Consider the following 53,921-nt stretch of genomic DNA (forward strand, 5'->3'; position numbering starts at 1 on the left):
TCACGTCGGCCTCCCTGTCCATGCACTCGATGGTAGGCCGCACGCTAGCTAGAGGGTCAGACCCCGCACCACCAGATCGGCGAGCGCGCACACGAACAGGGCGATCCCGATGAAGCCGTTGACGGTGAAGAACGCCCGGTTCAGCCGCGACAGGTCGTGCGGCTTGACGATCGTGTGCTCGTACAGGAACGCCGCCGCGACGATCAGCAGGCCCAGCCACAGGAACGCGCCGCCGTCCGTGAGGACCGCGTAGGCCGCCAGCAGGGCCGTGGTGACGGCGTGGCAGGCGCGGGCGCCCCACAGGGCCCCCGGGACGCCGAAGCGGGCCGGGACCGACTTGACGCCCTCGGCGCGGTCGGACTCCACGTCCTGGCAGGCGTAGATCAGGTCGAAGCCGCCGATCCACACGCCGATGGCCAGACCGAGGACGACGGCCTCCCAGGACCACTCCCCCGTCACCGCCAGCCACGCGCCGACCGGGCCCATCGCCTGGGCCAGGCCCAGGATGGCCTGCGGGAAGTTCGTGAACCGCTTGCCGTACGGGTAGACCACCATCGGCACCACCGCGACCGGCGCCAGCGCCAGGCACAGCGGGTTGAGGAGGGCGGCCGACCCGAGGAAGACGACCAGGGCGATGCCCGCACCCGTCCACGCCGAGCGCACCGACACCGCGCCGGTGACCAGCTCGCGGCCGGCGGTGCGCGGGTTGCGGGCGTCGAGCTCGCGGTCGATGATCCGGTTCGCGGCCATCGCGAAGGTCCGCAGGCCCACCATGCACACCGTGACCAGCAGCAGCTCCCGCCAGTGCATCCGCCCGTCCAGCCGGAACATGGCGGTCAGCGCGGCGATGTACGCGAACGGCAGCGCGAAGACCGAGTGCTCGATCATCACCAGCCGCAGGAAGGCCCTGACCTTGCCAGCGGGCCGCGGCGCCTGTCCGGGGCCGAGCACGCCTTCGGCGGTGGTCATCATGCGAGGCTCCGGCGGAAGTCCGCGAGGTCGGCGCGGAGCGCGTCGGCGTCCACCGCCGGGATGTCGAGGGTGACGGGGCCGAGCTCCTCGCCCTCCGGCGGGGTGACGACGGCCGTGAAACGGCAGCCCTCGCCCTGCGGGTACGCCTGGACGCGCAGCACCTCGCCCGCCCCGACGATGAACGGGCCGCTCTCGAAGGACAGCTCGGCCAGCAACCGGTCGGCGAAGTCCTCGGCCTCCGCGTCCCGCAGGCCCGGCAGCTCGAAGCCGCCGCCGTCCACCCCGTCCTGCTCCCACATCAGCGCCCACACCGTGCCGGGGCCGGCGAACTCCTCGGGGCTCACGCCCGCCTGCTCCGCCGCCTCCCGGACCTCCGGGTCGGCCGGGTCCAGGCGCGGGCGCACGAGGGCCACGTAGGTCTCGTCGGTGCCGATGAAGAGGGCGGGGCCGCCCATCGCCGTGCTCACAGGCCGTACTCCTTCCAGCGGCGGTCCACCAGGGCCGCCGTCGCCGGGTCGGACTCGACCATGTCGGGCCAGCCGCCGTCGCGGGTGTAGCCCTCCTCCGGCAGCTTCTTGGTCGCGTCGATGCCCGCCTTGCCGCCCCAGAACTGCTGGTACGAGGCGTGGTCCAGGTGGTCCACCGGCCCCTCGACCACGGTGAGGTCGCGGGAGTAGTCGGTGTTGCCGAGGGCCCGCCAGGACACCTCGTGCAGGTCGTGGACGTCGCAGTCCTTGTCCACCACGATGATCAGCTTGGTCAGCGACATCATGTGCGCACCCCAGATGGCGTGCATCACCTTCTGGGCGTGCTTGGGGTACTTCTTGTCGATCGAGACGATCGCGCAGTTGTGGAAGCCGCCGGACTCGGGCAGGTGGTAGTCCACGATGTCCGGGACGATGATCTTCAGCAGCGGCAGGAAGAAGCGTTCCGTCGCGCGGCCCAGCGGGCCGTCCTCCGTCGGCGGCCGGCCGACGACGATCGACTGGAGCAGCGGACGCTTCCGCATCGTCACACAGTCGATCTTCAGCGCGGGGAAGGGCTCCTGCGGGGTGTAGAAGCCGGTGTGGTCGCCGAACGGACCCTCCGGCAGCATCTCCCCCGGCTCCAGCCAGCCCTCGATCACGACCTCCGCGTTGGCCGGGACCTGGAGCGGGACGGTCTTGCAGTCGACCATCTCGATCCGCTTGCCCGCCACGAACCCGGCGAACAGGTACTCGTCGATGTCGCCCGGCAGCGGCGCGGTCGAGGCGTAGGTGACGGCCGGCGGGCAGCCGAAGGCGATCGCGACCGGCAGCCGCTCACCGCGCGCCGCGGCGACGGCGTAGTGGTTGCGGCTGTCCTTGTGGATCTGCCAGTGCATGCCGATGGTGCGCTTGTCGTGCCGCTGGAGGCGGTAGAGCCCGAGGTTGCGCACGCCGGTCTCGGGGTGCTTGGTGTGGGTCAGGCCCAGGTTGAAGAAGTCGCCGCCGTCCTTGGGCCAGGTGAACAGCGCCGGCAGCAGGTCCAGGTCCACGTCGTCCCCGGTGAGGACGACCTCCTGGACGGGCGCGGACTCGCCCTTCACCTTCTTCGGCGGCACGTGCACCATCGAGCCGAGCTTGCCGAAGGCCTCGCGGACGCCGATGAAGCCCTGCGGCAGCTCGGGCTTCAGCAGACCGCCGATCTTCTCGCTGATCTCGCCGTACGACTTCAGGCCCAGGGCCTTCAGGAGGCGGCGGTCGGTGCCGAAGACGTTCATCGCCAGGGGCATCGCCGAGCCGCGCACGTTCTCGAAGAGCAGCGCGGGGCCGCCCGCCTTGTTCACTCTGTCGACGATCTCCCCGACCTCCAGGTACGGGTCGACTTCGGCCTTGATGCGCTTGAGGTCGCCCTCCCGCTCCAGGGCCCGGAGCAGCGAGCGGAGATCGTCGTAAGCCATGGGCCCCAGTATCCGTCACCGCATACCCTGGGGACGTCACCGGGGCCCCGCGCGGGCCCGCCGCCACTGCCCGGGAGTCGGTCCCACACCGTGCTGCGCTATCTGCCGTTCCTGCTGATCATCGCGCTGACCATCTACGCCTTCATCGACTGCCTGAACACCCCGGAGGAGGAGGTCAAGAGCCTCCCGAAGGGGGTGTGGGTGCTGATCATCCTGCTGTTCTCGATCGTCGGCCCGGTGGTGTGGCTGCTCGCCGGCAAGAAGCGCGCGGCGGCCGGCGGCGCGGGCGGTTTCGGCGGGGGCTTCGGCGGGGGCGGCCGGGCGCGCCGTACGCAGTGGGTGGCGCCCGACGACAACCCCGAGTTCCTGCGCTCGCTGCGCAAGGACGAGGAGAAGGACAAGGACGACCAGGGCTAGGCGTCGACCAGGGCTAGGCCACGGCCGGGGCTAGGCGGCGTACGAGGCACGCAGCTGCGACCAGCGGGCGTCGGTCCAGGACGGCCAGTCCGCCGGGTGCCCGGCGAGCGCGGCCTCCAGCATCTCGAAGTGGTCGTGCCAGCCGGCCAGGCAGTCCAGGCGCTCCTCGTCGTCGCCGCCGCGCTCGTCGAGGAAGCGGATCACCGTCGAGTCGGTGCCGACGGGCTCCAGGTGGAAGCGGATCCGGCCGTGCTCGGAGACGGTGTACTCCACCACCCGCTCGGTGTCCCAGGCCGTGACCTCCCCCGACACCCGGGTGCCGGAGTTGGGCCAGCGCAGGGTGACGGCCCCGCCGAGGCGGCGTTCCAGCACGTCGGCCGCCGCCAGCCAGGTCTGCAGCCCGTCGGCCGTGGCCAGGAACGGCCACACGGCTTCGTAGGCGTACGGGACGTGCAGTTCGAAGCGGATCAGCCAGCGGCCGGGGCCGCGCGGCTCGCTGGTGGCATGGCTCACGGGAGACATACCACCAGCGTCCCACCGTCCGCGGTCAGACGCCCGCGTAGGAGTGCTTGCCGCTCAGCAGGATGTTGACGCCGTAGTAGTTCCAGATCCAGCAGGCGAAGGCGAAGAGCGCCAGGTAGGCGGCCTTGCGGCCCTTCCAGCCGGCGGTGGCCCGCGCGTGCAGGTAGCAGGCGTACGCCACCCACGTCACGAACGACCAGACCTCCTTGGGGTCCCAGCCCCAGTAGCGTCCCCAGGCGTCGCCCGCCCAGATCGCGCCCGCGACGATGGTGAACGTCCACAGCGGGAAGACGGCCGCGTTGATCCGGTACGAGAACTTGTCGAGGGTGGCCGCCGACGGCATCCGCTCCAGCACCGAGGCGCGGAAGCGGCCCGGGGTCTTCCCGGCCTCCAGGTGGCTCTCGTAGCTGTCGCGGAAGAGGTAGAGGACCGCTCCGGCCGCGCCGATGTAGAAGACCGCGCCGCAGAAGATGGCGGTGGACACGTGGATCCACAGCCAGTACGAGTGCAGGGCCGGGACCAGCTGGTCACTGGCGGTGTACAGCCAGGTGGTGGCGATGCCCAGGTCCAGCAGGACCGAGGTGACCAGGATCAGGCCGAGCCAGCGGACGTTCTTCTTCAGCGCCAGCAGCGCCAGGTAGGCGCCGACCGCGACCGTGGAGAAGGTCAGGTTGAACTCGTACATGTTGCCCCAGGGGGCACGCTCCACCGACAGGGCGCGCGAGACCACGCCGGAGGCCTCGATGAGGAAGCCGAGGACGGTCAGCGAGACCGCGATGCGGCCGTACAGGTCGCCCTTCTCGGTGCCGCCGGCCGCGCCGGGGCCGTCCGGGACATCGCGGACGCCCGCGGCGGCGCGGGTGACGACCTTCGGCTTGTCCAGGACGGCCGTGCCGCCGCCCTTGGTCCGCACCTGCACGGCGGGCGCCGCGCCGGCCGCGGCGGCCGGGGTCAGCGCGGCGGCCGTACGGCCGACCTTGCTGCGGCTGCCGAACACCCACTCCGTGATGTGCGCGAAGAAGGCGAGCGTGTAGACCGCCATCGACGCGTAGACCAGCTTGTTGCTGAGATCGGCGAGGCTCTCGTTCGTCGCCGCCGCGAGCAGCGTCATGCGCGCTCCCCTTCTTCTTCTGTCGTGGTGCCGGCTTCCGCCGGCACGGCCGGCGCCGGGCTCGGCGCCGTCTCGTAGAGGGCGGCGGAGAGCACCGAAAGCTCCTCGGGGAGCTTCGCGGACTCGCTGCGGCCCAGGCCCGCCATCTCGACGACGGTCACGCCGTCCTCGCCGCGCACCGCGCGGACCCAGACCCGGCGGCGCTGGACGAACAGGGACGCGGCCAGACCGCCGATGGCGATCACGGCGCCCCCGAGGGCCAGCCCGGAGGCGGGCTGGTGGGTGACGGAGAAGGTGGCCCAGCGCTCGATGCCCTCGAACTTCACCGTGCCGGCGCCGTCGGGGAGGGTCATCGTCTCGCCGGGCAGCAGCCGCTGCTTGAACAGCTGCCCCTCGGGGTCCTTGAACTCCTGCATCTTGGAGGTGTTCAGCTGGTACACGTTCTGCGGCAGACCCGCGTCCACGCCGAGGCTGCCGTGGTAGGCGCTGAGGGCGAGGACGGGGAAGTTCAGGTCCGGGAACTGGGAGAGCATGGTGCCCTTGCCGGCGCCCGCGAACGTCGGCACGAACATGGCGTTGAAGCCGAGCTGTTCCTTGTCGCCGTTCTTGTTGTGGTAGCCGTCGGGGACCTTCACGGCGCCCGAGGAGCTGAGGTTGCCGTCGAAGGGCAGCATCGGGACGGCGTCCCGGTAGACGACCTTGCCGCTCGGGTCGGTCACCGAGATGACCGGGGCGTAGCCGTGGCCCAGCAGGTAGATCTTCGAGCCGTCGATCTCCAGCGGCTTGTTGACCTCGATCTCGGCCTTCTTCGACGCGCCCTCGGCACCCTCGCTGTAGGTGACGTACGCCTTGAAGTCGCGGGCGGTGCCCTTCTGCGGGCCGCTCTTCTCGTAGCTGGCGTCGAACTTGTCCAGGGTGAACGAGAACGGCGCGAGGTCGTCGGCGGAGAAGAGGCTGCCGGACTTGAAGTCGTCGTACTGGGTCAGCGTGTTCGAGAAGCCCTTGCCGCGCAGGACGAGCTTGCCGCCCTCGGACTTGAACAGCTGCCCGCAGGCGAAGGCCACCAGCATCACGATCAGGGCGATGTGGAAGGCCAGGTTGCCGGCCTCGCGCAGGTAGCCCTTCTCGGCGGCGACGGCGCCGCCCGAGGCCTCGGTGCGGAAGCGGCGCCGACCGAGCAGGGCCTTCGCGGAGGAGAGGACCTCCTCCGGGGCCGTCTCCGTACGCCAGGTCGTGTACGCCGGCAGCCGGTCGAGGCGGCGCGGCGCGCCGGGCGGGCGGCCGGTGAGCTGGCCGACGAACTGCCAGGTGCGCGGGACGATGCAGCCGATCAGCGACACGAACAGCAGGATGTAGATCGCGGAGAACCACACGGAGCTGTAGACGTCGAAGAGCTGGAGCTTCTCGGCGACCGGGACCCAGAACTCGTGGGTCTTCTTCCACTCCGCGACCTTCATCGCGTCGACCTGGGTCTGCGGGATGAGGGAGCCGGGGATCGAGCCGAGGGAGAGCAGGAACAGCAGGATCAGCGCCACGCGCATGGAGGTGAGCTGGCGCCAGAACCAGCGGGCCCAGCCGACGACCCCGATGCCGACGGGGGCGGCGGCGCCGTCCTCGACGGGGGCCGTGGACAGCTGCGCGCGGGCGGCCTCGTCCTCGTTCGGCGCCTCGGCGGGCGCCTTGTCGGTCGTACTCATGTGCCTGTAGTCCCTCAGATCCCCACCGTGAAGCCGTTGGTCCAGCTCTGCATCTCATTGACGATGCTGAACCACATTCCTGTGACGAGCAGCAGACCGGTCACGATCAGCATGCCGCCACCGATGCGCATCACCCACGCATAGTGCTTCTTCACCCACCCGAACGCGCCGAGCGCCTTGCGGAAGGCGACGGCCGCGAGGATGAAGGGCACGCCGAGACCGAGGCAGTACACGGCCGTCAACAGGGCGCCGCGGCCGGCGGTGGCCTCGTTGATGGAGAGGGTGCCGACGGCCGCGAGGGTCGGCCCCATGCAGGGGGTCCAGCCGATGCCGAAGAGGACACCGAGCACCGGCGCCCCCAGCAGACCCGCGGTCGGCTTCCTGTGGAAGCGGAACTCGCGCATCGTCAGGCCCGGGATCCAGCCCATGAAGAACAGCCCGAGCAGGATCACGAGGACGCCCATCACCCGGGTGATGATCTCCTTGTTCTCCCCCTGGAAGACCTGGCCGAACTGGCCGAAGAGCGCGCCGGTGGAGACGAAGACGGCGGTGAACCCGAGGATGAACAGGCTCGCGCCCGCCACCATCCGCCCGCGCCGGGCCTCGGCGAGGTCGGCGCCGCTGACCCCGGTCACGTAGGACAGATAGCCGGGGACGAGCGGCAGGACGCAGGGGGAGAAGAAGGAGACCAGCCCCGCGAGCAGGGCGATCGGCAGGGCGATCAGCAGCCCGCCGGACAGCACGGTCGTGTTCACGCCGGTCGACTCGGCGGCGAGGAGGTGCTCGACCACGAGGTCACTGCTCCGCGAGGAGCGGGTCGATCATCGAGCGCAGCTGCTCCTCGTTGACCGCGGCCAGGGTACGGGCCGCGATCCTGCCCTCCTTGTCGAGGAGGACGGTGGAGGGGATCGCCGACGGGTTCAGGGTGCCCTTGGGGAAGCGCAGCATCAGCTTGCCGTCCGGGTCGTACAGGCTCGGGTAGGTGATCCCGAAGTTCTGCTCGAAGGCGGCGGCGTTCTGCGTGCTGGTGTCGCGGGTGTTGATCCCGACGAACGCCACGTCCTTGCCGGCGTCGCCGAGCTCCTTGGAGACCTTCGCGAAGTAGGGGGCCTCGGCGCGGCAGGGCGGGCACCAGGAGCCCCAGACGTTGAGGACGACGACCTTGCCCTTGAGGGTGGTGGTGTCCAGCGTCTTGCCGTCGACGGTCGCGCCGTCCAGCTTGGGGGCGGCGGCCCGCTCGCCCCTGGCGACGGTCGAGATGCCGCTGGGACCCGTCACGTAGTTGCCGCCGGCGGACCCGGACGACTTGCCGCCGCTGTCGCCGCACGCCGTCAGGGTCAGGGCGCTGGCGAGGGTCACCGCGGTCAGCAGGAGGGCGCGGCCGCTGGTCGAGCGGCGGCGACGGGGGGCGCGGCTAAGGCTCATGTGAAAAGTTTCGCATGAGCGATTTGCGGATCTTCCGCACCCCCCGACGGGGCGTCGAGGCCCAGGTCAGGCCACCCGGCTACGCGCCGAACGCCTTGGACTTCCCCTTCACGGGCTTCGCTCCTGCCAGCAGGTGCGCCGGAACCAGGTCCCGCGCGGGCTCGCTGTAGCCCACCGACACCAGCTTGTCGTCCTGGTACGTGAACGACGTCAGCGAGGCCAGCGTGCACTGCCGGCGCCGCGGGTCGTGCCACAGCCGCCGCTTCTCCGCGAAGCTGCGCACGATCCAGATCGGCAACTGGTGGCTGACCGCCACCGCCTCGTGGCCGCGCGCCGCGTCCCGGGCCGCCTCGATCGCGCTCATCATCCGCACGACCTGCTCGACGTACGGCTCGCCCCACGACGGCTTGAACGGGTTCGTCAGGTGCTTCCAGTTGCCCGGCTTGCGCAGCGCGCCGTCGCCGACGCCGAAGGTCTTGCCCTCGAAGACGTTGCCCGCCTCGATCAGCCGCCCGTCGGTGGCCAGCTCCAGGCCGTGCGTCTTCGCGATCGGCGCGGCCGTCTCCTGCGCCCGCTCCAGGGGGGAGGCCACCACGTAGGTGACGTCCCGGTCCTGGAGGTGCTCGGCGACCCGGTCGGCCATCCGCCGGCCCAGCTCGGACAGGTGGTAGCCGGCGCGGCGCCCGTACAGGACCCCGTCGGGGTTGTGGACCTCGCCGTGCCGCATCACGTGGACGACGGTGATGTCGCTCATGCGGTCGCCTCCGCGGCGGCTCGGGCGGCGGCGGGCAGCGCGGCCGCGACGCGCTCGATCGCGCGCTCGTCGTGGGCGGTGGACACGAACCAGGACTCGAACGCCGACGGCGGCAGGTAGACGCCCTGCGCCAGCATCGAGTGGAAGAACGCGTTGAAGCGGAAGCCCTCCTGCTTCTTCGCGTCGTCGTAGTCGCGGACCTCGTCCGGGGTGAAGAAGACGGAGAACATGTTGGAGGCCGTCTGCAGCCGGTGCGCCACGCCCTCCTTGGCCAGCGCGGCCGTCACCAGGCCCTGGATCTCCTGCGACACCGCGTCGACCTTCTCGTACGCGGCGTCGTCCAGCAGCCGCAGCTGCGCGAGACCGGCGGCGGTGGCGACCGGGTTACCGGAGAGCGTGCCCGCCTGGTAGACCGGGCCGGCCGGCGCGAGGTGGCCCATCACGTCCGCGCGGCCGCCGAAGGCCGCCGCCGGGAAGCCGCCGCCCATGACCTTGCCGAAGGTCATCAGGTCCGGCTTGACGCCGTCGACGCCGTACCAGCCGGCCTTGGAGGTACGGAATCCGGTCATCACCTCGTCGGAGATGTACAGCGCGCCGTTCTCCCGGCACAGGTCGGCGAGGCCCTGGTTGAAGCCCTCCAGCGGGGTGACCACGCCCATGTTGCCGGGGGCCGCCTCGGTGATCACGCAGGCGATCTCACCGGGGTGCGCGGCGAAGGCCGCCCGCACCGCTTCGAGGTCGTTGTAGGGGAGCACGATCGTGTCGCCGGCCTGCGCGCCCGTCACCCCGGGGGTGTCGGGCAGGGCGAACGTCGCCAGGCCGGAACCGGCGGCGGCCAGCAACGCGTCGACGTGACCGTGGTAGCAGCCGGCGAACTTGACGACCTTGGCGCGACCGGTGAAGCCGCGGGCCAGCCGGATCGCCGACATGGTCGCCTCGGTGCCGGAGGACACCAGGCGCACCTGCTCGACGGGCTCGATCCGGGCGACGATCTCCTCGGCGAGGGCGACCTCGCCCTCGCCGGGCGTGCCGAAGGAGGTACCGCGGGCGACCGCGGCCTGGACGGCCTCGATCACCTCGGGGTGGGAGTGGCCGAGGATCATCGGCCCCCACGAGCAGACCAGGTCGACGTACTCACGCCCGTCGGCATCGGTCAGGTAGGGACCGGTACCGGACACCATGAACCGGGGCGTACCGCCCACGGCACGGAAGGCGCGGACGGGAGAGTTCACGCCGCCGGGGGTCACGAGGGACGCGCGCTCGAAGAGCGTCTGCGAAACTGGGGCTTCATACGGGTACGGGTAGCTCACACCAGCCATGGTCTCAGAGGCCGCGACAGACTTGCGGAGGGGCGTTTCACCGCGCCGCCTCGGGGGAGGTCACTGCCATGATGATCAGGCTGCGTGGCGGGGGCCGCGAAGCCGGGGCAGGAAATACCAGTCGGGTGGAGATATGCAACGCGGTGGTGGACCGGGCGAGGGTACGGACGGCCTGGACCCGCAGCGCGCCCGCGAGGCCCGCCGCCGAGGCAAGCACCGCCGCACCGCGGAGGCCGCGGAGGCGTCCGCCGCCCCCGGCCCCGGCCGCCCCCCGGAGGACCCGGAGCGCCGGGAGCGCCCGGAGGGCCGGCCCCGCAAGGACGGCCGCGACGACCGCCGGGAACGCACCGCCGACGCCGACTCCCCCGCCACCTCCGCCCTCCCCGCCATCCCCGAGGTCTCGGACGTCTCCGACGTCCCGGATCCGGACGGCACGCCCAAGGGCGGCCGCGGCATGGGCGTGACCTACAAGTACTTCGGCGCCCCCGACGGCGCGACGGCCGCGCGGGTGCCGGTGACCATGCGGCCGGAGGAGCTGGGCGGCGACGAGCTCGGCATGGGCGGCATGTTCACCAAGATCAAGCCGGAGACGATGGCCGCGATGGTCCTCACCGGCATCGAGGGGATACCGCTGCACAAGGTGCCGCCGCTGGAACTGGTCGTCCTGCACCCGGACTACGCGGTGGTCAAGCTCCCGATGACGGTCGTCGACCCGCTGCGCGGGGTGGGCGAGGAGTCGGTGGGCGCCGCCGCCTTCATCTGGTCGACGGTCCCCGACCGCGGCGGACCCCGGGACGCGTTCAACGTCTACCAGCTGCTGCACGAATGGCAGGACTTCTCCCACCGCCTCCATGAGAACGGCCACCAGGCGTACTGCCTCGTCTGGCCGTAGCCGGTGGTCGGCGCCGCGTGCCGGGTGCCGGGTGCCGCTGCGCGGAGCGCGTCCCCTGCCCGCCCTTCCACCGTTCCTCAGCCCAGCTACCGCTGGGAGGTGCCCCCAGGGCTCCGCCCGGACCCGTTCCGAGCGCTCCGCGCCCGTGCGCTCAAACGCCGCGCGGGCTGGAATTTCGCTGCGCGAAATCCAGCCCCGCCTGGGGGCACCTCCCAGCGGTAGCTGGGGGAGTTTGAGGCGCGGGGTCTGGGGCGGAGCCCCAGGAGGCTCCGCGCAGCGGCCAGCCCCGCCCCGGCCCCGGCCGGCCCGCGTCAGGCGACCGTGAGGACCACGCGCCCCCGCGTCCCCGGCGCGGCGAGCGCCGCGTGCGCCTCGGCCGCCTCCGCGAGGTCGAACGTCCGCGCGACCCGCAGCGTCAGCGCCCCCGCGTCGACCAGCGCGGCCAGCCGGCCCAGCTCCGCACCGTCCGCCGCGACCTCCTGCTCCACCACCCGCACCCCCCGCTCGGCGGCCGGCGCCGCCCCCGGGATCAGCCCCACGTACGCCCCGCCGTCACGGACGAACCCCAGCGCGGCAGCCCCCAGCACCGCCGCGTCCAGCACCCCGTCGACCGGCCCGGCCGGCTCCGCCCCCCGCGGGACGAACTCCTTCGCGCCCAGGGACCGTACGAGTTCCTCGTCCCCTTCCCCCGCCAGGGCCGTCACCGCCAGCCCCGCCCGCACGGCCAGCTGGACGGCGATGCCGCCCACCGACCCGGCCGCGCCGGTGATCAGCACCGAGTCACCCGCAGCCAGCCCCAGCAGGCCCAGCGCCCGCGCGGCCGTCAGCCCGCTCAGCGGCAGCGCCGCCGCCACGGCCGCCTCGACCGACTCCGGCGCCGGCGCCACCGCCGAGGCGTCGAGCACCACGTACTCGGCGTGCGTGCCGAGCGGCTTGACCGGCCCGTAGTGCAGGCCGACCACCCGGCGGCCGGGCGTCCACTCCTCCACACCCGCGCCGACCTCGTCGATCTCCCCCGCCACGTCCCAGCCGAGCCCGATCCGCCCACCGGCCCCGCCGAAGACGCCCGCGCGCACCGCCCCGTCCACCGGGTTGACCCCGGCGGCCCGCACCCGGACCCGGACCTGTCCGGCCCCCGGCCGCGGCACCTCCACCTCGGCCACCCGCACCTGCTCCGGCCCGCCGAAGGCGTCCACCACCACGGCCCGCATGGTCTCGATCCCCGTCATCGTCTCTCCCCGTTCGTTCGTTCCGACGCGTTCGTCCGTTCCGATGACCACTAACCTAAGGAGAGGTACTCTCTTTCCGTAAGTACGTACTTCGGAGTGCGTACCCGACCCGGAAGTGGGCACCCATGGCCACCCAGACCGCCGCCGCCCGCCGCGAGGACGCGCGCGCCGCCTACGACGCCTTCGTCAAGGAGTGCCCCACCTCCCAGCTCCTGGCCCGCATCAGCGACAAGTGGGTCGGCCTCGTCCTCAGCGCCCTCGGCGAAGCCGACAACGGCTCCCTGCGCTACAGCGAACTCGGCCGCAAGATCCCCGGCGTCAGCCAGAAGATGCTCACCCAGACCCTCCGCTCCCTCGAACGCGACGGCATCGTCACCCGCTCCGTCACCGCCACCGTCCCCGTCCGCGTCGACTACCGCCTCACCGAACTCGGCGGGAGCCTCGGCTGCCTCCTCTCCTCCGTCAAGCGCTGGGCCGAGAACCACTTCGACGACGTCAGCGCCCACCGCCAGGCCTACGACGAAGCCCGGTAATTCCGCCGCGCCGCCCCCAACCCCGATGGCATGCTGGGACCGTGAACGGTCCCGGTATTGAGCTCACCCTCGCCCCTGAACTACGCCTCTTCGCGCCGCCCAGCCGGCGCCTGGACCGCGTACCGACCGCCACCGACGGCGCCTCCAGCCTCGGACACGTCGTCGAATCCGCCGGCGTACCGCTCACCGAGGTCGGCCGCCTCCTCGTCGACGGCAGCGAGGTGCCCGTCTCGTACGTGCCCCGGGCCGGCCAGTCCGTCGAGGTGCTCGGCGTCGACCGCCCCCAGCGGATCCCCGGCGCCCCGCTGCGCTTCCTCCTCGACGTCCACCTCGGCACCCTCGCCCGCCGCCTGCGCCTGCTCGGCGTCGACGCCGCCTACGACAACGAGGACCCCGGCGACCCCGCCCTCGCCGCCCGCTCCGCCGCCGAGCGCCGCGTCCTGCTCTCCCGCGACCGGGGCCTGCTGCGCCGCCGCGAGATCTTCGCCGGCGCCTACGTCTACAGCGACAACCCCGACGAGCAACTCCGCGACGTCCTCGGCCGCTTCGCCCCCGCCCTGGCCCCCTGGACCCGCTGCACCGCCTGCAACGGCACCCTGCGGGAGGCCGACAAGGACAGCGTGGGCGACCGCCTGGAGCACGGCACGCAGCGCTCGTACGACGTCTTCGCCCAGTGCGCCGACTGCGAGCGCGTCTACTGGCGCGGCGCCCACCACTCCCGCCTGGAGCGGATCGTCGACGAGGCCCTGGCCGAGTTCGGCGACGGCGCCACCGTCTGACACCCGCCCCCGGGGACGCCGCCGCAGCCGTCAGAACGCGTAGGCGTCCCCGGTGTCCAGCGCCAGCACCACGTGCTCGTTGTTGCCGCGGTTGCGGTCCGTCGCGCCGCCGTTCCACCAGGTGTCGATCCGCACCGTCACCTCCGCCGGCTTCTCCCGCAGCCCCAGCACCAGCCCGATGTGCCGCCCCGGCCCGTGCTCGGGCAGCGGCCCCGTCTCGCACACCACCTCGCGCTCCCCCGCCCGCGCACACCCGCCGGCCGGCGCCCGCACGTCCGCCAGGTCCGCCGACAGCCGCACCCGCACCGTCGCGTTCTCCAGCGCGGACGGTCCCTCGTTCCGCGGCACCATCCACACCCTCAGCTGCCCCTTCACCAGGAACACCCGCCCGTGGTAGGCCACGTCCGCCTCCGGCCCGGCCCACGCACCCGCCGGCCCGGCCCCCGCACCCGCCCCCGCCAGCACCAGCAGGCCCGCCACCACCACACTCCGCACGGCACCACGGCGCACCGCCACCACCTCCTCGCGCGGACGGTAACCACCCCGGCCCACCACCGATCGGACCATCACACGAACGAGGGCGAGCCCACCCCCCATTCGCCACCGCTCCCGTACGCGCCCCGTCAGCGCCCCGGCCTATGCTGGCGAGCGTTCGCCCGCAATCCGCACGGACGAACGAGCGCACGCCACCGCGACCGCACATCGCGACCGAACGAGGAGCCCCGCCCATGAGCACGCGCACGGCCACCCGAACCGCCGTAGTCACCGGCGCGAGCAGCGGCATCGGCGCGGCCACCGCCCGTCAGCTCGCCGCCGCCGGCTACCACGTCGTCCTCACCGCCCGCCGCAAGGACCGCATCGAGGCCCTCGCCGCCGAGCTCACCGCCGCAGGCCACGAAGCCACCGCCCACGCCCTCGACGTCACCGACCGCCCCGCCGTCGACGCCTTCGCCGCCTCCCTCTCCCGCTGCGACGTACTCGTCAACAACGCCGGCGGCGCCATCGGAGCCGAGCCCGTCGCCACCGGCGACCCGGCCGACTGGCGCACGATGTACGAGGTCAACGTCATCGGCACCCTCAACGTCACCCAGGCGCTCCTGCCCGCCCTCACCGCGAGCGGCGACGGCACGGTCGTCGTCCTGTCCTCCACCGCCGGCCACGCCACCTACGAGGGCGGCGCCGGCTACGTCGCCGCGAAGAACGGCGCCCGCGTCCTCGCCGAGACCCTCCGCCTGGAGATCGTCGGCCAGCCCGTCCGCGTCATCGAGATCGCGCCCGGCATGGTCAAGACCGACGAGTTCGCCACGACCCGCTTCCGCGGCGACAAGGAGAAGGCGGAGAAGGTGTACGCGGGCGTCGCACACCCCCTGTCCGCCGACGACGTGGCCGACACCATCACCTGGGCGGTGACCCGCCCCAGCCACGTCAACATCGACCTCCTCGTGGTCCGCCCCCGCGCCCAGGCCTCGAACACGAAGGTCCACCGCGAGCTCTAGACCAGCCCGGCACTCCGCAGGTACGGCATCAGGGGCGCGGGCCTCAGCCCCGCGGCCCTGGCCGCACCCAGCGCCCGGTCCAGGTCCGCCGCGAGGGTCGGCGTGAAGTGCAGCAGCACGATGTCCCCGCCCTTCAGCTGCGGGGTCGGCGGGGTCTGGTTCCAGGTGGTGAAGTCGTACGTCCAGGTGACGAGCGCCTTCACCCCGCACGCCTTGGCCGCCAGCCGCACGTCGTCGTCGACGGCCCCGTACGGCGGCCGCAGCAGCTTCGGCGCCTTCCCGAACGTCTCCTCCAGCCGCTCCCCGGCCCCGCACACCTCGGCGTCCTTCCCGGCGGCGTCCAGCGTGGTCAGATCGGGATGGTTGACGGTGTGGTTCTCCACCGTGACCCGCCCGCCGTCGACGAGATCGGTGAAGTAGCCGGTGTCGTACGCCGTGGCCCCCGGCAACAGGAACAGGGACGCGGGCACCCGCTTCTCCACGAGCGTCCGGGCGGCGTCGGCGTCATGCGTCCACCCGTCGTCGATGGTGATGAACACGACCTTCTCCGAGGTCGGCACATGCGCCACCACGGGCGGCAACCCCACGGCGGCCTGAGCCGACCCGCCGCCCCCGACCCCCAGCGACAACGCCGCGAGAGCGGCGACGAGCACACGAGTTCTCCACATGCCGCACACCTTGGTCTAGACCATCTCGCCCCGTCAACCCCCGCACCACAAGTGGAAGTTGCCCCCGCACACCACCGAAAGGCCCATCCGGGTGAATCCACACGAATCGTCGGCGGGCACCGCTACGCTCCGAAAGCGTGAGCCGCGAAAGGGAGGAAGCTATGGCCGTGATGCAGCACGAGACCACGATCGCGGAAGCCGCCGATCGACTCTCCAGGGAGCTTCCCAGGCACCGAGTGGAGATTCTCCAGGGGAGGCTCACCGTGACACCACCTGCCGACGGGGAGCATGCGCTCACTCTGAGCTGGCTGACCGAAAAGTTCTTCGAGGCCGGCGCCAAGAAGGCCGGGCTGCGCTACCTGCAGGGCATCGGCATCTGGCTGCCCACAGGACCCGACGACTACGCCATCCCGGACTTCGCACTCGTCACGGAGGACTTCCTGGACTTCAAGGGGCGAAACAACTGCTACTCCCCCGACGTGTTCCGCCTCATCGTCGAGGTGACCTCCTCGAACTGGGCGGATGACCTCGGCTCCAAGGTGGACTCCTACGCGAAAGCCGATGTCCCTTTCTACGTCATCGCCGACCGCCGCCACGACGAGGTGGTCGTCTGCCGCGACCCGCGCAACGGCACCTACCGCCTGAGGACATCCCACAAGCGCGGCACCTCCATCACCGTCCCCGAGTACGTCGGCGTGACGCTGGACCTCCCGGTGGATCTCCTTCTCGACGGCGAGTGAGAAGGGGCCGACACATGCGGAGGGGCCCGGACCGCAGCCGGTCCGGGCCCCCGCACTCCCCCGTCATCCCTTGACGCAGATGACCTGCTTCAGCTTCGCCACGACCCGCACCAGATCCGTCTGCTGGTCGATGACCTGCTCGATGGACTTGTCGGCACCCGGGATCTCGTCCACGACGCCGGCGTCCTTGCGGCACTCCACGCCCCGGGTCTGTTCCGCCAGGTCCCGCGCGGAGAACCGCTTCTTCGCCGCCGTGCGGCTCATCTTGCGGCCCGCGCCGTGCGAGGCGGAGTTGAAGGACTTCTCGTTGCCGAGCCCCTTCACGATGTACGAGCCCGTGCCCATCGAGCCGGGGATGATCCCGTACTCCCCGCTGCCGGCGCGGATCGCGCCCTTGCGGGTGACCAACAGGTCCATGCCGTCGTACCGCTCCTCCGCCACGTAGTTGTGGTGGCAGCTGATCTCCTGCTCGAAGGAGACCTTCGCCTTGCGGAACTCCCGCCGGACGACCTCCTTGAACAGGCTCATCATCGCCGCGCGGTTGTACTTGGCGTACTCCTGCGCCCAGAAGAGGTCGTTGCGGTACGCCTCCATCTCCGGGGTCGCGGCCAGGAACACCGCCAGGTCCCGGTCGACCAGGTTCTGGTTGTGGGCCAGGCCCCGGGCGACGCCGATGTGGTGCGCGGCCAGCTCGTTGCCGATGCCGCGCGAGCCGGAGTGCAGCATCAACCAGACCGATCCCGACTCATCGAGACAGAACTCGACGAAATGGTTTCCGGATCCGAGCGTTCCGATCTGCTTTATGGCGCGGTCCTGACGGAATTTGACCGCGTCGGCGATGTAGTCGAAGCGCTGCCAGAGATCCGCGTACCCCGTCTCCGAGAACCCGTACAGCCTCCCCGGGTCCACCGCCTCCCGGTGCATGCCCGCCCCCACGGGAATCGCCTGCTCGATGCGGGACCTCAGCTTCGACAGGTCGCCCGGGAGGTCGTTCGCCGTGAGGGAGGTCTTCACCGCCGACATGCCGCAGCCGATGTCCACCCCCACCGCCGCCGGGCAGACCGCGTCCTTCATGGCGATCACCGAGCCGACCGTCGCGCCCTTGCCGTAGTGGACGTCCGGCATCACGGCCAGGCCCTTGATCCACGGGAGGCCGGCGGTGTTCTGAAGCTGGCGCATCGCGCTGTCCTCGACCGACGCCGGGTCCGTCCACATCCTGATCGGGACCTTCGCCCCGGGCACCTCTACATACGACATAACAGAACAATCCCCCGGAAATCAGCAGAAAGGTAGGAGTACGCGAAAAGCCGCGCTCATACCCCCAAACCAGACAGGGAACCGGCGCCGGCACCAGCGTGTGCGATAGACATTGTGTCCATCCGTGCCCGAGTCGCGGCAACGGAATTTCCCGAGGACGCCAAGGAAGCCAGGGGAGCGAGTGAAGCCGATGGACGTGGAGCGCACGCGGATGCGGCGCCGATTCCTGCCGGGTGTCGCGATGCTCACCGCGCTCGCCGCGGGCGCGACCGCGTGCACCGGCGGCAGCGGTGTCGGCGGCGCCGGCGACCCGAAGAACGGCGGCAGCTCCGCCGCCCCCGCGCAGCCCGGCAAGTACCGCAGCCTCCCGCAGCCCTGCAAGGCGGTCGACGGCAAGCGGCTGCGGGCCATGCTCCCGGCCTCCGACTCCCTCACCACCGAGCAGCGCGAGCAGCTCTACGCCGGGACCGCCGAGTCCTCGTACGACGGCGACCGGCACGTGGGCTGCCGCTGGAACGCGCAGACGCCCGAGGCGACCCTGCTGCTGTCGGTCACCTTCGAGCGGGTGGTCTCCTACGACCGCGCCGCCGCCGGCGACGACGACAAGGCGCGCCAGGTGTACGTGCGCCGGCTGACGGACGCGCACCTGCCCTTCCCCGGCCCGAGCGCGAGCCCGAGCCCGAGCGCGAGCCCGGGTGCGGGGGCGAGCGCGAGCCCGGGTGCGGGAGCGAGCCCGAGCCCGGCCGCGGCCACGGTGGCCCCCGCCGCTCCCGCCACGGGCACGTCCGAGGTCCCGCCGGGCGGCGCCTCCCCGTCCCCCTCCTCCACTGCCTCCCCCGAGCTCGGCTCGCGCGTACTGGAGGGGCTCGGGAGCGAGGGGTTCCTCGACGACAAGCTGGGCGCGGCCGGGGCCACCGCCGCGCAGGCGCGCACCGTGCGGATCGTGTTCCGCACCTCGAACGTGATCGTCACCGTCGAGTACAGCGTGCAGCCGTCCGCCCCGGGCAAGGTCCCGCCGGCCGCGGAAACGCAGGACAAGGCGCGCCTGTTGGCCGAAGCCCTCGCGGAGCGGTTCGGTGAGTGAGCGCGCCGCCCCCGGGGGGCGCGCACGGCCCGCGTGACGGCGCGCACAGCAGGCGGGCTCCGGATCGGGCTACCGTTGCGGGGGTCCCACACCCCTGGGCACGACCCCGAAGCACCACCCGGAACCACCGAGATGTCCCCAACGTCTGAAGGAACCATGCACCGATCAGCCTCGCGCCTCACCCGCGTCCTCGCCTGCGCAGCCGTCCCCGTGGTCCTCACCGTCGCCGGCTGCTCCTCCGACTCGGGGAAGTCCTCCTCGGCCTCGGGCTCCGGCAAGAAGCCGTCGTCGTCCTCGTCCTCCGCGTCGGGCACGAAGGGCTCGGCCACGCTGGAGAAGGTGGCGTTCACGAAGCTGCCGGACCCCTGCAAGGCGGTGCCCGCCAAGACCGTCGAGTCCCTCGTCCACGACGCGAAGGACAAGAACGGCACGGCGGCCAAGTCGAACGACCTCGCCAACCGCGCCAGCTGCTCCTGGAACGGGCTGGAGACGGACGGCACGAAGGGCTCGCAGTACCGCTGGCTGTCGGTGTCCCTCGTGCGCTACGACTCGCACGCCTCCCTCGGCAGCGGCAACAAGCGCGCGGAGGAGCAGTACACCAAGCAGATAGAGCTGGCGAAGACCACCAAGGACGGTCACGACTTCAAGACCGAGCAGGCCGACGGGGTGGGTGACCAGGGCACGTCCGTGACCTACGGGATCAAGAAGGACGTGGACTTCTTCAACACCACGGTCGTCGCCCGCACGCAGAACGTCGTGATCACCCTCGACTTCAACGGTGCCGCCTATGAGGGCGCCGGCGCACCCGACCAGGCGAAGATGCTCCAGGACGCGATCGCCGCGACGAAGGAGGTCGTGACCTCGGTGGCCAACGGTGGCACCGAGCAGGCGCCTTCGGCTGCGGAGTCGCCGTCGGCTTCCGCTTCCCCGTCGGCGTCGGCCTCGCCCAAGCAGTAGGGGCCTACGACACGGGTGACGCAGGGTCACCCGTACGCTGTGCCTGCCTGTAGCTCGACAAGGGAGGGGATCGCGCGTGGCCGCGATGCAGCTGACCCGTACGCACCGGATCCTCGTCGGTGTCGTGGTCGCCGGAGCCGTCGTCATCGCGGGTATCGGTTTCGCGGGCTCGTACGCCGCGGTCCGCGCGCTGGCGCTGAAGAAAGGCTTCGGCAGTTTCTCGCTGGTGTTCCCGATCGGTATCGACGCGGGCATCTGCGTGCTGCTCGCGCTGGACCTGCTGCTGACGTGGATCCGGATCCCGTTCCCCTTGCTGCGGCAGACGGCCTGGCTGCTGACCGCGGCGACGATCGCGTTCAACGGGGCGGCGGCCTGGCCCGATCCGCTGGGCGTGGGCATGCACGCGGTGATCCCGGTGCTGTTCGTGGTCACCGTGGAGGCGGCGCGGCACGCCGTGGGCCGGATCGCGGACATCACCGCGGACCGGCACATGGAGGGGGTGCGGATCACCCGCTGGCTGCTGTCGCCGGTGCCGACGTTCAAGCTGTGGCGCCGGATGAAGCTGTGGGAGCTGCGCTCGTACGAGCAGGCGGTCGGGATGGAGCAGGACCGGCTGATCTACCAGGCGCGGCTCCAGGCCCGGTACGGGCGGGCGTGGCGGCGCAAGGCGCCGGTGGAGGCGCTGATGCCGCTGCGGCTGGCCCGGATCGGCGTGCCGCTGGCGCAGACGGCTCCGGAGGGGCTGGCGGCGGCGGGGATCGACCCGGTGCTGCTGCCTCCGGCGGTCGTGAAGGCCCAGCCGGTCGCGGCGGGGGCCGCGGTGACGGCCGGTGACGCCGCTGCCGCGCCGGCCCTGCCGGCGGGTCCGGGCGCGGGCGCCGTGGCCTCCGCGGCGGTCCCGGCCCAGGCGGCGGCGCCCGCTCCCGCCGTGGCGGCGGCTCCGCAGGCCGCCGGTGCGGCGCCGATGGGGCCGCAGGCGCCGACCGGGGTCCAGGGGCCGGCCGGAGCCGAGGGGCCGGCCGCGGTCCAGCGGCCGACCGGGCTCCAGGGGCTTGCGGAGGCCGAGGGCGCGGACGGGCCCGGGGTTCCGGAGCAGTGGGAGGGCCTGGACCGGGCCGCCGCACGCCGGGGCCAGGCCAAGCTCGCGCAGGCGCCGGCGCCGTTCGCGGTGGCCCCGGAGGCCATGCCGGCCGCCCATGACAGTGCCTGGTTCGCCGCGCCGAAGGCCCCGCAGGCGACGTACGAGGGCCGCTACAACCCGCAGTACGTGGAGGGTCTGGAGCCGACCCCGGTGATGCCGCCGACGGGCCCGGAGGAGCAGGGCTCCTTCCCGGAAGCCGCCGGGGCCGCCGGGTCCTTCGAGTCCGACGAGGCGCACGACGCCCAGGACCAGGAGAAGTTCGAGGAAGCGGCGTACGAGGCGTACCACGCCCACGTGGAGGCGATCGGCGGCCACCCCACGGCCCAGCAGCTGGCCCAGGCCCTGGTGGACTACGGGTTCGACCACCCGGACAGCGTCGCGGTCATCGACGCGATGATGCCGGCGCTCAAGCAGCGCTACCAGCGCGGCCTGGAGAACAAGTTCATCTCCTGAGCGGTGCGCACGCGGAAGGGCCCGCACCCCCGGTGACTCCGGTGGTGCGGGCCCTTCCGTTTCAGCGGTGCCCGCGGCCTCAGGCGGCGAGCAGCTTGCGGACCCGGTCCGCCCCGACCGCGAGGAGCAGCGTGGGCAGGCGGGGGCCGGTCTCGCGGGTGACGAGCAGGCGGTAGAGCAAGGCGAAGAACTCGCGCTGGGCGACCTTCAGCTCCGGCGTCGGCTTGGCGTCGGGCTCCAGGCCGGCCATCACCTTCGGGACGCCGTAGACGAGGGTGGTGAGCCCGTCGAGCGACCAGTGGGTGTCGAGGCCCTCCAGCAGCATGGCCAGGGAGCGGCGGGCGTCCTCGTCGAGGGAGGCGAGCAGCTCGGCGTCGGGCTCCTCGCGGACGAGGGTGCGCTGGTCGGCCGGGACCTGGGTGGTGATCCAGTTCTCGGCGCGGTCCAGGCGCGGGCGGACGTCGTCCAGGGAGGTCAGCGGCTGCGACGGGTCCAGGTCGGAGAGGATCCGGAGCGTCTGCTCGTCGTGTCCGGCGGTGATGTCGACGACCGACGCGAGGGTGCGGTACGGCATCGGGCGCGGGGTGCGGGGCAGCTCGTGGGAGGCCACGCGGACGGCGCGGGAGTGGGCGGCGGCGTCGGCCGGCAGCACGGAGCCGTCGGCGACCTTGCCCTCCAGCTTGTCCCACTCGTCGTACAGGCGCTGGATCTCCTGGTCGAAGGCGATCTTGAAGGACTGGTTCGGGCGGCGGCGCGCGTACAGCCAGCGCAGCAGCTGCGGTTCCATGATCTTCAGCGCGTCGGCCGGGGTGGGGACGCCGCCCTTGCTGGAGGACATCTTGGCCATGCCGCTGATGCCGACGAACGCGTACATCGGGCCGATGGGCTGCTCGCCGCCGAAGAGGCCGACGATCTGGCCGCCGACCTGGAAGGAGGAGCCCGGGGAGGAGTGGTCGACGCCGGAGGGCTCGAAGACGACGCCCTCGTAGGCCCAGCGCATGGGCCAGTCGACCTTCCAGACCAGCTTGCCGCGGTTGAACTCGGAGAGCTTGACGGTCTCGGTGAACTGGTCCTCGGTGCAGACGTAGGTCAGCTCGGTGGTCTCGTCGTCGTACGCGGTGACCTTGGTGAAGTCCTTGTTGCACGCGCCGCAGTAGGGCTTGTACGGGAAGTACTCGGCGCCCTCGGCACTGCCGTCGTCCTCGCCCGCGGCGCCGGAGCCCTCGGCGGCCTCGATCTCGGCCTCGTCGAGGGGCTTCTGCTGGGGCTTCTTGCCGCCCGGCTTCTGCTTGGTGCGGTACTGGTCGAGGACGGCGTCGATGTCGCCGCGGTGCTTCATCGCGAACAGGACCTGGTCGCGGTAGGCGCCGGAGGTGTACTGCTCGGTCTGGCTGATGGGGTCGTACTCGACGCCCAGCTCGGCCAGGGAGGCGACCATGGCGGCCTTGAAGTGCTCGGCCCAGTTCGGGTACGGGGAGCCCTCGGGGGCGGGCACGGAGGTCAGCGGCCGGCCGATGTGCTGGGCGTGGGACTCCTCGGTGACGCCGGGGATGCCCTTGGGGACCTTGCGGTAGCGGTCGTAGTCGTCCCAGGAGATGAGGTGGCGGACCTCGTGGCCCCGGCGGCGGATCTCGTCCGCGACCAGGTGCGGGGTCATGACCTCGCGCAGGTTGCCCAGGTGGATCGGGCCCGAGGGGGAGAGGCCGGACGCGACGACGATGGTTTTGCCCGGGGCTCGGCGCTCCGCCTCGGCGATGACCTCGTCCGCGAAACGGGAGACCCAGTCGGTCTCTGTGTTGCTCTGCGCGCTCTGAGCCACGACACGTCCTTCTATCTCGAATGCTGGCTTCGGCCATTCTCCCAGACGGAAGGGGCCGCTCCGGGGTTGCTTCCGTCTGGTGATACGGCAGGCGATATGCCGAGAACCAGGCAGCCTCCGCGTGGGATACTCGGCACTTGTCGAAAGCGCCCAAGACCCACTCGGGCACAACCTCACAGGAACGGCAGCTCATGGCCTCGGTCCCTTCCCTCGCCTCCTCCGTCGAACAGCGCGTCTCGGACGCCCTCGCCTCCGCCCTGCCGGAGGCCGGTGCGGCCGACCCGCTGCTGCGACGAAGCGACCGGGCCGACTTCCAGGCCAACGGCATCCTGGCGCTCGCGAAGAAGGCCAAGGCCAACCCGCGCGAGCTGGCGACGACCGTGGTCGAGGCCATCCCCACCGGCGACCTGATCAAGGACATCGAGGTCTCGGGCCCCGGTTTCCTCAACATCACCGTCTCGGACGAGGCGATCGTCCGGACGCTCGCGGCGCGCGCCGCCGACGACCGCCTCGGCGTGCCGCTGTCGCCGTCCGCGGGCACCACGGTGATCGACTACGCGCAGCCGAACGTGGCCAAGGAGATGCACGTCGGCCACCTGCGCTCCGCCGTGATCGGCGCGGCGATGGTGGAGATCCTGGAGTTCACGGGCGAGAAGGTGGTGCGCCGCCACCACATCGGCGACTGGGGCACCCAGTTCGGCATGCTGATCCAGTACCTGCTGGAGCACCCGCACGAGCTGGACCACAAGGGCGGGGAGGGCGAGGCCTCCGGCGAGGAGGCCATGTCCAACCTCAACCGCCTCTACAAGGCCTCGCGCGCGCTGTTCGACTCCGACGAGGAGTTCAAGACGCGGGCCCGGGCCCGGGTGGTGGACCTCCAGGCGGGCGACGAGGAGACCCTCGCCCTGTGGCAGCGGTTCGTGGACGAGTCGAAGATCTACTTCTACTCGGTCTTCAACAAGCTGGACATGGACATCCAGGACCCGGACGTGGTCGGCGAGTCCGGCTACAACGACATGCTGGCGGAGACCTGCAAGCTGCTGGAGGACTCGGGCGTGGCCGTCCGCTCCAACGGCGCGCTGTGCGTGTTCTTCGACGAGTACAAGGGCCCGGACGGCAACCCGACGCCGCTGATCGTCCAGAAGTCGGACGGCGGCTTCGGCTACGCCGCGACCGACCTGTCGGCGATCCGCGACCGCGTGGGCAACCTGAAGGCGGACACGCTGATCTACGTCGTGGACGCCCGCCAGGGGCTGCACTTCAAGATGGTCTTCGAGACGGCCCGCCGCGCCGGCTGGCTGAACGAGGACGTCAAGGCCGTCCAGCTGGCCTTCGGCACGGTCCTGGGCAAGGACGGCAAGCCGTTCAAGACCCGCGAGGGCGAGACGGTCCGGCTGGTGGACCTGCTGGACGAGGCCGTCGAGCGGGCCGCCTCCGTGGTCCGGGAGAAGGCCCAGGACCTCACGGAGGAGGAGATCGCCGAGCGTGGGGCCCAGGTGGGCATCGGCGCGGTGAAGTACGCCGACCTGTCGACGTCCGCGTCCCGCGACTACAAGTTCGACCTGGACCAGATGGTCTCCCTGACCGGCGACACGTCCGTGTACCTCCAGTACGCGTACGCCCGTATCCAGTCGATCCTGCGCAAGGCGGGCGAGGCCCGCCCGGCCGCTCACCCGGAGCTGGAGCTCACGCCCTCGGAGCGGGCGCTCGGCCTGCACCTGGACGGCTTCGGCGAGCTGGTGGCGGAGGCCGCGTCCGAGTACGCCCCGCACAAGCTGGCCGCGTACCTGTACCAGCTGGCGTCGCTCTACACGACGTTCTACGCGGAGTGCCCGGTCCTCAAGGCCGACACCCCGGAGCAGGTCGAGAACCGCCTGTTCCTGTGCGACCTGACCGCCCGCACCCTGAGCAAGGGCATGTCCCTCCTGGGCATCCGCACCCCCGAGAAGCTCTGACGCACCACCCCACGACGGCCCCCGGCGCAAGCACCCCGCGCCGGGGGCCGTCGCGTTCTATCGTGGGAGGCGTCCGATCCGAGGAGGAGCCGGGAATGACGACCGCGACGCCTGCGCCGGGTGAATCCGTACCGCCGATGCCGGAGTACACGCCGAAGGCCCTGCGCGCCGCCATAGCCGCTCACGCACCGGCCCTGCTACCGGACTTCGACTCCGCCTGGCGGCGACAGATCTGCGACGCCTACGACATCGGCCCGGTCCCGGCGTTCATGGCTCGCTGGTGGGGTGAATACGCCCTCGCGCGCGACCCCGGGCTCGACCAGCACGTGGCCGACCTGGAAGCCCGTGCCGCCGAAGCCACGGACGCCGACGTGGCCCGTGGCCTCCTGGACGCGGCTTCCCGCATCCGCCACCGGCTGCGTGCCGTGAGGCCCTCTTCGAGCTGCTGACCGCGCGCCACCCGTACCGCGGGGAGAACGTCGATCCAGATCTTCTGGCAGTAGCCGGCCCCTGACGCCCGGCAGGCCGAAGGCGCCACACCGGTCACGTTTCGCGGCGGCGGCCTGCGTCCAGGTCGCGGAGCACGTCGTCGGCGATCCCGGCGATGACGTCCCTGGCTGACGGTGTCGTGGGCTCCTGCTCCAGGGGGCCGCGGGTCTGTGTCCCGTGCGGACCGGAGTTCGGCGCAGCCGGCGCCTCCGGCTCGGTCGGCGGTTCTTCGGAGGGATCGCGCACAGCGGTCGTTCTCCACGGTGCGGCCGCCCGGCCGCGCCCTCCGGCCGGGCGGCGCCCCAAGCGACCCCACTCCTGACCGTGCCCTGTCATGCCCGCCCTGTTCGGCCGGGCAATACCAAGCGGTAGCGTCCCGTTCACACAGCCCTCTTACGTTCGGCCCGACCGTGCCGAACACCCGAGGGGAATCTCCCGCACATGCGCAGACCGTTGAAGACGCTCACCGTCCTGGCCATCGCCAGTGCCGTGGCCGCCGGCACCGCCGTCACCGCGAACTCCGCGCCCCGGCAGAGCGACTCGCACCAGGACATCCGGAACGTCATCTACCTGCTCGGTGACGGCATGGGCCGCACCCACGTGACGGCCGCCCGGGACCGGTTCGTGGGCGCCGGCGGCAAGCTCACCATGGAGACCCTCCCGAACACGGGCGCGGTCGCCACCTACGCCGTGGAGAAGAACAGCGCCAAGCCGGCCCTGGTCACCGACTCGGCCAGCTCCGCGACCGCCTGGGCCTCCGGTGTGAAGACCTACAACGCGGCCATCGGCGTGGACGCGTACGAGAAGAAGGTCGGCACGCTGATGGAGCAGGCCCACGCGGCCGGCTTCGCCACGGGCAACGTCTCCACCGCCGAGATCACCGACGCCACCCCGGCCGCCCAGTTCAGCCACGCGCTGCTGCGCGGCTGCCAGGGCCCGACGTACTCGGACGCCGCCTGCCTGCCCAAGAAGGACGACGGCAGCTACGAGGCCGCCCCGGCCGACAAGACCCTGATCACCCCGATCGCCGAGCAGATCGCCCGCAACGGCACCGCCGACGTCATCCTCGGCGGCGGCCTGGCCCGCTTCGAGCCGGACGACCAGAAGGCGCTCCAGGCGCAGGGCTACCAGGTCCTCGGCAGCTTCGGCGACCCGGGCCTGCCCGCGCAAACGGCCGCCAGCCAGAAGGTCGCCACCAAGGCCGACCTGGACAAGGCCAACGGCAAGAAGGTCATCGGCCTGTTCAACCGCGGCAACCTGACCGTGGAGCACAACAAGGCGGCCCTGCCGGCCGACGCCCCGCAGAAGCAGGAGCCCTCGCTCGCGGACATGACCCGCAAGTCGATCCAGCTGCTGACCGACCGCAAGCAGGGCGGCTCGTACGACCGCGGCAAGCCGAAGAAGGGCTTCTACCTCCAGGTCGAGGGCGCCCAGATCGACAAGCGTTCGCACGCGAACGACGCCGCGCAGACCCTCGACGAGGTCAAGGCCTTCGACGACGCGGTCAAGGCCGCCTACGAGTTCGCGAAGAAGGACGGCCACACCCTCGTGGTCGTCACGGCGGACCACGAGTGCGCCGGCTTCAACATCATCGAGAAGGGCACGTACACCAACGCCGAGGCGGTGGCGCCCCCGGCGAACACGGACTCCGGCAACCCGGCCAACAACAGCGTCCCCTCGCGTTCCTCCTCGGGCGCCAAGGACCCGGTCCGCTCCAGCGGCATCGTCAACGGCGCGGGTGCCGGTGACACGAAGAACTTCGCCCCGGCGACCTTCCGCACCCCGGACGACCCGGCGGGCGTCAAGGACGGCAGCCCCGAGGCCAGCCTGTGGCTGACCTACCTGTCCGGCAACCACACCGGCGCCGACGTCCCGATCTTCGCCTACGGCCCGGGCGGCAACGCCTTCGCCACCAGCCAGATCAACACCGAGCTGTACGGCAAGCTGTACCGCTCGCTGTTCGGCCGCTCCCCGCAGCAGCACTGATCCCCGGGCGGCCGGGGCCGGGGGCGCACTCCCCCGGCCCCGGCCGCCCGCTTTTCCTCCAGGAGCATCCCCGATGTCGCTGACGTACCTCCCCCGCGCGGCCGCCGCCGTCACCGCCGTGGCCGCCCTCCTCACGCTGGCCACCGGCTGCTCGGGCGGCTCCGCGGCCCCGTCGGCGGCCAAGGACCCGGGCCCGGCCGCCGCTGCCCCGGTGTCCCTGCCGGCCCCGCGCAGCGCGCCCTCCCCGGCCGCCGTCCTCACCCCCGCTCCCGCCGCGGGCGAAGTCCGCACCGAGCAGGGACCGTTCACGGACCGCGTGCAGCTGACGAACACGCGCCTGACGACCGGCGCCCCGTCCGTCACCGGGCACATCGCCATCAGCTCGGACGTCAGCGACACCCTGGCCCTGGAGATCACGGCCGCCTACTACGACGCGCAGGGCCGCCTCCTGGGCACGGGCACCTTCCACTACCAGGAGGAGGGCGAGGAGGGCCACGCGGGGCAGCCGCACACGGGCCCCCGCGCGGTGGGCGACGGCATCGACTTCACCGTCCCCGCCGACCGCCTCACGGGCACCCCGGCGAGCGCGGTCCTCTCGATCCCGGTCCTGGTGAACGAGTAACCCCCGGGGCCGCCCTGGCCCCTGGCCCCGGGCCCCGGTCGGCCAAGCGGAACCTGCTCATAGGATGACCCGTCAATCACACCGATCGCGATGACGGGGGCCGATTCCGCATGACGACCACCTTCGAAGCAGAGTGGGCGAGCCTCAAGCAACAGGCCGCCTCCCCACCGCAGATGCACCTCGCGAGCGCCGCCGCGGCCGACGGCGGCGGCGGAGGTGGCAGCGAGGACCTGAAGTCCGACAAGACGGTCTGGAACCGGGCCGCCCAGGACCTCGGCGGCCTGGCGACCAACGTCAAGACCGCCCTGACCGGACTCGGCGACGGACAGAAGGGCGCCGCACAGGCCGGAGTCGAGAGCGCCACCGCACAGGACGAGCTCTACCAGTCCTGGAAGACGTACCTGGAGGGCCTGGCGGGCAAGTGCTCCGCGCTCCAGGGCCCGCTCCAGAAGGCCGGCGAGGGCCAGTACGCGAACGACGAGGCCGTCAAGAGCGGATTCGACCAGGTCAACGGCCAGTACAAGGACACCCCCGCCACCGGCGGCGACGGGGACCGGTGAGCTGACCCATGGACTACGCGGCACTCAAAGCCCTCAAACCCTCCGAGTTCACGGAGGCCGCCGACGGCTACAAGACCGCCAGCAGCATGGCCGACCACGCCTACGGCGACACCGAGGGCCAGATCTCGGCCCGGCTGCGGGCCGGCCTGTCCGGCGTGGCCGTCGAGGCGGCCCTGGGCTCGCTCCGGGAGCTGGCGAAGAACTTCCACTACGTACAGACCGAATGCGCGCTCGCCGCGACCTCCCTCAAGGCGCTCGCCGCCGCGTTCACCGACGCCAAGCGGAAACTGGAGGACGCCGTCGAGGACGCGGCCGCCGCCAAGTTCACCGTGGGCGCGGACGGTTCGGTCACCTTCCCGCCGGGCGGAGAACCCAAGGACGGCAAGGTCCCCGACGGCGGCACCGTCACCGGCAGCGCCAAGGGCAAACCGTCCGGCGGGGTCATCGACCCGACCCGCGACGCCAACGACCTGGCCTCCGCCCTGGAACGGCAGGCGGCCGCCATCCACCCCAACCCGAACTTCGGCAAGGCCGTGGAGATCGCCAACCGGATCGCGCAGGCCGTCGCCGAGGCGACCGAAGCCGACACCCAGTGGGCGCCCAGGCTCCGCAAGCTCAAGGCGGACGACGACCTCGTCGTCTCCGACCGCGACTGGACGGACGTCCAGAGCGACACCTCCGACGTCCGCACCGCCGCGAAGGACTACCTGGACCACATCAAGCCCCCGCCCAAGGGCGACGACCCCAAGGCGAACGCCGGCTGGTGGAACGGCCTCAGCCCCGACGACCAGTCCGCCTACCTGTCCCTGAACGCCGCCCAGGTCGGCGCCCTGGACGGGCTGCCCTCCGTCGTCCGCGACGAGGCCAACCGCACCGTCCTGGCGGAGAAGACGGCCGAGTTCCAGATCAGGTACGACGGGATCCCGCCGGTCCCGAAGAAGTGGATCGGACTGGGCCGCGCCACCCGGGTCAACCCCGAGTGGCGGGAGTGGCAGGACAAGTACGCCGACGACAAGGCGTTCCTGGAGCGCAACCTCAAGGGCATGAAGGCCGTGCAGGACCGCTTCGACCAGACGGGCCAGGACGGCCTCCCGGAGGCCTACCTCCTCGGCCTCGACACCAAGGGCGGCGGCCGGTCCATCGTCGCCAACGGCAACCCGGACACGGCGACGCACACCGCGGTCTTCGTCCCCGGCACGTTCACCGACATAGCCAAGACCGAGCAGTATCTGCACCACACAAGTGAACTGTGGAGGCAGACGCACGCTCTGGTGCCCGGGGAAAACGTGTCCACCATCAGCTGGATCGGCTACGACGCCCCGCAGAGCATCGTCCCGGAGGCGATGAAGAAGCACTACGCCTTCGACGCGGCCCCCGACCTGAACCACTTCATGGCGGGCCTGGAACACGTCCAGGGCGGCGCTGACAAGAGCCACACCACGATCATCGGCCACAGCTACGGCAGCACGGTCGTCGGCGCCGCATCCAACGCGGGCGACCTGCGCGCCGACGACATCATCGCGGTCGGCAGCCCCGGCATGATGGTCAAGCACGCTGGCGACCTGGATGTCGGCGCGGACCACGTCTGGTCCCAGGCCGCCTCCACGTGGGACGACCAGGTGCCGCTCGGCGGCAAGATCGCGGGGCTCGGCGGCGACACCGAGATGTGGCAGGAACTGCTGCCGTTCGGCACGGTGTGGGGCTCGAACGTACCCTCGGACGAGGATTTCGGCGCCCACATCATGGCCAACGACTCCGACAGCCACACCGACTACTGGCGGGACGGCTCGGCGAGTGTCAAGAACCAGGCGAACGTGATCGCCGGTCACTACGGAAAGGTCCAGCGTGGCTGACATACGAAGTTCGGTCGGCCGGCGCCGTATCTCCGGCGTGCGGGCCCTGGCCCTCGCGGTCGCCATCGCGTCACTGTCAGCGCTCTCTGTGGGGTGTTCGAACATGAAGGAACTCGACTACACGCCGGTGCGGATGGATCCGGACCCGGCGCGTCAGAAGGCCAAGGCCGTCTCCAGCCGCCTGCTGGAGATGACCGGGATCAAGGGCAAGGTGACCGAGCCGGGCCCGGGCGTCTCGCGCTGCGACGAGTACGGGGACGACCTGTTCTCCCTGAGGCACCCGTGGTCGGTGTACGCCCTGACTGACGAGCAGGTGGACACGGGCATGGCGAACCTGCGCAAGGCGCTCGTCGCGAACGGCTGGAAGATCACCAAGGACGGCAAGGCCAAGACCAAGGATCAGGACCCCGAGATCTGGGCCGAGAACAAGGGGGAAGGCTTCGCCATGAACGTCGTCGCGATGAAGGACGGGGGTAACCAGACGATGCTCAACTTCACCGTGGTCTCCGCCTGCTACCGCGCCGCCTCCGCCTCCGCCCTGGACGGCGTCTACTGACATGTGGCGCGGGCCACACGGAACCTCCGGCCCGCCCGGGACCTCCTCGGTGTGCACGGCACCCGGACCCACCGAGGGGGACCCCACATGCCCATGACCGACACGACACGGCGCCGCACCGGCACCGCGCTCGCCGCGCTCCTGGCCGCCGACGGCCTGGCGCACCTGTACTGGGCCACCGGCGCCACCTGGCCCGCCTCCGGCGAACGCGCGCTCTCCCTGGCGGTCCTCGGCACGGAGGTGTCCTTCGCCCCGCCCGTCGTCCTGCCCCTGGCCGCGGTGACCCTCACCGCCGGGGCCGCCGTCCTCGCGCACTCCCGCGGCCGCGGCGGCCGGGCCGCCCGGGCCGTCACCGGCGCGGTGGCGGCGGGTCTGGCCGTACGGGGCCTCGCGGGCCTGGGCTGGGCCGCCGGGCTCCTGCCCAGCCCGCCCGACAGCCCCTTCCACACCCTCAACCTCGCCCTCTACACCCCCGCCTGCCTCGGCTTCGGCTGGGCGGCCGCACGGCTGGCCCGCGCCAGATGACCCCGGCCGACCGCGAACGCGGCATCTCCCTCGCCCGCGCGGCCCGCGCCGGGAACACCCTCGCGCTGCACGGGCTGCTCGACCACCTCACCCCGTACGTCACCCGGATCTGCACACCCATCGCCCTCGCGGACGGCCCCGACGCCGCCCAGGAGGCGCTGCTGGCCGTCTTCACCGCCCTGCGCTCCCTGCGCGACCCCGAGGCCCTGTACGGGTGGGTGCGGGCCATCGCCGTCCGCGAGGCCGTCCGCACGGCCCAGCGCACCTCCCGCGCCCGCCCCACGCCCGACCTCACCGACCTCCCGGCCAAGGGCGACCCCCACCTGGCCTCCGACATCGAGGACGTCCTCGCCCGCCTCTCCCCCGCCCACCGGGCGGTGCTCGTCCTGCGGGACGTGGAGGGCCTGGACGAGGAGGCCGCGGCCGCCGTCCTGAACATCCCGCCCGGCACGGCCAAGTCCCGCCTGCACCGGGCCCGTTCCAGCTTCCGAAAGGCATGGTCCGCATGACGCCGCACATGGACGACGTCCACCGCCTCCACATCATGGCCGCGGGAGTGCGCGGGGCCCAGGTCGTGGAACGGACCCTCCCGGCCCCCTTCGAGGAGGTCTGGCCGGCCATGGCCGATCTCGCCTTCCTCCCCGACCTCCGGCACACCCGCCTCCTGCGCACCGACGGCGACCGGATCGAACTCCTGGCCCGCAGCAAGTACGGCTTCCGCGCCCACCTGCGCGGCTACCGCCGCCCCGGCTGGTGCTGGCTCCAGAGCCGCTTCCTCCTGGTCGGCGTGGCGGCCGCCCCCGCCCCGGGCGGCACCCGCATCGCCCTGACGGGCGGAGTCCGCGTCCCGACCCGCGCGGCGGTCCTCCCCTTCGGCACCACCCCGGAACTCCACACGGCCGCCACTCGCCTGGCCTCCCGCGTGGGGGTCTAGGCCGTACCCGGGACGGCGCGTCACCCGCACGGCGCGATTCCGTCGCCGCGGGGCCGGGTATGGGTCGGCCCGTCCACCCCCGTCCCACCCCGGAGGCCCCCGTGCCCGACATGAACGGCCCCTACAAGCCCGGCACCCCCTGTTGGATCGACCTCATGGTCCCCGACCAGCAGGCCGCCATCGACTTCTACAGCGACCTCTTCGGCTGGCAGGGCGAAGTGGGCCCGCCCGAGCAGGGCGGCTACGCCGTCTGCACTCTCAAGGGCAAGCCGGTCGCCGGCATCATGAAGGCGATGAACCCGGACGGCACGACCCCCGACCCCCTGCCGCCCACCGTGTGGACCACCTACCTGTCCACGGACAGCATCGACTCCACCGTCAAGTCCGTCACCGACGCCGGCGGCACCGTCATGATGGGCCCGATGGACGTCATGGACCTCGGCCGGATGGCCGTGATCACCGACCCGGCCGGCGCCGTCGTCGGCCTCTGGCAGCCCGGCACCTTCGACGGCGCGGCCATCGTCAACGAGCACGGCGCCCTGATCTGGAACGAGCTGTCCACCCCCGACCTGGCGGCGGCATCGGCCTTCTACTCCTCGATCCTGCCCGTCACCACGGCCCGCTCCGAGATGCCCGGCGCCGAGGAGTACATCGAGTTCCAGGTCGCCGGCCGCGCGGTGGGCGGGATGATGGACCTGAGCAAGCTCCCGCCGGGCGTCCCGCCGCACTGGCAGCCGTACTTCCACGTGGACAGCGTGGACGACATCCAGGCGGCCGCCGTCCGCGCCGGCGGCACCGTCCTCGCCCCCGCCTTCGACATGGCGGCGGGCCGCATGGCCGTCCTGACCGACCCCCAGGGCGGCGCGTTCTCCGTCATCACCGCCTCCATGCAGGAACAACCGTCCTGACGGGCCCGGCAGGTCCGCGCCGCCCTCCCACAAGGGCGGCGCGCCCGACATCCCACGCCCTGGTTCCCTGCAGACAGATGTGTTGCTACCCCTGCAGACGGTGGATGACGATCTCCCGCACGTCTGCCAGCCATCGGCGAAGCCGCACACCCTGCGGCGGGGCCACTCCGAGACCGATCGTCGCAGCAGACTTCTTGAGCACCGGATCCGTTTCGTTGATACTCAAGAATTCCCTGATCTCGTCCGCCACACGGCGGAGGTCAGCCTCGGAGACACCTGAAATGTAGTCGTCCAGCGCTTCCCTGTGCGACGAGTACTCAAGCGAAAAATCTTGATGGAAATACGCACCCAACAGCTGCGTCAGCTCGGGGAACCGCTCTCTCCATTCCCATGAGGTCTGGGGAGGGATCCGATCCGCAGGCGTCCTTCCTGCCAGGAAGTCGTTGAGGTGATGGCGGATAACGGCCAGGCACTCCTCAACAGTCTTACCGCGAGGTGGGTTGATATGCGGCAGCAGGTCGACGTCATTCGCGATCTCATCACTGAACAGGCCGGTTACCAAGAGATCATCGATCTCTGCCGCCGCCTCGGCCGCCCACGCGGGATGGGACGCCGCTTGCCTCAGATAGGCAGCGAGCGCAGGACCGCCATGCTCGTCCGTGTCATCGAAGGAATAGCCGGTAGCCTCATAGGAACGCAAGAGCCTACGCAGTTCACGAAAACGATCACCCGACGGTGACACCTGTTCACACCCTTACTACTCTTGACCTACGGGACGGGGAATGAAGTGAGGACCCGATACCCGCTCTCGGCAGACGGGTCCACCATCGCCGCGTGGATGCTCGCCAAACCCTCCTTGAGGATTCCCGTGGACTTTTCGATACGGTCAACGATCGATCCGTATTTCTCATGGAACTGCTTTCCGGGTTGCCATCGTCACTCACCCGTGTCCCCTCCCGCTGCTACTGCGACCACCGACCCTGGTCGGAGCCGGTCACCCGGAACCGCGGCCGGCGGAAAGAACAAGCAAACGTCACAGGCCTGACCGGCCCCGCCCCGGCCTCAGAAGGGGGGGCCAGGGAGAGTCCGGCGGAGGCGTCGGGGTCTCGCGCCCGCCGTCGCGCTGATCAGCTCCTTGGGCGTGGCCCGGCGTCGGCGTCCAGTTCCGTGATCGACTCCGTCAGGACCCGGGCGTTGCGCGGAGACCGCAGGAGGTGGGCCGTCTCCTGCCAGGCTCCGTCGCAGCGGAACTCGGCCCAGACGACCTTCCCCGGCGACCGGGGCAGCACCCCCCACATGTCGGAGACGGCCTCCACGAGCCGCAGCCCGTTCCCCGGGGCCCGCCCCAGCATCCGCGACCGCCCGGGCCCGCTGTCGTGCACCTCGACGCGCACGCAGCACCCGAAGCCGAGCAGCCGCACGCGGTAGGACCGGCCGCGCGGCACCCCGTACCGCAGGGCGTTGGTTGCCAGCTCACTGACACAGAGCACGATGTCGTCCCGCCGGTCCGGGAGCCCCCAGACGTCGAGCGTCTCGCGCGTGAAATCCCGCGCGGCGGCGACCGTTTGGTAAGCCCGGGGGAACAACCGCTCGCGCATGAGGCCGGGTTGAGTATTTAGGTTCACGGGACGATGGTGGCGGCGAGTGATTAGCTTGTGACCCAGCGCCAACCCGTACTCCGCCCTGAGTACGGGTCGATTCAGGGTAATCCGCATGCCCAGGTGGGGAGTCCATCGCCATGCCACCCAAGAAGCGCCCGCGCGCCAACGCGACGACGATGAAGATGGTCGGCAAGCAGGTAGCCGCCGCCAGGATCGCCAAGAACCTGACCCAGAGGCAGCTCGCCGACCTGATCAAGGTGGACGAGGAGACCATCGCGTCCATTGAGCAGGGCCGCCGCATGCTCATGCCGCATCTCGCCGAGCTGATGGACCTTCACCTGGGGCTGCCGGGGATGCTGACCGTGGCTGCCCTCGGGATGCCCGAAAGGGATCCGAGCCCTCCCTGGTCGGAGGAGTACATGGACCTGGAGAAGACCGCGATCACGATCAGCTGGTACGACGCCATGGTCATTCCGGGCCTTCTCCAGACCGAGAGCTACATGCGGGCGCTCTTCCGGTGCAACATCCCGGCCCACCTGCCGGAGGAAATCGAGACCCTCACCGCCCGGCGGCTCGCCAGGACGAGGATCCTGCACCGCAAGCAGCCCCCCGCCCTCCCCTTCGTCGTCTCGGAGGCGGCGCTCCGCGACCGGATCGGCGGCGACGCCGTCTACACGGAGCAGGTGCGCCACCTCCTGGCCTGCATGGAGATTCCGCAGGTGACCCTCCAGGTGCTGCCGCTCGGCCTCACGTACCACCCGGCGACCTCCGGATCGTTCAACATGCTGGAGACGCCCGATCACGAACACATCGGCTACTTCGAAGGCCAGCACGGCAGCAAGCTGGTCACCAGCCCCGGCGAGGTCAGCACCCTGGCCCAGCGATATGCCATGCTGCGAACTCAGGCCCTCAACCCCCAGTCGACACAGGGCCTGTTGAGAAAGCTGCTAGGAGAGCTATGAGCACCGAACTGAAGTGGTTCAAGTCAAGTCACAGCAGCAGCCAGGGCGACGCGTGCGTCGAGGTCGCCACCACCCCCACCACCGTCCACGTCCGGGACTCCAAGGTCGAGGACGGGCCCGTCCTCGACCTCGGTCCCGGCAGCTGGGCGGCGCTCACCGGCTGGGTCAGCGAGTGATCGGGTACGACGTGCGGCCCGACGCGTCGTCGATCTCGCCGTGCGCCTTGCTCAGCAACTGTTCCTTCAAATCGTTCAGCGCGCGGGCCGCCGCGATCTCCTCGCCCACCCGGGCCTGATTACCGTCACTGGGGTGACGGCTGGCGTAGCCGTGGCCCCGGACCTCGTTCCCGTCCGGGAGCCGGACCATGGCCGCCGCCCGCGTGCGCTTGTTGTCCTCCTGGAACTCCATCTCCACATGCCATCCGACGGCATCCTTCATGGCGATCACCTCCGTGGCCGCTGAATTCCAGGGTGCACCCGGCGGCGCCCCCGCGCATCAGGTCCACTGCTTCGAGGCGGACTCCCCCGGCAGCGGCTTGCCGATCAGGGCCAGCGGGATGAAGAAGTTGACCTGGCTGATCGCGAGGACCAGGGTCGTCAGCGCCTTCTCGTCGTAGTGCCGCGCCGCCTCCGCGTACAGCGCGTCCGGGACCCGCTCGGTGCCGGCCGCCGGAGCCGTCAGGACGGCCTCCGCGAGGGCGAGGGCCGCCCGCTCGGCCGGGGTGAAGCAGGTGGCGTCCGCCCAGGAGGAGACGGCGGTGATGCGCTCCTCGGTCTCACCGGCCGCGCGCAGGGCGCCGGTGTGCATCGTCGTCAGGTAGGTGTTGGCGACGATCTGGCCCGCCCGCAGGTGCACCAGCGAGATCGTGGACTGCGGGACCGTGCCGTTGCCGATCACCTTGAACAGCATCCCGGTCAGCGCGCCGAGGTCGGGCAGCGTCTTCACGGGGTTGGACATGCGGGAACGGGGGGTCTCGGTCATGGTCGGCCTCTTCTCGGATCGGCGTCGGCGTGTGGTTCTCACTGCACTGACCCGTCCCGCGAGGCGGATGTGACAGCCCGAGGGGAAAAACTTCGGGGCGCCGGGGGCCGGACCCGCGCGCGGCCCGCCCCCCGCCGCCCCCGGAGGTCACCGCTCGTGGCGCAGCCAGCCCGCGACCTCGGTCGCCCAGTACGTCAGGATCGTGTCGGCGCCCGCCCGCTTGATGCCGAGGAGGGTCTCCATGATCGCCCGGTCGCGGTCGATCCAGCCCTTCTCCGCGGCCGCCTCGACCATCGCGTACTCGCCGCTGATCTGGTACGCCGCCACCGGCACGTCCACGGCCTCGGCGACCCGTTGGAGGATGTCCAGGTACGGGCCCGCCGGCTTGACCATGACCATGTCGGCGCCCTCCTCCAGGTCGAGCGCCAGCTCGCGCAGGGACTCGCGGGCGTTCGCCGGGTCCTGCTGGTAGGTCTTGCGGTCGCCCTGGAGGGAGGAGGCGACGGCCTCGCGGAAGGGGCCGTAGAAGGCGGAGGAGTACTTGGCCGTGTAGGCGAGGATCGCCACGTCCTCGTGGCCCGTCTCGTCCAGCGCGTCGCGGACCACGCCGACCTGGCCGTCCATCATGCCGCTGGGGCCCACGACGTGGACGCCGGCGTCGGCCTGGACCTGGGCCATCTCCGCGTACCGCTCCAGCGTCGCGTCGTTGTCGACGCGGCCGTTCTCGTCCAGGACCCCGCAGTGGCCGTGGTCGGTGTACTCGTCCAGGCACAGGTCCGACATGATCACCAGGTCGTCGCCGACCTCGGAGCGCACGTCGCGGATCGCCAGCTGGAGGATGCCGTCGGGCTCGGTGCCCGCCGTGCCCAGCGCGTCCTTGTTCTCGTCCGCCGGGACGCCGAAGAGCATGATCCCCGCCACGCCCGCCTCGACCGCCTCCACGGCGGCCTTCCGCAGGGTGTCCCGGGTGTGCTGGACCACGCCCGGCATCGCCGAGATCGGCAGGGGCTCGCTGATGCCCTCCCGGACGAACGCCGGCAGGATCAGGTCCGAGGGGTGCAGCCGGTACTCGGCGACCATCCGCCGCATCGCCGGGGTGGTCCGCAGCCGGCGGGGCCGCGAGCCGGGGAAGGATCCGTACGCGCTCATCTTCTAGTCGCCTCTTCGAGCATCGACAGCAGTCGCCCCAAGCCTAGGCCCCGTTCCCAGGCCCCCGTTCCTAGGGCCAGTCGACCAGCGCCGAGAAGACGAACGTGTCCAGCACCACCAGCCCCGGCGCGGCGATCGCCAGCCCCAGGCGCCGGGCCGTATGGCGCACCCGCCAGGGCAGCGCCCAGCACCACACCAGCAGCACCAGGACCACCACCAGACCCGCCGTGAACACCGTCCAGGCGGTCTGGAAGCTCGCGTCGAAGGCGTGCGCGGCGGCGGTGTCGCAGGCGTCGCAGGCCATCGGCGACATCCCCGCGAAGAACAGCGCCAGCAGGGCCATCGGCAGCGTCAGCAGGGTGGAGACCAGCGGGGCCACGAAGGCCCGCGGGGCCGGGGCGTCACCGGAGGGCGGGTTCTCGGTCATGCCCCCATCCCACCGCGCCCCGCCCGCCACCGGAACCCGCGCCGCTACTCACTCCCGCCTGGGTACCCGGTACGCCGAAGGGGCCCGGGCGCTCTGCGCACCCGGGCCCCTCCCGCCACCACCGCGGCTAACGCCGCTAAGGCGCTCACGTCGTACGACGGCGCCGCGCGCCCGGACGGCGCTCGCTCGGCCGGGCCACGGCCTCGCCGGCCTCCTTGGCCGCCTCGCGGCGGGCCTCCCCGTACGCGGCCAGCGCCTCCGCCAGCTTGCCCACGCTCGGCTCCGGCGACAGCACGTCCACGCGCAGGCCGTGCTCCTCCGCCGTCTTGGCCGTCGCCGGCCCGATACAGGCGATGACGGTCACGTTGTGCGGCTTGCCCGCGATGCCGACCAGGTTGCGGACGGTCGAGGACGACGTGAAGAGAACGGCGTCGAAGCCGCCGCCCTTGATCGCCTCACGGGTGTCCGCCGGCGGCGGCGAGGCGCGCACGGTCCGGTAGGCGGTGACGTCGTCCACCTCCCAGCCCAGCTCTATCAGCCCGGCCACCAGGGTCTCGGTGGCGATGTCGGCGCGCGGCAGGAAGACACGGTCGATCGGGTCGAAGACCGGGTCGTACGGCGGCCAGTCCTCCAGCAGACCGGCGGCCGACTGCTCACCGCTGGGCACCAGGTCCGGCTTCACACCGAACTCGACCAGCGCGGCGGCCGTCTGCTCGCCGACCGCGGCCACCTTGATCCCGGCGAAGGCGCGCGCGTCGAGCCCGTACTCCTCGAACTTCTCCCGCACCGCCTTGACGGCGTTCACCGACGTGAAGGCGATCCACTCGTAGCGGCCCGTCACCAGACCCTTGACCGCCCGCTCCATCTGCTGCGGGGTGCGCGGCGGCTCCACGGCGATGGTCGGCACCTCGTGCGGCACCGCGCCGTACGAGCGCAGCTGGTCGGAGAGCGAAGCGGCCTGCTCCTTGGTGCGCGGCACGAGCACCCGCCAGCCGAACAGCGGCTTCGACTCGAACCAGGCCAGCTCCTCGCGGCGCGCGGCGCCGCCCTGCTCACCGACCACGGCTATCACCGGGCGCGCGCCCTCGGGGGAGGGGAGCACCTTGCCCTGCTTGAACACCTGGGCGATCGTGCCCAGGGTCGCCGTCCAGGTCCGCTGCCGGGTCGTCGTACCGCCGACGGTCACCGTCAGCGGGGTCTCCGGCTTGCGCCCGGCCGACACCAGCTCGGCGGCCGCGGCGGCGACCGTCTCCAGGGTGGCGGAGACGACCACGACACTGCTCTCGCTGGCGCCCACCTCGGCCCAGCAGCGCGGCGAGGCGTGCCGGGCGTCGACGAAGCGGACGTCCGCGCCCTTGTCGCCGCGCAGCGGCACACCCGCGTACGCCGGCACGCCGACGGCGGTCGCGACACCGGGCACCACCTCGAAGGGGATCCCCTCGTTGGCGCAGGCCAGCATCTCGGCGGCGGCGTTCCCGTCGAGCCCCGGGTCGCCGGTGACGGCACGGACGACCCGCCTGCCGGAGCGCGCGGCCTCCATGACAAGATTGGCGGCGTCGCGGATCACCGGGACCCCGGCGGCTGCTGACTTCTCGTCAGCGACCGTCAGCTGCGGCGTGTCGACACCCGCGCGCGCATGGGTCCGTACGACGTCGAGCACCTCGGGCTCGGCGACCAGCACGTCCGCCGCGGCGAGCGCCTCCACGGCGCGCAGCGTCAGCAGACCCGGGTCGCCGGGGCCGGCACCCAGGAAGGTGACCAGACCCTGGACCGCGACGGCCGGGAATGCGGAGGGGGTGGGGCTTGAGGGGTTCAAAGGGATCGCTCCCCCATCAGACCGGCCGCGCCCTTGGCCAGCATCTCGTCCGCGAGTTCGCGGCCGAGCGCCATGGCCTCGTCGTACGACTGGGGCACGGGACCGGTGGTGGACAGCTGCACCAGCGTGGAACCGTCGAGGGTCCCGACGACACCACGCAGGCGCATTTCATTGACAATCTGGCCGTCGGCGAGGGCACCCACGGGCGCGCTGCAGCCGGCCTCCAGGGCCGCGAGCAGGGCCCGCTCCGCGGTCACCGCGGCCCGGGTGTACGGGTCGTCCAGCCGGCCGAGCGCGGCGATCAGCTCCGTGTCGGACGCCAGGCACTCCACGGCCAGGGCTCCCTGGCCGGGCGCGGGCAGCACGTTGTCGACCGACAGCAGGTCGGTCGCCTCGTCACCGCGCCCGATGCGGTTCAGGCCGGCGGCGGCGAGGACGACCGCGTCGAGCTCACCGTCGCGCACGAACTGGATCCGGGTGTCGACGTTGCCGCGGATGGCCACGCACTCGACCGACTTGCCCAGCTGCTTCGCGTACGCGTTCAGCTGCGCCATCCGGCGCGGCGAGCCGGTACCGATCCGGGCCCCGTCCGGGAGCTGCTCGAAGGTCAGCCCGTCGCGCGCCACGAGGGCGTCGCGCGGGTCCTCCCGCTTCGGCATGGCCGCGATGACCAGCTCGTCGGGCTGCGCGGTCGGCAGGTCCTTCAGCGAGTGCACGGCGAAGTCGACCTCGCCGCGCACGAGCGCGTCGCGCAGCGCGGTGACGAACACGCCGGTGCCGCCGATCTGCGCGAGGTTCTCACGGGACACGTCGCCGTACGTCGTGATCTCCACGAGCTCCACGGGCCGGCCGGTGACCGCCCGGACCGCCTCGGCGACGTGCCCGGACTGGGACATGGCCAGCTTGCTGCGCCGCGTGCCAAGCCTGAGGGGCTGGTCGGGACGTGAGTTCATGATGCCCGTCCTGGGTCGTCGTTCTTCGGATCGGCCGCGTCCGCCCGGCTGACGGATGCCACCGTCTGAGGGTCGAGGTCGAAGAGTTCACGCAGCGCCTCCGCGTACCCGGCGCCGCCGGGCTCGCTCGCGAGCTGCTTCACGCGCACGGTCGGCGCGTGCAGGAGCTTGTCGACGACGCGGCGCACGGTCTGGGTGACCTCCGCGCGCTGCCGTTCGTCGAGGTCCGGTACCCGCCCGTCGAGGCGCGCCACCTCCATGGCGACGACCTCGGCGGCCATCGCCCGCAGGGCGACGACGGTCGGGGTGATGTGCGCGGCCCGCTGCGCCGCCCCGAAGGCCGCGACCTCCTCGGCCACGATCCCCTTCACCGCGTCGACGTCGGCGGCCATCGGCGCGTCCGCGGACGCCTCCGCCAGGCTCTCGATGTCGACGAGGCGCACGCCCGGGATCCGGTGCACGGCGGCGTCGATGTCCCGGGGCATGGCCAGGTCCAGCAGCGCGAGCCGTACGGGGACGGCCCCGTCACCCTGGCTCCGCGCCACCCGCCGGGGCTGCTGCCGCTGCGCGGCGGCCTCCCCCTGATCGGCCCAGGCCCCGTGCAGCTCCAGCGACCCGGCGTCCACCCCGGCCAGCGCGGAGCGCCCGTCCCCGACGGGCACGTCCACGGGACACCCGTCGGCGACGGCGGGGGCCTCCGGCTGCCCGGCCGCGGCGGTGATGGTCCGCGCCGCCCCGGCGTCGGCCAGCCGCCGCCCGCCTTCGGCGGCGGCGACGAGCCGCGCGAGAACGTCGGCGTCGATCCCGGCCACGGCCGCGCCCGGCACGGACGCTCCGGCATCAGCCACATCCAGCCCCGCCGGCGTGTGAGGCGCTGGGGTGTGGGGGCGGAGCCCCCAGGGGGTCCGGGGCGCGGCCCCGGCCTCGCCCGCCCCCGCAGGGCCACCCGACACCGCCTCGGCCACGTCGTCGCCGGTCAGCACCAGCCCGGTGGCCCCCGTACAGGACACCACCACATCGGCCCGACCGAGCTCATCGGCGACCGCGGACATCGGAACGGCCCGCGCGGCGACACCGGTGCCCGAGGCAACCAGAATCTCCGCGAGACGCTCCGCCCGCTCCGCGGTCCGGTTCGCGACGGCGATCTCCGCGACCCCCACCCGCGCCAGCGTGGCGGCGGCCAGCGAGGACATCGACCCGGCGCCGATCACCAGCGCCCGCTTCCCCGCGGCCCAGTCCGCGACCGGCTCGCGCACGGCCAGCTGCTCCAGACCGAAGGTCACCAGCGACTGCCCGGCCCGGTCGATCCCGGTCTCCGAGTGCGCCCGCTTGCCGACCCGCAGCGCCTGCTGGAACAGGTCGTTGATCAGCCGCCCCGCGGTGTGGAGCTCCTGCCCCAGCGCCAGCGCGTCCTTGATCTGCCCGAGGATCTGCCCCTCGCCGACGACCATCGAGTCCAGCCCGCACGCCACCGAGAACAGGTGGTGCACCGCCCGGTCCTCGTAGTGGACGTAGAGATAGGGGGTGAGCTCCTCCAGCGCGACCCCGCTGTGCTGGGCCAGCAGCGTGGACAGCTCGGCGACACCGGCGTGGAACTTGTCCACGTCGGCGTACAGCTCGATCCGGTTGCAGGTGGCCAGCACCGTCGCCTCGGCCGCCGGCTCGGCGGCCAGGGTGTCGTGCAGCAGCTTGACCTTGGCGTCGGCGGACAGCGACGCCCGCTCCAGCACGCTCACGGGCGCGCTGCGGTGGCTCAGGCCAACGACGAGCAGACTCATGCCGGCATCACCGCCGGGACGTCGCCCTCGGGCCCGCCCTTGCGCGCGGCGGCGGCGCCCCGCCCGGCCGGCGGCTCGACGGCGGCGGCCGGAGCGGCCCCGGTCCCCCCGGCGGCAGCACCGGCAGCACCGGCAGCACCCTCGGCGGACGCACCCGTCTCCTCGCCGGCCTTGCGCTGCTCGTGGAACGCGAGGATCTGCAGCTCGATCGACAGGTCGACCTTGCGCACGTCCACCCCGTCCGGAACCTGGAGCACGGTGGGCGCGAAGTTCAGGATGGAGGTCACACCGGCGGCGATCAGCCGCTCGCTGACCTGCTGCGCGGCGCCCGCCGGGGTCGCGATGACCCCGATGGAGACGCCGTTCTCCTCGATGATCTTCTCCAGGTCGTCGGTGTGCTGCACGGGCATGCCCGCCACCGGCTTGCCGGCCATGGCCGGATCGGCGTCGATCAGCGCGGCCACGCGGAAACCGCGCGACGCGAAACCGCCGTAGTTGGCCAGGGCGGCGCCGAGGTTGCCGATGCCGACGATGACGACGGGCCAGTCCTGGGTCAGCCCGAGCTCGCGGGAGATCTGGTAGACGAGGTACTCGACGTCGTAGCCCACGCCACGGGTGCCGTAGGAGCCGAGGTAGGAGAAGTCCTTGCGCAGCTTCGCGGAGTTGACTCCGGCGGCGGCCGCGAGCTCTTCGGAGGACACCGTGGGTACCGAGCGCTCGGAGAGCGCGGTGAGGGCGCGCAGGTACAGCGGAAGCCGGGCGACAGTGGCCTCGGGAATACCTCGGCTGCGGGTCGCCGGTCGGTGAGTTCGGCCAGTTGCCACGATGCTCCTGCGGGATGAGCGGGGCTGTAGGCGGCCTCGTGTCCCAGGACCGCCCCGTCGAAAGCAGGCTATGTCTTTGTGAACGCGTGCACAAAGATTGTGTCCGCTTTGTCCGAGCAAAGTGACCGGGGTCACGCGGGCCGGGCGCATGGGGCCGGAACCGGGAACGGGCCGAACCCGTTCAAATCCCGAGGGGGGCAAAGCGGTACACACTCCTCATCGATACGCCCCCGAGTCCCCATAAATCGCCCATGATGGTAACGGCCCGGAGGGTCAGGCTCCCAATGCCTTCCGCAGGCGCTCGGGATTCACCCTCCAGAAGGTGTGCTGCTCACCGTCCACCAGCACGACCGGAATCTGCTCCCAGTGCCGGCGGTAGAGCTCCTCGTCCTGCGAGATGTCCTTCTTCTCCCACTGCGCACCCGTCTCGGCGCACACCTTCTCGATCACTTCCTGGGCGTCGTCGCACAGATGGCACCCAGGCTTCCCGACGAGCGTCACCATCCGCTCCTCGGGACGCTTCTTTTCCTTACGTCGCAGCAAAGGGCTCATGCCGCCATTGTCCCGCTCCGGGGCGCCGGGCCCGAAGAGTTAACCGCCCTGTTTCCCGGCGGTTCGGGAACTCCCGAACACAATGGCTATGCTCGCGTCATGGCCGCTCTGGGATGGCTCACCCCCCGTAGACGCTCCGCGACAGCGCGGAGCGTGCTGGCAGGCGAGGCCTCGGCCGAGGCCGCCCGCAAGACCGCGCGGCCCGACGCCCCACCACACGCCGACGAAGCGGCGCCGGAGGCCCCCGGGACCGCAAACGGAACCGGAACCGAGACCCCCGACGCGCCCGAGCCCGCGTTCCCGGTCCCGGGCGACGACCTCGCCGCCGCCTTCTTCGACCTCGACAACACCGTCATGCAGGGCGCCGCGATCTTCCACTTCGGCCGCGGGCTCTACAAGCGCGAGTTCTTCCGCCGCCGCGAGCTGGCCCGCTTCGCCTGGCAGCAGGCCTGGTTCCGGCTCGCCGGGGTCGAGGACCCCGAGCACATGCAGGACGCCCGCGACAGCGCCCTGTCCATCGTCAAGGGCCACAAGGTCTCCGAACTGATGTCGATCGGCGAGGAGATCTACGACGAGTACATGGCGGAACGGATCTGGCCGGGCACCCGCGCCCTGGCCCAGGCCCACCTCGACGCCGGCCAGAAGGTCTGGCTGGTCACCGCCGCCCCCGTCGAGACCGCCACGATCATCGCCCGCCGGCTCGGCCTGACCGGCGCCCTGGGCACCGTCGCCGAGTCCGTGGACGGCGTCTACACCGGCCGCCTGGTCGGCGAGCCCCTGCACGGCCCCGCCAAGGCGGAGGCGGTGCGCGCGCTGGCCGCCGCCGAGGACCTGGACCTCGCGCACTGCGCCGCGTACAGCGATTCGCACAACGACATTCCGATGCTGTCGCTGGTCGGGCATCCGTACGCGATCAATCCCGACACAAAACTGCGCAAGCATGCCCGGGCACACGACTGGCGGCTGCGCGACTATCGGACCGGCCGCAAGGCCGTGAAGGTCGGCGTCCCGGCCGCCGCCGGAGTCGGCGCCCTCGCGGGCGGCGCGGCCGCCGCGATCGCCCTGCACCGCCGCCGCAAGTAGGAACGCCGGGCCCCGCCCCTTCCACGGGCGGCCCCGGCGGCCATTCGCTCCCCTCTACCCGCGCCGTCGGCGCGGCACTCCGGCCTGCCCGACTCGGTCGCCGGGCACCCTGGAAGCGTCCATTCCGCGCACCCAAGTGATCAATAAGCGATCACCAACCCGCACTGAATATGCCCTGGACACGCAACAGAAGTGTCGGAACCGGTGATTTCAGCAACTGGGTGTAGCGCTGCCTGTACGAAGCGTTATTCTCCTCAAACGCATGCCGCCGCCCGCCTGTCGCCACGACGGGTGAACGGTCCCGCACTGCACGTGATGGAAGCTCTGCCTCTGGGAGTCCCGTGTACCCACCTGTCGGGGTTGACGCCTCGGGCCTGGCTACGCTGCGCGCAACGGTCCTCGACCACCTGCGCGGCTTCGTCCCCACCGCGTACGCCGTCCCCGCCCTCGCCGCCGCGGTCCCTGCCGGCTCCGGCCCGGCCGGTCCCTGCTACGCCCTGACCGACGGCGGAGCGACGGTGGGCAGACGCGGTCGCACCGGCGCGGCGTCCGCCGGCACCAGCGCGCCGACCGCCCGCCGCCCCACCGCGGACAGCGACCAGGCCCGCATGATGGACCTGGTCGAACGCGCCCAGGCGGGCGAGGCCGAGGCCTTCGGCCGCCTCTACGACCAGTACAGCGACACGGTGTACCGCTACATCTACTACCGCGTCGGCGGCAAGGCGACCGCGGAGGACCTCACCAGTGAGACCTTCCTGCGCGCGCTGCGCCGCATCTCCACCTTCACCTGGCAGGGGCGCGACTTCGGCGCCTGGCTGGTGACCATCGCGCGGAACCTGGTGGCGGACCACTTCAAGTCCAGCCGCTTCCGCCTGGAGGTCACCACCGGCGAGATGCTCGACGCCAACGAGGTGGAGCGCAGCCCCGAGGACTCCGTCCTGGAGTCCCTGTCCAACGCGGCCCTGCTCGAAGCCGTCCGCAAACTCAACCCGCAGCAGCAGGAGTGCGTGACCCTGCGCTTCCTCCAGGGCCTCTCGGTCGCCGAGACCGCCCGGGTCATGGGGAAGAACGAGGGCGCGATCAAAACGCTCCAGTACCGCGCGGTCCGCACCCTGGCCCGCCTGCTCCCGGACGACGCCCGCTGACACCGCCCCCGACGGCCCGCGAACCCACACGACGACCTCACACCCGGTGACCCCTCGATGACGCTGTGGTCCGATCATCCTTCGTCCGTAACCCAAGTGCCGCGCCGCTCGTTGTGCGGAATGCAGGCTCCCTGTGGACACGCCCTGCCCGAAGCCGCTCACTCGAAAGTGTGGATGTGCTCAAGGAAGGCAACCTTCCGGACACCTGGGGGAGTCGATCGTCATGACGAGAGGAGGTGCCGCCAGTGATCGCGAACGTGACCCCGCACCGGCGGGCGAACGCCTTCGCCCAGGCCCTGGAGGATCGGACCCCTTCCGACCTTTCGGAACCGGAACCGGCGGCCGAGCAGTCCGAGGCACCTGCCGAATCCGCCGACCACGACCGGTTGTTGGCCCTGGCGAGCGTGCTCGGCGAAAGAATGCCGCGCCCGGTGCTGGACCCCGAGGTCAAAGTGGTGCAACGAGCCCAGCTCGTCGCCGCCATGGAGGCCATGGTGATGGAAGAGAGAGCCGGGGGCGGTGCCGCCGCGGACCCTCAGGTGCCCGAGCAGCGGACCGGCCGCGGCGCCCACCGGGCGACCTCGCTCCGGAAATTGCGGCCCCGCTCCCGCTGGTCCAAGGGCATCGCAGCGGGCGGCCTCACCGTGGGTGTGGCCGCCGGGGCCTTCAGCGGAGTGGCCGCTGCCAGCACCGACGCCCTGCCCGGTGACTCCCTCTACCCGGTCAAGCTGGGCATGGAGGACCTCAAGCTGGGCATGGCCGACGAGGACGCGGACCGGGGCGAGCTCTACCTCGACCAGGCCTCCAACCGCCTGTCGGAAGCACGCAGGCTGATGGAACGCGGCCGCTCCGGCCCCCTCGACCACGAGGTCCTGGCCGAGATCCGGCGCGCCCTGGCGGGCATGAAGCACGACGCGGCCGAAGGCCACCGACTGCTCCAGGCGGCCTACGAACGGGACGGCTCGCTCGGCCCGATCCAGACGCTGTCCTCGTTCTCCCGCTCCCACCGCGACGCGTGGGGCCGGCTCCGCTCCAACCTGCCGCCACAGCTCCACGACGTCGGCGACCAGGTCACGTCGGTCTTCCAGGCCATAGACGATGACGTGGAGCCGCTCCAGGGCCTCCTGCCGAAGCCCCCGGAGCAGAGCCGCGGCGGACCGGGCTCCGGCCCCGCCACGCCGGGCGCACCGGCCGCCCCGGGCAAGCACCAGCAGCCCTCCCCGGCATCCGGCGCCCCCGCGCAGCCCACCGCGCCCGCAGCACCCAGCTCCTCCGACAGCCACGCCCCGGCTCCCGGAAGCGGGCTCCTCGGCGGCACCGGCGACCTGCTCCACCCCCCGGCACAGGGCGGCCAGTCCACCCCGGCCGCTCCGGTGGCCCCGGGCCTGCCCCAGCCGGACATCACCATCCCGCCCCTCCTCCCCAACCTCCTCCCGGGCTTGGGCCTCAAGGCGGAAGACGCCGAATAGGACGTACGAGGAGGGGCGGGACCACCCCGTGGTCCCGCCCCTCCTCGTCGTGCCGTCAGAAGAACACGGACCGCCGCTGCACCAGCAACTTGTACAGCGTGTGCTGGATCCGCTCCCGCACCTCGTCCGTCAGGTTGAACATCAGCATCGGATCCTCCGCCGCCTCCGCCGCGTACCCGTCCGTCGGGATCGGCTCCCCGAACTGGATCGTCCACTTCGTCGGCAGCGGCACCGCCCCCAGCGGCCCCAGCCAGGGGAACGTCGGCGTGAGCGGGAAGTACGGCAGCCCCAGCAGCCGCGCCAGCGTCTTCGCGTTGCCGATCATGGGGTAGATCTCCTCCGCCCCCACGATCGAACACGGCACGATCGGCGTCCCCGCCCGCAGCGCCGTCGAGACGAACCCGCCCCGCCCGAACCGCTGGAGCTTGTACCGCTCACCGAACGGCTTCCCTATCCCCTTGAAGCCCTCCGGCATCACCCCGACGAGCTCCCCGGCCTCCAGCAGCCGCTGCGCGTCCTCCGCGCACGCCAGCGTGTGCCCGGCCTTGCGCGCCAGCTCGTTGACCCCCGGCAGCATGAACACCAGGTCCGCCGCCAGCAGCCTCAGGTGCCGCTCCGCCGGATGGTGGTCGTGCACCGCGACCTGGAGCATCAACCCGTCCAGCGGGAGCGTCCCCGAGTGGTTCGCCACGATCAGCGCGCCACCCTCCTTCGGGATGTTCTCCACGCCCTTGACCTCGACCCTGAAGTACTTGTCGAACAGGGGCCGCATCAAGGACATCAGGACCTGGTCCGTCAGCTCCTTGTCGTAGCCGAACTCGTCGACCTCGTACTCGCCCGTGATCCGCCGCCGCAGGAACGCCAGCCCGCCCGCGATCCGCCGGTCCCAGTCGCCGGCGCCACCCGGCCGCCGGCCCACGGGCGCCTCCACCGGCGCCACCAGCTCCACCGGCCCGCCCTCCTGCGCCGCCGGAGGCCGCGCGGGAGCCGCCACCGCGTCCACCGCCCGCGCCGCGCGCGCACCGCCGCCGCCGCGCCGGCGCGGCCGGTCCTCGCCGAACGGAATGACCTTGGCGTCCGCCACTACCGCTCCACTCTCTCGTCGACTTTCAACAGCCCCGCCACCCGGTCCACGGCCCGCCCCACCCGCTCCGGCGGCAGCAGCCCGTTCCCCCGGCTCCGCGCGAAGTCCGCGAAGGTCTCCACCGTCGTGTACTGCGGCCGGAACCCCAGGACCTCGCGCATCTGCGTGGTCTCCACGACCCGCCCGTGCGTCAGCAGCCGGATCTGCTCCGGCGAGAAGTCCGTCACCCCGACCGCCCGCAGCGCCTGCCCCACCCACGTCACCGCCGGCAGCAGCAGCGGCACCGCCGGCCGCCCCAGCCGCCGCGCACACTGCGACAGCAGCAGGACCCCGTCCCCGGCGATGTTGAACGTCCCGCTGTTCAGCGTCCCCCGCCGCGGCTCACCCGCCGCCAGCCGCAACACGTCCACCACGTCGTCCTCGTGGACGAACTGCAGCCGCGGGTCGTAGCCCAGGACCGTCGGCATCACCGGCATCGAGAAGTACTCCGCCAACGCCGAGTCCGCGAAGGGCCCCAGGATGTTCGCGAAGCGCAGCACGCACACCGCCACGTCCGGCCGCCGGCGCGCGAAGCCCCGTACGTACCCCTCGACCTCGGCGGCCTCCTTCGCGAAGCCGGCCGCCGGCAGCGACTTCGGCTGCGTGGTCTCCGTGAACACCGCCGGATCCCGCGACGTGCCGCCGTACACGCTCGTGCTCGACTTCACCACGAGCCGCCGTACCGTCGGCGACTTCTGGCAGGCGCCCAGGAGCTGCATCGTCCCGATGACGTTCGTCTCCTTGACGGCGCTCCGGCCGCCCGGCGTCCCCGGGGCGCCCCCGGTGACCGCCAGGTGGACCACCGTGTCCACCGCGTGCTCGGCGAGCACCCGGGCGATCGCCGACTGTCTGATGTCCGCGTGCACGAACTCGGCCGAACCGAGCCGGTGCGGCGGGGTCACCGCATCGACCGCGATGACCCGCTCCACTTCCGGGTCGCGCTGGATGCGCCGCACGAAGCGGCCCCCCAGCTGCCGGGCAGCCCCGGTGACGAGCACGACCTTCCCCACGAGCTCAGCGCCTCCTCAAGAAGTACCCCCGGCTGCACCACAGCCCCCCCACCAGGATGGTGGAGGGGCTGCGGAGAACACGTACAGCTGCCGTTTACTTCTTGTTACGACGCTGGACGCGGGTGCGCTTGAGCAGCTTGCGGTGCTTCTTCTTAGCCATCCGCTTGCGCCGCTTCTTGATAACAGAGCCCACGACTACCCTCGCTCACTTCTCTTCACTCGGTGCGGGGCGTCTGGGCCCACACGACCTACGTCGGCCTAGCCTACCCGCCCGAGCTCCGAGCTTGTAATCCGAGCCTTCCGCAGGTGTTGCCCGAGCCTCATTCTCAGGCCGACTCCACCCCCACGAAGGACTCACGGAGGTACTCGTGGACCGCGTTCTCGGGGACCCGGAAGGACCGGCCCACCCGGATCGCGGGCAGATGACCGTTGTGCACCAGGCGGTACACGGTCATCTTCGACACTCGCATCACCGAGGCGACCTCCGCCACGGTCAGGAACTGAACCTCACTGAGAGGCCTCTCGCCAGCAGCCATGACACCCACCTTGACCTTCCGCGCATGACGGGCACCGGCTTCCCCTCCGGTTACTCCTCGTCGTCGCACGCTCACTCCCCAGAGTAGGGGCGCGTGATACGGCTGGGGAAGAGGAGCTACGGCCACTCCTGACGCACCGGCAGCCCCGCGCGCTGCAACACGAAGCGCGTGAGCGGTCCATAGGCCGCCGAGCGCACCGCGTCATCAAGCGGAACCACCGCCGCCACCCGCCCCTCGGCCTCCCCCACGAACAGCGCCGGATCATCCGTATCCGCCAGCCCGATCGCCTCCACACCCAGCTGACCTGCACCGCAGACCCACCCGTGATCCCCCACCACCAACTCCGGCAACGGCCCCCCGCACTCCGCCAGCGCCCCGAGCGCGACCCGAACCGGGAGCGGCGAATGGGTGTGTGCGCCGGTGGCACTCCCGGCTCCCCGCGCGCCGGGTTCCCGCACCAGTGCGACTCCCCCTACGTAATCCAGCCGGTGCTCACGTACGCCGAACCGGGTCGCCATGTCGACATGCACCCCCTGCGCCGGAGTGAGGACAGCACAGCCCGCCGCCGACATCGCCCTCGCCAAAGCGGCGTAGAACCCCAGCAGCCGATGCGGGTGCCCCGTACCGAACAACACCGGCGCCCCCGCCACCGCCGCCTCCCGCAGCCGCTCCGCGAACAACCCGAGCGCCGCCACCGTACGCCCCGGATCGATCACGTCCGGCCCGCTGACCTGCGCCGGATCCGCGGACACCCCGCACCGGTCCGCCATCAGCCCCAGCAGCGCACCCACGTCCCACCGGCCATCCGGATCGAGCCCCAGCAACACCCGGGGATCCCGCGCCGCGAACAGCCGGTAGCTGCGCAGGCTCTCCTCCCGCGTCGTCGCGACGGGCCCGGCCAACCGGGCGGCCAGCAGATGCGCGCGCAACGCGCCCTCGCTCAACACCCTCCGATGCTGCCGCACCCCATCTGCCGCAGCATCAGTTCCGCCCCACAGACCCACAGTTGGCGTAACCGCACCTCGCCTGACCACCCGTCACAACAGCATCCCCCGCAACGGGAACACCGCCCGACGCGTCGCCAGAACGGCCTGATCCGTACGGTCCGCCGGATCGTAACCCGCGTCCCAGTCCCGCCACGCGACCTCCCGCCCGTCCGTCATCCGGGCCGGCCCCCACTGCCGCGTCCGCGCGTACACCTCGTCCCGCCACGACTGCGGCACCATCGCCGCCGGATCCACCGGCCGGTGCGCCGCGATCCCCACCAGGTGCGTCCACGACCGCGGGACCACGTCCACCACCGCGTACCCGCCACCGCCCAGCGCCAGCCACCGCCCGCCCGCGAACTCGTGCGCCAGCCCGTGACAGGCCTCCTGCACCGCCCGCTGCGCGTCCAGCGACACCGCCAAGTGGGCCAGCGGGTCCTCGAAGTGCGTGTCCGCCCCGTGCTGGGTCACCAGCACCTGCGGCCGGAAGTCCGCCAGCAGCTCCGGCACCGTCGCGTGGAACGCCCGCAGCCACCCCTCGTCCCCGGTCCCGGCCGGCAGCGCCACGTTCACCGCACTGCCCTCGGCCGCCGGACCACCCGTCTCCTGCGGCCAGCCCGTCTGCGGGAACAGCGTCCGCGGATGCTCGTGCAGCGACACCGTCAACACCCGCGGGTCGTCCCAGAACGCAGCCTGCACCCCGTCCCCGTGGTGCACGTCCACATCCACGTACGCGACCCGCTCCGCCCCCAGCTCCAGCAGCCGCGCGATCGCCAGCGCCGCGTCGTTGTACACGCAGAACCCCGCCGCACCGCCCGGCATCGCGTGGTGCAGCCCACCCGCGAAGTTCACCGCGTGCACGGCCTCACCCCGCCACACCGCCTCCGCCCCCGCCACCGACTGGCCGGCGATCAGCGCGGACGCCTCGTGCATCCCGCGGAACGCCGGATCGTCCATCGTCCCCAGCCCGTACGAGCCGTCCGCCACCCCGGGGTCCGCCGACACCTCCCGCACCGCCGCGACGTAGTCCTCGCGGTGCACCAGCCTCAAGGTCGAGTCCCCGGCCGCCCGGGCCGCCCGCACCTCCATCTCCCGGTCCAGCCCGAAGGCACGCACCAGGCCCATGGTCAGCGCCAGGCGCACCGGGTCCATCGGATGGCTCGGTCCGAAGTCATACCTCGTTACCGCCTCGTCCCACATCAACAGCCCGGTCACCGGCTCGCCGCTCATGCCGCACACCGTATCGGGCCCGGTCCACCGCGCCGAACGAGCCGGCGTAGAGCAGCGTGACGAGGACCAGCGCCATCGGCACCACCATGGCGCCCCGGTAGTTCCACGCGTCCCCGATCCCGCCCACGAGCGGCGAACCGATCAGGAAACCCACGTAGTTGAAGATGTTCAGCCGCGCCACCGCCGTGTCCGAGGCGTTCGGGAACAGCCGCCCCGCCGCCGCGAAGGTCTGCGGCACGATCACGCACAGCCCGATCCCCAGCAGGGTGAACCCCAGCATCCCCACCCAGGCACCCGGCGCCACCGCCACCACCCCGAACCCGGCCGCGGCCACCACCGCACCGCAGCGCACCACGGCCACCGCCCCGAACCGCCGCACCCCCAGGTCCCCCACGGCCCGCCCGACGAGCGTGGTCACCATGTACACGTTGTAGGGCACGGTCGCCAGCTGCTCCGAGCTCCCCAGCACGTCCTGGAGGTACTTGGCGCTCCAGTTCGACACCGTCGAGTCCCCGATGTACGCGCACGCCATCACCAGGCACAGCGGCAACAGCAGCCGCCCGCCCCGCTCGGGCCACCCCTGACCGGCCTCCGCCGCCCCGGCAGCCTTCACGTCCACGTAGTACCGGCTGCCGGCCAGCGCCAGCGGCAGCACGACCGCCACGGCCGGCAGGTACCCGGTGAACAGCGACAGGTGCCAGTGCGCCCCCGCCCAGGCCGCC

At 71.8% G+C, this 53,921-nt stretch carries 60 protein-coding genes (2 of these 60 cut by a window edge); 25 read left to right on the forward strand and 35 right to left on the reverse strand.

The features are described 5' to 3' along the window. The 4 genes in view from ACZ5NJ_RS23020 to ACZ5NJ_RS23035 are tightly spaced (at most 26 nt apart) and all read right to left on the reverse strand, a layout consistent with a single transcriptional unit that may run on beyond the window. Positions 1–22, reverse strand: the start of a protein-coding gene (locus tag ACZ5NJ_RS23020; RefSeq protein ID WP_468766983.1) for a Uma2 family endonuclease. Its footprint begins 563 nt before the window's first position; only the first 22 of its 585 coding nucleotides appear in the window; it begins with the start codon at positions 20–22; the stop codon falls past the left edge of the window. 26 nt (positions 23–48) lie between these two features. Continuing rightward, entirely contained in the window at positions 49–972 is a 924-nt protein-coding gene (gene mqnP, locus ACZ5NJ_RS23025; RefSeq protein WP_468766984.1) for a menaquinone biosynthesis prenyltransferase MqnP, read from the reverse strand. Next, entirely contained in the window at positions 969–1,439 is a 471-nt protein-coding gene (locus ACZ5NJ_RS23030; protein ID WP_468766985.1) for a hypothetical protein, read from the reverse strand. Before ACZ5NJ_RS23030 ends, mqnP begins: the two co-directional genes overlap by 4 nt. Continuing rightward, the gene (locus tag ACZ5NJ_RS23035; RefSeq protein ID WP_365145599.1) at positions 1,436–2,893 is read right to left on the reverse strand and encodes a menaquinone biosynthesis decarboxylase; all 1,458 of its coding nucleotides are present in this window, start codon (positions 2,891–2,893) and stop codon (positions 1,436–1,438) included. The genes ACZ5NJ_RS23030 and ACZ5NJ_RS23035 overlap by 4 nt, the downstream gene beginning before the upstream one ends. 90 nt (positions 2,894–2,983) lie before the next feature. Between ACZ5NJ_RS23035 and ACZ5NJ_RS23040 the strand changes: the two genes are divergently transcribed. Next, positions 2,984–3,310: a PLD nuclease N-terminal domain-containing protein gene (locus ACZ5NJ_RS23040; RefSeq protein ID WP_468766986.1), complete on the forward strand. Its 327-nt coding sequence runs from the start codon at positions 2,984–2,986 to the stop codon at positions 3,308–3,310. 30 nt (positions 3,311–3,340) lie between these two features. Here ACZ5NJ_RS23040 and ACZ5NJ_RS23045 read toward each other — a convergent pair whose 3' ends face one another. The 7 genes from ACZ5NJ_RS23045 to hemL all read right to left on the reverse strand — a co-directional run bounded on the left by ACZ5NJ_RS23045 (position 3,341) and on the right by hemL (position 10,138). Further along, positions 3,341–3,832 carry an SRPBCC domain-containing protein gene (locus tag ACZ5NJ_RS23045; protein ID WP_468766987.1) on the reverse strand — a complete coding sequence of 164 codons (492 nt, stop codon included), beginning with the start codon at positions 3,830–3,832 and terminating at the stop codon, positions 3,341–3,343. A gap of 25 nt (positions 3,833–3,857) precedes the next feature. Next, on the reverse strand, positions 3,858–4,943 hold the full coding sequence (ccsB, locus tag ACZ5NJ_RS23050; RefSeq protein ID WP_468766989.1) for a c-type cytochrome biogenesis protein CcsB: 1,086 nt from the start codon (positions 4,941–4,943) through the stop codon (positions 3,858–3,860). Further along, positions 4,940–6,640, reverse strand: coding sequence for a cytochrome c biogenesis protein ResB (gene resB, locus ACZ5NJ_RS23055; protein WP_468766990.1), 1,701 nt, complete (start codon positions 6,638–6,640; stop codon positions 4,940–4,942). Before resB ends, ccsB begins: the two co-directional genes overlap by 4 nt. A 14-nt stretch (positions 6,641–6,654) precedes the next feature. Next, on the reverse strand, positions 6,655–7,431 hold the full coding sequence (locus tag ACZ5NJ_RS23060) for a cytochrome c biogenesis CcdA family protein (protein WP_468766991.1): 777 nt from the start codon (positions 7,429–7,431) through the stop codon (positions 6,655–6,657). Positions 7,432–7,435: 4 nt separating this feature from the next. Further along, positions 7,436–8,065 (reverse strand): TlpA family protein disulfide reductase, encoded by a 630-nt coding sequence (locus ACZ5NJ_RS23065; protein ID WP_468766992.1) that lies wholly within the window; start codon positions 8,063–8,065, stop codon positions 7,436–7,438. Between the two features lie 79 nt (positions 8,066–8,144). Continuing rightward, complete coding sequence (locus ACZ5NJ_RS23070) at positions 8,145–8,819, reverse strand: histidine phosphatase family protein (RefSeq protein ID WP_468766993.1); 675 nt, start codon at positions 8,817–8,819, stop codon at positions 8,145–8,147. Next, on the reverse strand, positions 8,816–10,138 hold the full coding sequence (gene hemL, locus ACZ5NJ_RS23075; RefSeq protein WP_468766994.1) for a glutamate-1-semialdehyde 2,1-aminomutase: 1,323 nt from the start codon (positions 10,136–10,138) through the stop codon (positions 8,816–8,818). Before hemL ends, ACZ5NJ_RS23070 begins: the two co-directional genes overlap by 4 nt. Before the next feature lie 454 nt (positions 10,139–10,592). Here hemL and ACZ5NJ_RS23080 point away from each other — a divergent pair, with 454 nt between their 5' ends. After that, a complete protein-coding gene (locus ACZ5NJ_RS23080) occupies positions 10,593–11,030 on the forward strand; it encodes a hypothetical protein (protein WP_344151394.1) in 438 nt (145 codons plus the stop codon). A 311-nt stretch (positions 11,031–11,341) separates the two neighbouring features. On the opposite strand, the gene ACZ5NJ_RS23085 is transcribed toward ACZ5NJ_RS23080, so the two are convergent. Next, positions 11,342–12,241 (reverse strand): NADP-dependent oxidoreductase, encoded by a 900-nt coding sequence (locus ACZ5NJ_RS23085; protein WP_468767071.1) that lies wholly within the window; start codon positions 12,239–12,241, stop codon positions 11,342–11,344. A 143-nt stretch (positions 12,242–12,384) separates the two neighbouring features. Here ACZ5NJ_RS23085 and ACZ5NJ_RS23090 point away from each other — a divergent pair, with 143 nt between their 5' ends. After that, entirely contained in the window at positions 12,385–12,792 is a 408-nt protein-coding gene (locus ACZ5NJ_RS23090) for a winged helix-turn-helix transcriptional regulator (RefSeq protein WP_468766995.1), read from the forward strand. A gap of 41 nt (positions 12,793–12,833) precedes the next feature. Then, on the forward strand, positions 12,834–13,571 hold the full coding sequence (locus ACZ5NJ_RS23095; RefSeq protein WP_468766996.1) for a Mut7-C RNAse domain-containing protein: 738 nt from the start codon (positions 12,834–12,836) through the stop codon (positions 13,569–13,571). Between the two features lie 30 nt (positions 13,572–13,601). On the opposite strand, the gene ACZ5NJ_RS23100 is transcribed toward ACZ5NJ_RS23095, so the two are convergent. Beyond that, positions 13,602–14,081, reverse strand: coding sequence for a hypothetical protein (locus ACZ5NJ_RS23100; protein WP_468766997.1), 480 nt, complete (start codon positions 14,079–14,081; stop codon positions 13,602–13,604). 218 nt (positions 14,082–14,299) lie between these two features. Between ACZ5NJ_RS23100 and ACZ5NJ_RS23105 the strand changes: the two genes are divergently transcribed. After that, complete coding sequence (locus ACZ5NJ_RS23105; RefSeq protein ID WP_468766998.1) at positions 14,300–15,067, forward strand: SDR family NAD(P)-dependent oxidoreductase; 768 nt, start codon at positions 14,300–14,302, stop codon at positions 15,065–15,067. Here the strand turns inward: ACZ5NJ_RS23105 and ACZ5NJ_RS23110 are convergent. Continuing rightward, positions 15,064–15,735: a polysaccharide deacetylase family protein gene (locus ACZ5NJ_RS23110; protein WP_468766999.1), complete on the reverse strand. Its 672-nt coding sequence runs from the start codon at positions 15,733–15,735 to the stop codon at positions 15,064–15,066. The two genes, ACZ5NJ_RS23105 and ACZ5NJ_RS23110, sit on opposite strands and share 4 nt — an antisense overlap. A gap of 161 nt (positions 15,736–15,896) precedes the next feature. Between ACZ5NJ_RS23110 and ACZ5NJ_RS23115 the strand changes: the two genes are divergently transcribed. Continuing rightward, positions 15,897–16,475 (forward strand): Uma2 family endonuclease, encoded by a 579-nt coding sequence (locus ACZ5NJ_RS23115; RefSeq protein ID WP_468767000.1) that lies wholly within the window; start codon positions 15,897–15,899, stop codon positions 16,473–16,475. A gap of 63 nt (positions 16,476–16,538) precedes the next feature. Here ACZ5NJ_RS23115 and ACZ5NJ_RS23120 read toward each other — a convergent pair whose 3' ends face one another. Next, positions 16,539–17,732 carry an RtcB family protein gene (locus ACZ5NJ_RS23120; RefSeq protein WP_468767001.1) on the reverse strand — a complete coding sequence of 398 codons (1,194 nt, stop codon included), beginning with the start codon at positions 17,730–17,732 and terminating at the stop codon, positions 16,539–16,541. Positions 17,733–17,922: 190 nt separating this feature from the next. Between ACZ5NJ_RS23120 and ACZ5NJ_RS23125 the strand changes: the two genes are divergently transcribed. The 3 genes from ACZ5NJ_RS23125 to ACZ5NJ_RS23135 all read left to right on the forward strand — a co-directional run bounded on the left by ACZ5NJ_RS23125 (position 17,923) and on the right by ACZ5NJ_RS23135 (position 21,367). Further along, positions 17,923–18,816 carry a DUF3558 domain-containing protein gene (locus ACZ5NJ_RS23125; RefSeq protein WP_468767072.1) on the forward strand — a complete coding sequence of 298 codons (894 nt, stop codon included), beginning with the start codon at positions 17,923–17,925 and terminating at the stop codon, positions 18,814–18,816. Between the two features lie 156 nt (positions 18,817–18,972). After that, positions 18,973–19,773 (forward strand): DUF3558 family protein, encoded by an 801-nt coding sequence (locus ACZ5NJ_RS23130; protein ID WP_468767002.1) that lies wholly within the window; start codon positions 18,973–18,975, stop codon positions 19,771–19,773. Positions 19,774–19,858: 85 nt separating this feature from the next. Further along, on the forward strand, positions 19,859–21,367 hold the full coding sequence (locus ACZ5NJ_RS23135) for a DUF2637 domain-containing protein (protein ID WP_468767073.1): 1,509 nt from the start codon (positions 19,859–19,861) through the stop codon (positions 21,365–21,367). Positions 21,368–21,446: 79 nt separating this feature from the next. Here ACZ5NJ_RS23135 and lysS read toward each other — a convergent pair whose 3' ends face one another. Continuing rightward, complete coding sequence (lysS, locus tag ACZ5NJ_RS23140; protein WP_468767003.1) at positions 21,447–23,186, reverse strand: lysine--tRNA ligase; 1,740 nt, start codon at positions 23,184–23,186, stop codon at positions 21,447–21,449. Positions 23,187–23,377: 191 nt separating this feature from the next. Here lysS and argS point away from each other — a divergent pair, with 191 nt between their 5' ends. Together argS and ACZ5NJ_RS23150 are read left to right on the forward strand one after the other, a co-directional pair. Beyond that, a complete protein-coding gene (gene argS, locus ACZ5NJ_RS23145; protein ID WP_468767004.1) occupies positions 23,378–25,141 on the forward strand; it encodes an arginine--tRNA ligase in 1,764 nt (587 codons plus the stop codon). Positions 25,142–25,236: 95 nt separating this feature from the next. After that, the gene (locus ACZ5NJ_RS23150; RefSeq protein WP_468767005.1) at positions 25,237–25,590 is read left to right on the forward strand and encodes a DUF6247 family protein; all 354 of its coding nucleotides are present in this window, start codon (positions 25,237–25,239) and stop codon (positions 25,588–25,590) included. A 94-nt stretch (positions 25,591–25,684) separates the two neighbouring features. Here ACZ5NJ_RS23150 and ACZ5NJ_RS23155 read toward each other — a convergent pair whose 3' ends face one another. Then, entirely contained in the window at positions 25,685–25,876 is a 192-nt protein-coding gene (locus ACZ5NJ_RS23155) for a hypothetical protein (protein WP_468767006.1), read from the reverse strand. Between the two features lie 195 nt (positions 25,877–26,071). Here ACZ5NJ_RS23155 and ACZ5NJ_RS23160 point away from each other — a divergent pair, with 195 nt between their 5' ends. The 9 genes from ACZ5NJ_RS23160 (at position 26,072) to ACZ5NJ_RS23200 (ending at position 33,574) form a co-directional block, all read left to right on the forward strand. Continuing rightward, positions 26,072–27,616: an alkaline phosphatase gene (locus ACZ5NJ_RS23160; protein ID WP_468767007.1), complete on the forward strand. Its 1,545-nt coding sequence runs from the start codon at positions 26,072–26,074 to the stop codon at positions 27,614–27,616. 73 nt (positions 27,617–27,689) lie between these two features. Next, positions 27,690–28,238, forward strand: coding sequence for a hypothetical protein (locus ACZ5NJ_RS23165; RefSeq protein WP_468767008.1), 549 nt, complete (start codon positions 27,690–27,692; stop codon positions 28,236–28,238). 110 nt (positions 28,239–28,348) lie between these two features. Next, positions 28,349–28,798, forward strand: a complete 450-nt coding sequence (locus ACZ5NJ_RS23170; protein ID WP_468767014.1) for a hypothetical protein — start codon at positions 28,349–28,351, stop codon at positions 28,796–28,798. Positions 28,799–28,806: 8 nt separating this feature from the next. Beyond that, positions 28,807–30,651 carry an alpha/beta hydrolase gene (locus tag ACZ5NJ_RS23175; RefSeq protein WP_468767015.1) on the forward strand — a complete coding sequence of 615 codons (1,845 nt, stop codon included), beginning with the start codon at positions 28,807–28,809 and terminating at the stop codon, positions 30,649–30,651. A 103-nt stretch (positions 30,652–30,754) separates the two neighbouring features. Continuing rightward, the gene (locus ACZ5NJ_RS23180; protein WP_468767017.1) at positions 30,755–31,207 is read left to right on the forward strand and encodes a hypothetical protein; all 453 of its coding nucleotides are present in this window, start codon (positions 30,755–30,757) and stop codon (positions 31,205–31,207) included. Between the two features lie 93 nt (positions 31,208–31,300). Beyond that, positions 31,301–31,732: a DUF3995 domain-containing protein gene (locus ACZ5NJ_RS23185; protein ID WP_468767018.1), complete on the forward strand. Its 432-nt coding sequence runs from the start codon at positions 31,301–31,303 to the stop codon at positions 31,730–31,732. Continuing rightward, positions 31,729–32,241, forward strand: a complete 513-nt coding sequence (locus ACZ5NJ_RS23190; RefSeq protein WP_468767019.1) for an RNA polymerase sigma factor — start codon at positions 31,729–31,731, stop codon at positions 32,239–32,241. Before ACZ5NJ_RS23185 ends, ACZ5NJ_RS23190 begins: the two co-directional genes overlap by 4 nt. Then, on the forward strand, positions 32,238–32,666 hold the full coding sequence (locus tag ACZ5NJ_RS23195) for a hypothetical protein (protein WP_468767020.1): 429 nt from the start codon (positions 32,238–32,240) through the stop codon (positions 32,664–32,666). Before ACZ5NJ_RS23190 ends, ACZ5NJ_RS23195 begins: the two co-directional genes overlap by 4 nt. Positions 32,667–32,776: 110 nt before the next feature. Next, on the forward strand, positions 32,777–33,574 hold the full coding sequence (locus ACZ5NJ_RS23200; protein ID WP_468767074.1) for a VOC family protein: 798 nt from the start codon (positions 32,777–32,779) through the stop codon (positions 33,572–33,574). Positions 33,575–33,659: 85 nt separating this feature from the next. Here the strand turns inward: ACZ5NJ_RS23200 and ACZ5NJ_RS23205 are convergent, their stop codons facing one another. Next, entirely contained in the window at positions 33,660–34,274 is a 615-nt protein-coding gene (locus ACZ5NJ_RS23205; RefSeq protein WP_468767022.1) for a contact-dependent growth inhibition system immunity protein, read from the reverse strand. 427 nt (positions 34,275–34,701) lie between these two features. Next, positions 34,702–35,172 (reverse strand): ATP-binding protein, encoded by a 471-nt coding sequence (locus ACZ5NJ_RS23210; protein WP_468767024.1) that lies wholly within the window; start codon positions 35,170–35,172, stop codon positions 34,702–34,704. Positions 35,173–35,312: 140 nt separating this feature from the next. Between ACZ5NJ_RS23210 and ACZ5NJ_RS23215 the strand changes: the two genes are divergently transcribed. Continuing rightward, positions 35,313–36,137 (forward strand): helix-turn-helix domain-containing protein, encoded by an 825-nt coding sequence (locus ACZ5NJ_RS23215; protein WP_468767025.1) that lies wholly within the window; start codon positions 35,313–35,315, stop codon positions 36,135–36,137. Continuing rightward, positions 36,134–36,313 carry a DUF397 domain-containing protein gene (locus tag ACZ5NJ_RS23220; RefSeq protein ID WP_468767026.1) on the forward strand — a complete coding sequence of 60 codons (180 nt, stop codon included), beginning with the start codon at positions 36,134–36,136 and terminating at the stop codon, positions 36,311–36,313. The genes ACZ5NJ_RS23215 and ACZ5NJ_RS23220 overlap by 4 nt, the downstream gene beginning before the upstream one ends. On the opposite strand, the gene ACZ5NJ_RS23225 is transcribed toward ACZ5NJ_RS23220, so the two are convergent. From ACZ5NJ_RS23225 to ACZ5NJ_RS23265, 9 genes are all read right to left on the reverse strand, one after another. Next, positions 36,303–36,575 (reverse strand): DUF1876 domain-containing protein, encoded by a 273-nt coding sequence (locus tag ACZ5NJ_RS23225; protein WP_468767027.1) that lies wholly within the window; start codon positions 36,573–36,575, stop codon positions 36,303–36,305. The two genes, ACZ5NJ_RS23220 and ACZ5NJ_RS23225, sit on opposite strands and share 11 nt — an antisense overlap. A gap of 57 nt (positions 36,576–36,632) precedes the next feature. Further along, the gene (locus tag ACZ5NJ_RS23230; protein WP_468767028.1) at positions 36,633–37,118 is read right to left on the reverse strand and encodes a carboxymuconolactone decarboxylase family protein; all 486 of its coding nucleotides are present in this window, start codon (positions 37,116–37,118) and stop codon (positions 36,633–36,635) included. 147 nt (positions 37,119–37,265) lie between these two features. Next, on the reverse strand, positions 37,266–38,267 hold the full coding sequence (gene hemB, locus ACZ5NJ_RS23235; RefSeq protein ID WP_468767029.1) for a porphobilinogen synthase: 1,002 nt from the start codon (positions 38,265–38,267) through the stop codon (positions 37,266–37,268). 70 nt (positions 38,268–38,337) lie between these two features. Further along, complete coding sequence (locus tag ACZ5NJ_RS23240; RefSeq protein WP_468767030.1) at positions 38,338–38,694, reverse strand: hypothetical protein; 357 nt, start codon at positions 38,692–38,694, stop codon at positions 38,338–38,340. Between the two features lie 145 nt (positions 38,695–38,839). Beyond that, a complete protein-coding gene (locus tag ACZ5NJ_RS23245; RefSeq protein ID WP_468767031.1) occupies positions 38,840–40,510 on the reverse strand; it encodes a bifunctional uroporphyrinogen-III C-methyltransferase/uroporphyrinogen-III synthase in 1,671 nt (556 codons plus the stop codon). Then, entirely contained in the window at positions 40,507–41,463 is a 957-nt protein-coding gene (gene hemC, locus ACZ5NJ_RS23250) for a hydroxymethylbilane synthase (protein WP_468767032.1), read from the reverse strand. Before hemC ends, ACZ5NJ_RS23245 begins: the two co-directional genes overlap by 4 nt. Beyond that, on the reverse strand, positions 41,460–43,241 hold the full coding sequence (locus ACZ5NJ_RS23255) for a glutamyl-tRNA reductase (RefSeq protein ID WP_468767033.1): 1,782 nt from the start codon (positions 43,239–43,241) through the stop codon (positions 41,460–41,462). The genes hemC and ACZ5NJ_RS23255 overlap by 4 nt, the downstream gene beginning before the upstream one ends. Then, positions 43,238–44,065: a redox-sensing transcriptional repressor Rex gene (locus tag ACZ5NJ_RS23260; protein ID WP_468767034.1), complete on the reverse strand. Its 828-nt coding sequence runs from the start codon at positions 44,063–44,065 to the stop codon at positions 43,238–43,240. The genes ACZ5NJ_RS23255 and ACZ5NJ_RS23260 overlap by 4 nt, the downstream gene beginning before the upstream one ends. A 273-nt stretch (positions 44,066–44,338) precedes the next feature. Further along, entirely contained in the window at positions 44,339–44,617 is a 279-nt protein-coding gene (locus tag ACZ5NJ_RS23265; RefSeq protein ID WP_468767035.1) for a glutaredoxin family protein, read from the reverse strand. 99 nt (positions 44,618–44,716) lie between these two features. On the opposite strand from ACZ5NJ_RS23265, the gene ACZ5NJ_RS23270 reads away from it, so the two are divergent. The 3 genes from ACZ5NJ_RS23270 to ACZ5NJ_RS23280 all read left to right on the forward strand — a co-directional run bounded on the left by ACZ5NJ_RS23270 (position 44,717) and on the right by ACZ5NJ_RS23280 (position 48,314). After that, positions 44,717–45,700 (forward strand): HAD family hydrolase, encoded by a 984-nt coding sequence (locus ACZ5NJ_RS23270; protein ID WP_468767037.1) that lies wholly within the window; start codon positions 44,717–44,719, stop codon positions 45,698–45,700. Positions 45,701–46,041: 341 nt separating this feature from the next. Beyond that, on the forward strand, positions 46,042–46,845 hold the full coding sequence (locus ACZ5NJ_RS23275; protein WP_468767039.1) for an ECF subfamily RNA polymerase sigma factor, BldN family: 804 nt from the start codon (positions 46,042–46,044) through the stop codon (positions 46,843–46,845). A 245-nt stretch (positions 46,846–47,090) separates the two neighbouring features. After that, positions 47,091–48,314, forward strand: coding sequence for a DUF5667 domain-containing protein (locus tag ACZ5NJ_RS23280; protein WP_468767042.1), 1,224 nt, complete (start codon positions 47,091–47,093; stop codon positions 48,312–48,314). A 55-nt stretch (positions 48,315–48,369) separates the two neighbouring features. On the opposite strand, the gene ACZ5NJ_RS23285 is transcribed toward ACZ5NJ_RS23280, so the two are convergent. From ACZ5NJ_RS23285 to ACZ5NJ_RS23315, 7 genes are all read right to left on the reverse strand, one after another. Further along, entirely contained in the window at positions 48,370–49,398 is a 1,029-nt protein-coding gene (locus ACZ5NJ_RS23285) for a lysophospholipid acyltransferase family protein (RefSeq protein ID WP_468767044.1), read from the reverse strand. Further along, positions 49,398–50,447 (reverse strand): NAD-dependent epimerase/dehydratase family protein, encoded by a 1,050-nt coding sequence (locus ACZ5NJ_RS23290; protein ID WP_468767047.1) that lies wholly within the window; start codon positions 50,445–50,447, stop codon positions 49,398–49,400. The genes ACZ5NJ_RS23285 and ACZ5NJ_RS23290 overlap by 1 nt, the downstream gene beginning before the upstream one ends. A gap of 94 nt (positions 50,448–50,541) precedes the next feature. Beyond that, positions 50,542–50,640 carry a 30S ribosomal protein bS22 gene (locus tag ACZ5NJ_RS23295; protein ID WP_003948845.1) on the reverse strand — a complete coding sequence of 33 codons (99 nt, stop codon included), beginning with the start codon at positions 50,638–50,640 and terminating at the stop codon, positions 50,542–50,544. 133 nt (positions 50,641–50,773) lie between these two features. After that, positions 50,774–50,983, reverse strand: a complete 210-nt coding sequence (locus ACZ5NJ_RS23300; protein ID WP_162688852.1) for a helix-turn-helix domain-containing protein — start codon at positions 50,981–50,983, stop codon at positions 50,774–50,776. A gap of 116 nt (positions 50,984–51,099) precedes the next feature. After that, positions 51,100–51,930, reverse strand: a complete 831-nt coding sequence (locus ACZ5NJ_RS23305) for a phosphatase (protein ID WP_468767049.1) — start codon at positions 51,928–51,930, stop codon at positions 51,100–51,102. A gap of 90 nt (positions 51,931–52,020) precedes the next feature. Further along, entirely contained in the window at positions 52,021–53,169 is a 1,149-nt protein-coding gene (locus ACZ5NJ_RS23310; RefSeq protein ID WP_468767075.1) for an acetoin utilization protein AcuC, read from the reverse strand. Next, a protein-coding gene (locus tag ACZ5NJ_RS23315) for an MFS transporter (RefSeq protein WP_468767054.1) crosses the window boundary here: on the reverse strand, positions 53,141–53,921 show its 3' portion. The gene runs 449 nt beyond the window's last position; the window shows 781 of its 1,230 coding nt (coding positions 450–1,230); its start codon lies beyond the right edge, outside the window — the gene reads right to left on this strand; its stop codon occupies positions 53,141–53,143. The genes ACZ5NJ_RS23310 and ACZ5NJ_RS23315 overlap by 29 nt, the downstream gene beginning before the upstream one ends.

Source organism: Streptomyces sp. NPDC032091, from assembly GCF_055580265.1.

What these genes read in the sequence shown, in the direction of transcription:
- ACZ5NJ_RS23130 (WP_468767002.1), top strand. Translation starts at nt 18,973, where the DNA reads ATGCACCGATCAGCCTCGCGCCTCACCCGCGTCCTCGCCTGCGCAGCC.
- ACZ5NJ_RS23135 (WP_468767073.1), top strand. Translation starts at nt 19,859, where the DNA reads ATGCAGCTGACCCGTACGCACCGGATCCTCGTCGGTGTCGTGGTCGCC.
- ACZ5NJ_RS23180 (WP_468767017.1), top strand. Translation starts at nt 30,755, where the DNA reads ATGAAGGAACTCGACTACACGCCGGTGCGGATGGATCCGGACCCGGCG.
- ACZ5NJ_RS23105 (WP_468766998.1), top strand. Translation starts at nt 14,300, where the DNA reads ATGAGCACGCGCACGGCCACCCGAACCGCCGTAGTCACCGGCGCGAGC.
- ACZ5NJ_RS23255 (WP_468767033.1), bottom strand. Translation starts at nt 43,241, where the DNA reads ATGAGTCTGCTCGTCGTTGGCCTGAGCCACCGCAGCGCGCCCGTGAGC.
- ACZ5NJ_RS23265 (WP_468767035.1), bottom strand. Translation starts at nt 44,617, where the DNA reads ATGAGCCCTTTGCTGCGACGTAAGGAAAAGAAGCGTCCCGAGGAGCGG.
- ACZ5NJ_RS23225 (WP_468767027.1), bottom strand. Translation starts at nt 36,575, where the DNA reads ATGAAGGATGCCGTCGGATGGCATGTGGAGATGGAGTTCCAGGAGGAC.
- resB (WP_468766990.1), bottom strand. Translation starts at nt 6,640, where the DNA reads ATGAGTACGACCGACAAGGCGCCCGCCGAGGCGCCGAACGAGGACGAG.
- ACZ5NJ_RS23125 (WP_468767072.1), top strand. Translation starts at nt 17,923, where the DNA reads ATGGACGTGGAGCGCACGCGGATGCGGCGCCGATTCCTGCCGGGTGTC.
- ACZ5NJ_RS23090 (WP_468766995.1), top strand. Translation starts at nt 12,385, where the DNA reads ATGGCCACCCAGACCGCCGCCGCCCGCCGCGAGGACGCGCGCGCCGCC.
- ACZ5NJ_RS23110 (WP_468766999.1), bottom strand. Translation starts at nt 15,735, where the DNA reads ATGTGGAGAACTCGTGTGCTCGTCGCCGCTCTCGCGGCGTTGTCGCTG.
- mqnP (WP_468766984.1), bottom strand. Translation starts at nt 972, where the DNA reads ATGATGACCACCGCCGAAGGCGTGCTCGGCCCCGGACAGGCGCCGCGG.
- ACZ5NJ_RS23165 (WP_468767008.1), top strand. Translation starts at nt 27,690, where the DNA reads ATGTCGCTGACGTACCTCCCCCGCGCGGCCGCCGCCGTCACCGCCGTG.
- hemB (WP_468767029.1), bottom strand. Translation starts at nt 38,267, where the DNA reads ATGAGCGCGTACGGATCCTTCCCCGGCTCGCGGCCCCGCCGGCTGCGG.
- ACZ5NJ_RS23070 (WP_468766993.1), bottom strand. Translation starts at nt 8,819, where the DNA reads ATGAGCGACATCACCGTCGTCCACGTGATGCGGCACGGCGAGGTCCAC.
- ACZ5NJ_RS23065 (WP_468766992.1), bottom strand. Translation starts at nt 8,065, where the DNA reads ATGAGCCTTAGCCGCGCCCCCCGTCGCCGCCGCTCGACCAGCGGCCGC.
- ACZ5NJ_RS23045 (WP_468766987.1), bottom strand. Translation starts at nt 3,832, where the DNA reads ATGTCTCCCGTGAGCCATGCCACCAGCGAGCCGCGCGGCCCCGGCCGC.
- ACZ5NJ_RS23035 (WP_365145599.1), bottom strand. Translation starts at nt 2,893, where the DNA reads ATGGCTTACGACGATCTCCGCTCGCTGCTCCGGGCCCTGGAGCGGGAG.
- ACZ5NJ_RS23310 (WP_468767075.1), bottom strand. Translation starts at nt 53,169, where the DNA reads ATGTGGGACGAGGCGGTAACGAGGTATGACTTCGGACCGAGCCATCCG.
- ACZ5NJ_RS23200 (WP_468767074.1), top strand. Translation starts at nt 32,777, where the DNA reads ATGAACGGCCCCTACAAGCCCGGCACCCCCTGTTGGATCGACCTCATG.
- hemC (WP_468767032.1), bottom strand. Translation starts at nt 41,463, where the DNA reads ATGAACTCACGTCCCGACCAGCCCCTCAGGCTTGGCACGCGGCGCAGC.
- ACZ5NJ_RS23085 (WP_468767071.1), bottom strand. Translation starts at nt 12,241, where the DNA reads ATGCGGGCCGTGGTGGTGGACGCCTTCGGCGGGCCGGAGCAGGTGCGG.
- ACZ5NJ_RS23270 (WP_468767037.1), top strand. Translation starts at nt 44,717, where the DNA reads ATGGCCGCTCTGGGATGGCTCACCCCCCGTAGACGCTCCGCGACAGCG.
- ACZ5NJ_RS23120 (WP_468767001.1), bottom strand. Translation starts at nt 17,732, where the DNA reads ATGTCGTATGTAGAGGTGCCCGGGGCGAAGGTCCCGATCAGGATGTGG.
- ACZ5NJ_RS23185 (WP_468767018.1), top strand. Translation starts at nt 31,301, where the DNA reads ATGACCGACACGACACGGCGCCGCACCGGCACCGCGCTCGCCGCGCTC.
- ACZ5NJ_RS23150 (WP_468767005.1), top strand. Translation starts at nt 25,237, where the DNA reads ATGACGACCGCGACGCCTGCGCCGGGTGAATCCGTACCGCCGATGCCG.
- hemL (WP_468766994.1), bottom strand. Translation starts at nt 10,138, where the DNA reads ATGGCTGGTGTGAGCTACCCGTACCCGTATGAAGCCCCAGTTTCGCAG.
- ACZ5NJ_RS23195 (WP_468767020.1), top strand. Translation starts at nt 32,238, where the DNA reads ATGACGCCGCACATGGACGACGTCCACCGCCTCCACATCATGGCCGCG.
- ACZ5NJ_RS23160 (WP_468767007.1), top strand. Translation starts at nt 26,072, where the DNA reads ATGCGCAGACCGTTGAAGACGCTCACCGTCCTGGCCATCGCCAGTGCC.
- ccsB (WP_468766989.1), bottom strand. Translation starts at nt 4,943, where the DNA reads ATGACGCTGCTCGCGGCGGCGACGAACGAGAGCCTCGCCGATCTCAGC.
- ACZ5NJ_RS23190 (WP_468767019.1), top strand. Translation starts at nt 31,729, where the DNA reads ATGACCCCGGCCGACCGCGAACGCGGCATCTCCCTCGCCCGCGCGGCC.
- ACZ5NJ_RS23175 (WP_468767015.1), top strand. Translation starts at nt 28,807, where the DNA reads ATGGACTACGCGGCACTCAAAGCCCTCAAACCCTCCGAGTTCACGGAG.
- ACZ5NJ_RS23230 (WP_468767028.1), bottom strand. Translation starts at nt 37,118, where the DNA reads ATGACCGAGACCCCCCGTTCCCGCATGTCCAACCCCGTGAAGACGCTG.
- ACZ5NJ_RS23300 (WP_162688852.1), bottom strand. Translation starts at nt 50,983, where the DNA reads ATGGCTGCTGGCGAGAGGCCTCTCAGTGAGGTTCAGTTCCTGACCGTG.
- ACZ5NJ_RS23240 (WP_468767030.1), bottom strand. Translation starts at nt 38,694, where the DNA reads ATGACCGAGAACCCGCCCTCCGGTGACGCCCCGGCCCCGCGGGCCTTC.
- ACZ5NJ_RS23215 (WP_468767025.1), top strand. Translation starts at nt 35,313, where the DNA reads ATGCCACCCAAGAAGCGCCCGCGCGCCAACGCGACGACGATGAAGATG.
- ACZ5NJ_RS23220 (WP_468767026.1), top strand. Translation starts at nt 36,134, where the DNA reads ATGAGCACCGAACTGAAGTGGTTCAAGTCAAGTCACAGCAGCAGCCAG.
- ACZ5NJ_RS23210 (WP_468767024.1), bottom strand. Translation starts at nt 35,172, where the DNA reads ATGCGCGAGCGGTTGTTCCCCCGGGCTTACCAAACGGTCGCCGCCGCG.
- argS (WP_468767004.1), top strand. Translation starts at nt 23,378, where the DNA reads ATGGCCTCGGTCCCTTCCCTCGCCTCCTCCGTCGAACAGCGCGTCTCG.
- ACZ5NJ_RS23170 (WP_468767014.1), top strand. Translation starts at nt 28,349, where the DNA reads ATGACGACCACCTTCGAAGCAGAGTGGGCGAGCCTCAAGCAACAGGCC.
- ACZ5NJ_RS23080 (WP_344151394.1), top strand. Translation starts at nt 10,593, where the DNA reads ATGGGCGTGACCTACAAGTACTTCGGCGCCCCCGACGGCGCGACGGCC.
- ACZ5NJ_RS23115 (WP_468767000.1), top strand. Translation starts at nt 15,897, where the DNA reads ATGGCCGTGATGCAGCACGAGACCACGATCGCGGAAGCCGCCGATCGA.